The organism is Streptomyces sp. NPDC018610 (assembly GCF_044391765.1).
Lineage (GTDB): Bacteria > Actinomycetota > Actinomycetes > Streptomycetales > Streptomycetaceae > Streptomyces.
Genome location: NZ_JBISAL010000002.1, coordinates 926,657 through 984,327, shown reverse-complemented (window position 1 = coordinate 984,327; position 57,671 = coordinate 926,657). Strand labels below are relative to the sequence as shown.

The 57,671-nt window shown below is 73.4% G+C and carries 47 protein-coding genes (1 of these 47 cut by a window edge); 30 read left to right on the top strand and 17 right to left on the bottom strand.

From position 1 onward, the window contains the following. The 6 genes from ACH5A8_RS09520 to ACH5A8_RS09495 all read left to right on the top strand — a co-directional run. Positions 1-484 carry the 3' portion of a RodZ domain-containing protein gene (locus ACH5A8_RS09520; protein WP_398999733.1) on the top strand. 356 nt of this gene lie to the left of the window's left edge, so the window shows 484 of its 840 coding nt (coding positions 357-840); the start codon falls outside the window, past its left edge; the stop codon is at positions 482-484. 102 nt (positions 485-586) lie between these two features. Then, positions 587-2,059 carry a 30S ribosomal protein S12 methylthiotransferase RimO gene (rimO, locus tag ACH5A8_RS09515; RefSeq protein WP_398999731.1) on the top strand — a complete coding sequence of 491 codons (1,473 nt, stop codon included), beginning with the start codon at positions 587-589 and terminating at the stop codon, positions 2,057-2,059. After that, positions 2,056-2,841 carry a CDP-diacylglycerol--glycerol-3-phosphate 3-phosphatidyltransferase gene (gene pgsA / locus ACH5A8_RS09510; RefSeq protein ID WP_398999729.1) on the top strand — a complete coding sequence of 262 codons (786 nt, stop codon included), beginning with the start codon at positions 2,056-2,058 and terminating at the stop codon, positions 2,839-2,841. The genes rimO and pgsA overlap by 4 nt, the downstream gene beginning before the upstream one ends. Further along, on the top strand, positions 2,838-3,383 hold the full coding sequence (locus tag ACH5A8_RS09505) for a CinA family protein (RefSeq protein WP_398999727.1): 546 nt from the start codon (positions 2,838-2,840) through the stop codon (positions 3,381-3,383). The genes pgsA and ACH5A8_RS09505 overlap by 4 nt, the downstream gene beginning before the upstream one ends. Before the next feature lie 109 nt (positions 3,384-3,492). After that, positions 3,493-3,867, top strand: coding sequence for a helix-turn-helix domain-containing protein (locus ACH5A8_RS09500; RefSeq protein ID WP_398999725.1), 375 nt, complete (start codon positions 3,493-3,495; stop codon positions 3,865-3,867). A gap of 262 nt (positions 3,868-4,129) precedes the next feature. Beyond that, positions 4,130-4,681: a hypothetical protein gene (locus ACH5A8_RS09495; protein WP_398999723.1), complete on the top strand. Its 552-nt coding sequence runs from the start codon at positions 4,130-4,132 to the stop codon at positions 4,679-4,681. A 157-nt stretch (positions 4,682-4,838) separates the two neighbouring features. Here the strand turns inward: ACH5A8_RS09495 and ACH5A8_RS09490 are convergent, their stop codons facing one another. Both ACH5A8_RS09490 and ACH5A8_RS09485 read right to left on the bottom strand, forming a co-directional pair. Further along, positions 4,839-5,684, bottom strand: coding sequence for an Fpg/Nei family DNA glycosylase (locus ACH5A8_RS09490; RefSeq protein WP_398999721.1), 846 nt, complete (start codon positions 5,682-5,684; stop codon positions 4,839-4,841). Positions 5,685-5,765: 81 nt separating this feature from the next. Continuing rightward, positions 5,766-10,754 carry an ATP-dependent helicase gene (locus ACH5A8_RS09485; protein ID WP_398999719.1) on the bottom strand — a complete coding sequence of 1,663 codons (4,989 nt, stop codon included), beginning with the start codon at positions 10,752-10,754 and terminating at the stop codon, positions 5,766-5,768. 109 nt (positions 10,755-10,863) lie between these two features. On the opposite strand from ACH5A8_RS09485, the gene ACH5A8_RS09480 reads away from it, so the two are divergent. From ACH5A8_RS09480 to ACH5A8_RS09470, 3 genes are read left to right on the top strand one after another with little or no spacing between them, the layout of a single operon-like run. Next, positions 10,864-11,841 (top strand): AraC family transcriptional regulator, encoded by a 978-nt coding sequence (locus ACH5A8_RS09480; RefSeq protein ID WP_398999717.1) that lies wholly within the window; start codon positions 10,864-10,866, stop codon positions 11,839-11,841. Next, entirely contained in the window at positions 11,730-12,518 is a 789-nt protein-coding gene (locus ACH5A8_RS09475) for an AzlC family ABC transporter permease (protein WP_398999715.1), read from the top strand. Before ACH5A8_RS09480 ends, ACH5A8_RS09475 begins: the two co-directional genes overlap by 112 nt. Then, positions 12,515-12,823 carry an AzlD domain-containing protein gene (locus ACH5A8_RS09470; protein WP_398999713.1) on the top strand — a complete coding sequence of 103 codons (309 nt, stop codon included), beginning with the start codon at positions 12,515-12,517 and terminating at the stop codon, positions 12,821-12,823. Before ACH5A8_RS09475 ends, ACH5A8_RS09470 begins: the two co-directional genes overlap by 4 nt. Positions 12,824-12,849: 26 nt before the next feature. Here ACH5A8_RS09470 and ACH5A8_RS09465 read toward each other — a convergent pair whose 3' ends face one another. Then, positions 12,850-13,794, bottom strand: coding sequence for a hypothetical protein (locus ACH5A8_RS09465; RefSeq protein ID WP_398999711.1), 945 nt, complete (start codon positions 13,792-13,794; stop codon positions 12,850-12,852). Positions 13,795-13,873: 79 nt separating this feature from the next. On the opposite strand from ACH5A8_RS09465, the gene ACH5A8_RS09460 reads away from it, so the two are divergent. Together ACH5A8_RS09460 and ACH5A8_RS09455 are read left to right on the top strand one after the other, a co-directional pair. Continuing rightward, positions 13,874-14,068, top strand: coding sequence for a DUF3046 domain-containing protein (locus ACH5A8_RS09460; protein WP_398999709.1), 195 nt, complete (start codon positions 13,874-13,876; stop codon positions 14,066-14,068). Positions 14,069-14,128: 60 nt separating this feature from the next. Further along, positions 14,129-15,508: an AI-2E family transporter gene (locus ACH5A8_RS09455; protein WP_398999708.1), complete on the top strand. Its 1,380-nt coding sequence runs from the start codon at positions 14,129-14,131 to the stop codon at positions 15,506-15,508. Between the two features lie 52 nt (positions 15,509-15,560). Here the strand turns inward: ACH5A8_RS09455 and ACH5A8_RS09450 are convergent, their stop codons facing one another. Next, positions 15,561-16,361: a hypothetical protein gene (locus ACH5A8_RS09450; protein WP_398999706.1), complete on the bottom strand. Its 801-nt coding sequence runs from the start codon at positions 16,359-16,361 to the stop codon at positions 15,561-15,563. A 295-nt stretch (positions 16,362-16,656) separates the two neighbouring features. On the opposite strand from ACH5A8_RS09450, the gene recA reads away from it, so the two are divergent. Beyond that, positions 16,657-17,784 carry a recombinase RecA gene (gene recA, locus ACH5A8_RS09445; protein WP_398999704.1) on the top strand — a complete coding sequence of 376 codons (1,128 nt, stop codon included), beginning with the start codon at positions 16,657-16,659 and terminating at the stop codon, positions 17,782-17,784. 3 nt (positions 17,785-17,787) lie between these two features. Next, positions 17,788-18,762, top strand: coding sequence for a recombination regulator RecX (recX, locus tag ACH5A8_RS09440; protein WP_398999702.1), 975 nt, complete (start codon positions 17,788-17,790; stop codon positions 18,760-18,762). Between the two features lie 88 nt (positions 18,763-18,850). On the opposite strand, the gene ACH5A8_RS09435 is transcribed toward recX, so the two are convergent. From ACH5A8_RS09435 to ACH5A8_RS09405, 7 genes are all read right to left on the bottom strand, one after another. Continuing rightward, on the bottom strand, positions 18,851-19,261 hold the full coding sequence (locus ACH5A8_RS09435; protein WP_398999700.1) for a rhodanese-like domain-containing protein: 411 nt from the start codon (positions 19,259-19,261) through the stop codon (positions 18,851-18,853). Continuing rightward, positions 19,258-19,851, bottom strand: a complete 594-nt coding sequence (locus ACH5A8_RS09430) for a cysteine dioxygenase (protein WP_398999698.1) — start codon at positions 19,849-19,851, stop codon at positions 19,258-19,260. The genes ACH5A8_RS09435 and ACH5A8_RS09430 overlap by 4 nt, the downstream gene beginning before the upstream one ends. A 455-nt stretch (positions 19,852-20,306) precedes the next feature. Next, on the bottom strand, positions 20,307-21,908 hold the full coding sequence (locus ACH5A8_RS09425) for an FAD-dependent monooxygenase (RefSeq protein ID WP_398999695.1): 1,602 nt from the start codon (positions 21,906-21,908) through the stop codon (positions 20,307-20,309). A gap of 175 nt (positions 21,909-22,083) precedes the next feature. Beyond that, the gene (locus ACH5A8_RS09420; RefSeq protein ID WP_398999693.1) at positions 22,084-22,971 is read right to left on the bottom strand and encodes an amino acid ABC transporter permease; all 888 of its coding nucleotides are present in this window, start codon (positions 22,969-22,971) and stop codon (positions 22,084-22,086) included. Then, positions 22,968-23,633, bottom strand: a complete 666-nt coding sequence (locus ACH5A8_RS09415) for an amino acid ABC transporter permease (RefSeq protein WP_398999691.1) — start codon at positions 23,631-23,633, stop codon at positions 22,968-22,970. Before ACH5A8_RS09415 ends, ACH5A8_RS09420 begins: the two co-directional genes overlap by 4 nt. A 76-nt stretch (positions 23,634-23,709) precedes the next feature. Then, the gene (locus tag ACH5A8_RS09410) at positions 23,710-24,546 is read right to left on the bottom strand and encodes a glutamate ABC transporter substrate-binding protein (RefSeq protein ID WP_398999689.1); all 837 of its coding nucleotides are present in this window, start codon (positions 24,544-24,546) and stop codon (positions 23,710-23,712) included. Positions 24,547-24,787: 241 nt separating this feature from the next. Then, positions 24,788-25,564: an amino acid ABC transporter ATP-binding protein gene (locus ACH5A8_RS09405; RefSeq protein WP_398999687.1), complete on the bottom strand. Its 777-nt coding sequence runs from the start codon at positions 25,562-25,564 to the stop codon at positions 24,788-24,790. A gap of 275 nt (positions 25,565-25,839) precedes the next feature. On the opposite strand from ACH5A8_RS09405, the gene ACH5A8_RS09400 reads away from it, so the two are divergent. Together ACH5A8_RS09400 and ACH5A8_RS09395 are read left to right on the top strand one after the other, a co-directional pair. Next, on the top strand, positions 25,840-26,526 hold the full coding sequence (locus ACH5A8_RS09400) for a response regulator transcription factor (protein WP_398999685.1): 687 nt from the start codon (positions 25,840-25,842) through the stop codon (positions 26,524-26,526). Positions 26,527-26,535: 9 nt separating this feature from the next. Then, the gene (locus ACH5A8_RS09395; protein WP_398999683.1) at positions 26,536-27,984 is read left to right on the top strand and encodes an ATP-binding protein; all 1,449 of its coding nucleotides are present in this window, start codon (positions 26,536-26,538) and stop codon (positions 27,982-27,984) included. Here the strand turns inward: ACH5A8_RS09395 and ACH5A8_RS09390 are convergent. Beyond that, complete coding sequence (locus ACH5A8_RS09390; RefSeq protein WP_398999681.1) at positions 27,974-28,972, bottom strand: TAXI family TRAP transporter solute-binding subunit; 999 nt, start codon at positions 28,970-28,972, stop codon at positions 27,974-27,976. The genes ACH5A8_RS09395 and ACH5A8_RS09390 overlap by 11 nt on opposite strands. 194 nt (positions 28,973-29,166) lie before the next feature. On the opposite strand from ACH5A8_RS09390, the gene ACH5A8_RS09385 reads away from it, so the two are divergent. Continuing rightward, positions 29,167-29,571, top strand: coding sequence for a MazG nucleotide pyrophosphohydrolase domain-containing protein (locus tag ACH5A8_RS09385; RefSeq protein ID WP_398999679.1), 405 nt, complete (start codon positions 29,167-29,169; stop codon positions 29,569-29,571). A 7-nt stretch (positions 29,572-29,578) separates the two neighbouring features. On the opposite strand, the gene ACH5A8_RS09380 is transcribed toward ACH5A8_RS09385, so the two are convergent. Next, positions 29,579-30,811 (bottom strand): glycosyltransferase 87 family protein, encoded by a 1,233-nt coding sequence (locus ACH5A8_RS09380; RefSeq protein WP_398999677.1) that lies wholly within the window; start codon positions 30,809-30,811, stop codon positions 29,579-29,581. Between the two features lie 247 nt (positions 30,812-31,058). On the opposite strand from ACH5A8_RS09380, the gene miaB reads away from it, so the two are divergent. Continuing rightward, positions 31,059-32,579 carry a tRNA (N6-isopentenyl adenosine(37)-C2)-methylthiotransferase MiaB gene (gene miaB / locus ACH5A8_RS09375; RefSeq protein ID WP_398999675.1) on the top strand — a complete coding sequence of 507 codons (1,521 nt, stop codon included), beginning with the start codon at positions 31,059-31,061 and terminating at the stop codon, positions 32,577-32,579. A 252-nt stretch (positions 32,580-32,831) separates the two neighbouring features. Next, positions 32,832-33,545 (top strand): class III extradiol dioxygenase subunit B-like domain-containing protein, encoded by a 714-nt coding sequence (locus ACH5A8_RS09370; protein WP_398999673.1) that lies wholly within the window; start codon positions 32,832-32,834, stop codon positions 33,543-33,545. A gap of 373 nt (positions 33,546-33,918) precedes the next feature. Here ACH5A8_RS09370 and ACH5A8_RS09365 read toward each other — a convergent pair whose 3' ends face one another. Together ACH5A8_RS09365 and ACH5A8_RS09360 are read right to left on the bottom strand one after the other, a co-directional pair. Next, positions 33,919-34,203: an antitoxin gene (locus tag ACH5A8_RS09365; protein WP_398999671.1), complete on the bottom strand. Its 285-nt coding sequence runs from the start codon at positions 34,201-34,203 to the stop codon at positions 33,919-33,921. 24 nt (positions 34,204-34,227) lie between these two features. Further along, positions 34,228-34,473, bottom strand: a complete 246-nt coding sequence (locus tag ACH5A8_RS09360) for a hypothetical protein (protein WP_398999668.1) — start codon at positions 34,471-34,473, stop codon at positions 34,228-34,230. A 222-nt stretch (positions 34,474-34,695) separates the two neighbouring features. Between ACH5A8_RS09360 and miaA the strand changes: the two genes are divergently transcribed. The 6 genes from miaA (at position 34,696) to hflX (ending at position 43,113) form a co-directional block, all read left to right on the top strand. Further along, a complete protein-coding gene (gene miaA, locus ACH5A8_RS09355) occupies positions 34,696-35,634 on the top strand; it encodes a tRNA (adenosine(37)-N6)-dimethylallyltransferase MiaA (protein WP_398999667.1) in 939 nt (312 codons plus the stop codon). Positions 35,635-35,742: 108 nt separating this feature from the next. Then, positions 35,743-36,243 (top strand): hypothetical protein, encoded by a 501-nt coding sequence (locus tag ACH5A8_RS09350; protein WP_398999822.1) that lies wholly within the window; start codon positions 35,743-35,745, stop codon positions 36,241-36,243. A 113-nt stretch (positions 36,244-36,356) separates the two neighbouring features. Continuing rightward, positions 36,357-37,226 carry a diaminopimelate epimerase gene (gene dapF / locus ACH5A8_RS09345; RefSeq protein WP_398999664.1) on the top strand — a complete coding sequence of 290 codons (870 nt, stop codon included), beginning with the start codon at positions 36,357-36,359 and terminating at the stop codon, positions 37,224-37,226. 298 nt (positions 37,227-37,524) lie between these two features. Beyond that, positions 37,525-39,663: a RelA/SpoT family protein gene (locus tag ACH5A8_RS09340; protein WP_398999662.1), complete on the top strand. Its 2,139-nt coding sequence runs from the start codon at positions 37,525-37,527 to the stop codon at positions 39,661-39,663. A gap of 193 nt (positions 39,664-39,856) precedes the next feature. Beyond that, a complete protein-coding gene (locus ACH5A8_RS09335) occupies positions 39,857-41,350 on the top strand; it encodes a M1 family metallopeptidase (RefSeq protein WP_398999660.1) in 1,494 nt (497 codons plus the stop codon). A gap of 269 nt (positions 41,351-41,619) precedes the next feature. Next, positions 41,620-43,113 (top strand): GTPase HflX, encoded by a 1,494-nt coding sequence (gene hflX / locus ACH5A8_RS09330; protein ID WP_398999658.1) that lies wholly within the window; start codon positions 41,620-41,622, stop codon positions 43,111-43,113. Positions 43,114-43,343: 230 nt separating this feature from the next. Here hflX and ACH5A8_RS09325 read toward each other — a convergent pair whose 3' ends face one another. Next, entirely contained in the window at positions 43,344-44,582 is a 1,239-nt protein-coding gene (locus ACH5A8_RS09325) for a trypsin-like serine peptidase (protein ID WP_398999656.1), read from the bottom strand. Between the two features lie 498 nt (positions 44,583-45,080). On the opposite strand from ACH5A8_RS09325, the gene ACH5A8_RS09320 reads away from it, so the two are divergent. The 4 genes from ACH5A8_RS09320 (at position 45,081) to ACH5A8_RS09305 (ending at position 52,177) form a co-directional block, all read left to right on the top strand. Continuing rightward, positions 45,081-46,619 carry a diaminobutyrate--2-oxoglutarate transaminase family protein gene (locus tag ACH5A8_RS09320; protein WP_398999654.1) on the top strand — a complete coding sequence of 513 codons (1,539 nt, stop codon included), beginning with the start codon at positions 45,081-45,083 and terminating at the stop codon, positions 46,617-46,619. 434 nt (positions 46,620-47,053) lie between these two features. Then, positions 47,054-49,054 carry an IucA/IucC family protein gene (locus tag ACH5A8_RS09315; protein WP_398999652.1) on the top strand — a complete coding sequence of 667 codons (2,001 nt, stop codon included), beginning with the start codon at positions 47,054-47,056 and terminating at the stop codon, positions 49,052-49,054. A 163-nt stretch (positions 49,055-49,217) separates the two neighbouring features. Next, a complete protein-coding gene (locus ACH5A8_RS09310; RefSeq protein WP_398999650.1) occupies positions 49,218-50,054 on the top strand; it encodes a GNAT family N-acetyltransferase in 837 nt (278 codons plus the stop codon). A 146-nt stretch (positions 50,055-50,200) separates the two neighbouring features. Then, the gene (locus ACH5A8_RS09305; protein WP_398999649.1) at positions 50,201-52,177 is read left to right on the top strand and encodes an ATP-dependent DNA helicase; all 1,977 of its coding nucleotides are present in this window, start codon (positions 50,201-50,203) and stop codon (positions 52,175-52,177) included. Between the two features lie 352 nt (positions 52,178-52,529). On the opposite strand, the gene lexA is transcribed toward ACH5A8_RS09305, so the two are convergent. Beyond that, entirely contained in the window at positions 52,530-53,309 is a 780-nt protein-coding gene (gene lexA / locus ACH5A8_RS09300) for a transcriptional repressor LexA (RefSeq protein WP_398999647.1), read from the bottom strand. Between the two features lie 561 nt (positions 53,310-53,870). On the opposite strand from lexA, the gene nrdR reads away from it, so the two are divergent. Both nrdR and ACH5A8_RS09290 read left to right on the top strand, forming a co-directional pair. Beyond that, a complete protein-coding gene (gene nrdR, locus ACH5A8_RS09295) occupies positions 53,871-54,431 on the top strand; it encodes a transcriptional regulator NrdR (protein WP_398999820.1) in 561 nt (186 codons plus the stop codon). Positions 54,432-54,593: 162 nt separating this feature from the next. Next, a complete protein-coding gene (locus tag ACH5A8_RS09290) occupies positions 54,594-57,485 on the top strand; it encodes a vitamin B12-dependent ribonucleotide reductase (protein WP_398999645.1) in 2,892 nt (963 codons plus the stop codon). The last annotated feature ends 186 nt before the right edge of the window (positions 57,486-57,671 follow it).

The window sequence follows — 57,671 nt, the reverse complement described above, 5'->3', positions numbered from 1 at the left end:
CGGACCCAACTGGACCGCGGCCATGGTCGCCGCCATCGTCGTCGTCATCGGCTTCGTCGGCTTCACCGCCGTCAAAGGCGGCGGCGACAGCTCCGACAAGACCCAGGTCGCCGAGGGCCCCACCCCCGGCGCCGCCACGTCCGCCGCGCCCCGGCCCAAGAGCAGCAAGCCCGCCGACCCCAAGCCCGCCCCCTCCGACAGCGCCATCGCGGCCGCGCCCCAGGACAAGGTGACCGTCCAGGTCAGCGCGCCGAACGGGCGCAGCTGGATCTCCGCCAAGGACCACAACGGCCGCATGCTCTTCGACGGGCTTCTCGGCAAGGGCGAGTCCAAGACCTTCCAGGACAACACCAAGATCAACCTGATCCTCGGTGACGCGGGCGCCATCGAGCTCTACGTCAACGGCAAGAAGATCGAGGACCAGTTCCAGCCTGGCGCAGTGGAACGCCTCACGTACACGAAGGGTGATCCGCAGGTCGGATAGCCCGTGAACAGGGGCCCGAGAGGGCGGACGGAGAAGGGGTTGGCCGAGATCGGCCAACCCCTTCGACATGGGCCGTCGCGGAGACGAAGTAGTCTTGAGCCCATGCCTGAACGCCGTACCGTCGCACTCGTCACTCTCGGCTGCGCCCGTAACGAGGTGGACTCCGAGGAGCTCGCAGGCCGTTTGGAGGCGGACGGCTGGCAGCTCGTGGAGGACGCCGCGGACGCGGACGTCGCCGTGGTCAACACCTGTGGCTTCGTGGAAGCCGCCAAGAAGGACTCCGTCGACGCCCTCCTGGAGGCCAACGACCTCAAGGACCACGGCAGAACGCAGGCCGTCGTCGCCGTCGGCTGCATGGCCGAGCGGTACGGCAAGGAGCTCGCCGAAGCCCTTCCCGAGGCCGACGGCGTGCTCGGCTTCGACGACTACGCGGACATCTCCGACCGGCTGCAGACCATCCTCAGCGGCGGCGTCCACGCCGCGCACACCCCGCGCGACCGCCGCAAGCTCCTGCCGATCAGCCCCGCCGAGCGCCAGGACGCGGGCGCCGCCGTCGCCCTGCCGGGGCACGGCCCCAGCGACCTTCCCGAGGGCGTCGCCCCGGCCTCCGGCCCGCGCGCGCCGCTGCGCCGTCGCCTGGACGGCGCCCCGGTCGCCTCCGTCAAGCTCGCCTCCGGCTGCGACCGGCGCTGCTCGTTCTGCGCCATCCCGTCCTTCCGCGGCTCCTTCATCTCCCGCCGCCCGAGCGACGTGCTCAACGAGACGCGGTGGCTGGCCGAGCAGGGCGTCAAGGAGATCATGCTGGTCTCCGAGAACAACACCTCCTACGGCAAGGACCTCGGCGACATCCGCCTGCTGGAGTCCCTGCTTCCCGAGCTCGCCGAGGTCGACGGCATCGAGCGGGTGCGGGTCAGCTACCTCCAGCCGGCCGAGATGCGCCCCGGCCTCATCGACGTGCTGACCTCCACCCCGAAGGTCGCGCCCTACTTCGACCTCTCCTTCCAGCACTCCGCGCCCGGCGTCCTGCGCGCCATGCGCCGCTTCGGCGACACCGACCGGTTCCTGGAGCTGCTCGACACCATCCGGGGCAAGGCGCCCCAGGCCGGCGTGCGCTCCAACTTCATCGTCGGCTTCCCCGGCGAGTCCGAGGCCGACCTCGCCGAGCTGGAGCGGTTCCTGACCGGCGCCCGGCTGGACGCCATCGGTGTCTTCGGCTACTCCGACGAGGAGGGCACGGAGGCCGCGACGTACGAGGACAAGCTGGAGCAGGACGTCGTCGACGAGCGGCTCGCGCACATCTCGCGGCTGGCCGAGGAACTCGTCTCCCAGCGCGCCGAGGAGCGCCTGGGCGAGACGGTGCGGGTACTCGTGGAGTCCGTGGACGCCGAGGAGGGCGTCTTCGGCCGGGCCGCCCACCAGGCGCCGGAGACGGACGGCCAGGTGCTGCTCACCAGCGCCGAGGGTCTGGCTGTCGGCCGTATGGTCGAGGCGAAGGTGGTCGGTACGGAGGGTGTCGACCTGGTGGCCGAGCCGCTGACGGGCGCGTTCGCGTGCAGTGAGGAGACGGGCAGATGACCGGAGTCCCGGCGTCCGCGGCGGGCGGTTCCCCCGGCGGCCCGCGGGCTGCCGGGGCCCCGGAGGCCGCCCGGCCCGGTTCCGGTGACTTCGGCGCCGCCGGGTCCGCGACCGGCGGCGCCGTCGGCGCCGCTGACGGGCAGGACGGCGGGCGGCCCGCGCGCGGCGGCAAGATCACGGCCGCCGCCGTCAACCAGGCCAGCGTGTGGAACGTCGCCAATCTGCTGACCATGCTGCGGCTGCTCCTGGTGCCCGGCTTCGTCGCGCTGATGCTGGCGGACGGCGGCTACGACCCGGCGTGGCGCTCCGTCGCCTGGGCGGCCTTCGCCATCGCCATGATCACCGACCTGTTCGACGGCCACCTGGCGCGGACGTACGACCTCGTCACCGACTTCGGGAAGATCGCCGACCCGATCGCCGACAAGGCGATCATGGGCGCAGCGCTGATCTGTCTGTCCGGCCTCGGCGATCTGCCCTGGTGGGTGACCGGCGTGATCCTCGGCCGGGAGCTCGGGATCACCCTGCTGCGTTTCCTGGTCATCCGCTACGGCGTCATCCCGGCCAGCCGCGGCGGCAAGCTCAAGACGCTCACCCAGGGCGTCGCCGTCGGGATGTACGTGCTGGCGCTGACGGGCTGGCTGGCCACCCTCCGCTTCTGGGTGATGGCCGCCGCCGTGGTGCTGACCGTGGTGACGGGGCTGGACTACGTACGGCAGGCCATCGTGCTGCGGCGGCGGGGAATCGCCGAGCGCCGCGCGGCGTTGGAGGAGTCGCGAGGGTGAGTTCGCGGGCGACCGAAGTGGTGCGACTACTCACGGTGAGGGGCGAGACGCTCGCCGTCGCCGAGTCCCTGACCGGTGGACTGGTCGCGGCGGAGATCACCTCGGTGCCCGGTGCGTCCAAGGTCTTCCGCGGCTCCGTCACCGCCTACGCCACCGAGCTCAAGCACCGGCTGCTCGGTGTGGACGCCACCCTGCTGGCCCAGCGCGGAGCGGTGGATCCGCAGGTCGCGGCCGAGATGGCGGTGGGTGTGCGCAAGGCGCTCGGTGCGGACTGGGGCATCGCCACCACCGGGGTCGCGGGCCCCGACCCCCAGGACGGACAGCCCGTCGGGACGGTGTTCGTGGCCGTGGCCGGCCCCTCGGGAAGGGGCGCCGGAGCCTCGTGGGACGGGAAAACGGCCCAGCTGCGGTTGAACGGCGGCCGGGCGGAAATTCGTATGGAGAGTGTACGGAGCGTACTCGCACTGCTTCTGGAGCGGATTGCGGGCGAACAGACCGGGAATGAGCGGGCACAGGATACGGAACGGAACGGGGGGTTTTGATGTTTGCAGCCCTGAGTGAACACGACATCGCTCCCCGCACGGCCGCAGCGCGAGGCGGTACGGTGGGGCGTGAAGGATGCGGCTACGCGGTCCGAGGAGGGAGCCACCGATGATTCTGCTCCGTCGCCTGCTGGGTGACGTGCTGCGTCGGCAGCGCCAGCGCCAGGGCCGTACTCTGCGCGAAGTCTCCTCGTCCGCCCGAGTCTCGCTCGGCTATCTCTCCGAGGTGGAGCGGGGGCAGAAGGAGGCTTCCTCCGAGCTGCTCTCCGCGATCTGCGACGCGCTGGACGTACGGATGTCCGAGCTCATGCGGGAAGTGAGCGACGAGCTCGCCCTCGCCGAGCTGGCCCAGTCTGCTGCGGCCACCGACGGTGTGCCCACGCCGGTTCGCCCGATGCTGGGCTCCGTGTCGGTGACCGGTGTGCCACCGGAACGGGTGACCATCAAGGCGCCCGCCGAAGCGGTGGACGTGGTCGCGGCGTGATCTGCCGCGCGCACTGACGCATACGTTCGTGAGCCCCGGCCGGGGCTCCTCCGGAAGACCACCGGGGGAGGTCCGCCGGGGCTTTCGCTTGTCCGTCGCCTCCTTCGCGTTTGCCCGTCGGGTGCGGTGCGGTGATGGTGGAGGCCGGGTCGCGGTCGCGTTCGGCCGGCGCGCTCGAGCGGGTGGAGCGCCCCGCGCACCCCGGTGCGCCCTCCTGCGCGGGAGGGCGGAGTTCTAGCGTCGGGCTGGAGGTGGTGGGTGCGTGAGTGCGACGGCGGGGCCGGCGATGCGCTGGGGCGCCGCCCTGGGGCTCGGCGCGTTGTGGTGGTGGGCGGTGCTGCGACTGCTGCTGTCCGAGAACGCGGGCGTGCTGGAAGGGGCGATCACGGCGGGTGGCTGGGGGCTCAGCCTGCTGCCCGTGCACTGCGTGCCCAAGGCCGCCGCGTCGACGGGGCCGGGCGTGGGGGCCGCGGGCACGGGAACCGTTGGCACGGGCCCCGGTGCGGCCCCGGCCGCCGAGCGGGTTGCCGACGCCGAGGGGATCGCCCTTGCCGAGGGCGACGCCGACGCGGAGACAGCGGCCGACGCGGAGACAGGCGCCGACGCGGGCGTCGACGGGACGCCGGGCGGGGACGCGGGTGGACCGGCGCCCGGGGGCGCTGGTGGGCCGTCGTTCGGTGAGTCGGGCGGGTGGCCCTTCGGGCGTGGCGGGCGGTCGCCGTCCGGTGAGGGCGGCGGATGGCCGTTCGGGAACACGGAGAACGCGGCGGCGACACCGCTCGACCGGTCGGACGGAGAGCCCGGGCTCCCGTGAGGACGGGCGGGCTCCTCGTCCGCGCCGTCCGCGACGGAACTGTCGGAGCCGTCGGACCGCCGGAGCCGCCGCCCCTCGTCGGTCCCGTGGGAGTCCCGGAGCGTCCCGTGGCAGTACGGTGCGGGCGGCCCGGTGGACGCGCCGCGCCTGACGGGCTTCACCCTCCCGAACGGCGGTACCGCTCCCGCCACCTCTGCGGGGAGCCCGGCGGCGGGGCCGGGCCGGCCTGGCAGGCGGGGCACCAGTAGGTGGGGCGTTCCTGGGAGCCGTCGCCCTGGTCGGCCACCCGGACCGAGGTGCCGCAGCGCAGACAGGGACGAGGCGCCCGGCCGTAGACGAACAGGTCCTGGCCGCGCAGGCCCGTGGTCCGGCGGACCACGCGGTCCCTGTTGGCCTCCAGAAGCTTCTTGGCGAGGGCGGGGAGCTTCGCGGCGCTGTCGGCGGGCAGGGCGCCCATGGGCAGCCACGGGGTCACGCCGAGCAGGAAGCAGAGCTCGCACTTGTAGACGTTGCCGACGCCGGCGAGATTGCGCTGGTCGAGCAGGGCCTCGCCGAGCTGCCGGGCGGGGTCGGCGAGGAGGTTCGTCAGGGCCAGGTCCGGGTCCCAGTCCGGGCCGAGGAGGTCCGGTCCGAGGTGACGGACGGCGCGCTCCTCCTCGCTGGTGCGCAGCAGCTCCAGCACGGGGAGGCGGTAGCCCACGGCGGCGCGGTCGGCGGTCGCCAGGACGATCCGGATCTGGTGGGCGGGCCCGCCCTTCCAGCGCTCGCCGCTGCCGAAGACCTTCCAGGCGCCCTCCATCCGCAGGTGCGAGTGCAGGGTCAGGCCGCCCTCGACGCGGGTGAGCAGGTGTTTGCCGCGGGAGACGGTGTCCAGCACGGTACGGCCGGCGAGATCGACCGTGGCGTACCGGGGCACCCGGAAGTCGCTGCGGGTCAGCACCTTGCCGGCGAGCGCGTCGTGCAAGCGTCGCGCGGCCTGCCAGACCGTGTCACCCTCGGGCATGGCTCAAGGGTGACACGCGCCCGCGCATCGCCGCCTCGGCTGGGTGTGTACGGGGGCAGGGCACGGGGACGTCCGCTTCGGTCATGCGCGCAGGCGCAGTCCGCGCGGGGTGGCGATGAAGCCCGCGCCTTCCAGGAGAGCGCCGATGGGGGAGGTCAGGGCGGAGGCGCCGTTGACGCGCTCCACCGTGACCGTGCCCAGGGACCCCGCGCGGGCGGCCGTGGCCAGCGCGTCGGCGGCGGCTCTCAGGCGTGGGTCGTCGACGGCCGGGCCGTCCGGGTCGGCGGGCCAGGCCAGCAGGGTCTTCCCGCCGCGCTCCATGTAGAGGGTCAGCTCGCCGTCCACGAGCACCACCAGGGAGCCGGCCTTGCGCCCCGGCTTGTGCCCGGCGCCGGTCGGCGGCTCAGGCCAGGGCAGGGCGGCCCCGTACGCGTTCGCCGGGTCGGCGGCGGCGAGGACGACCGCCCGAGAGTCGGCGCCGCCGCCGCGCCCCCGTCGGTCGCCGGGGCCGAAACGGTGCGGGGAGGCCGGACCGCCGCCGCGGGGACCGCCGTAGCCGGGGGCGGCGAGGTCGCGGGACGGAACCCGGCCGCCCCACGCGGGGCCGTCGGTGCCGAACGGGTCCGTGTCACCGCCGGGGCCGTCGCCGAAGCCGTCGGACGGCGCGAAGCCGCCGCCCGCCACGAAGTCGTCGGACGGTGCCGAGCCGTCGATCCGGTCGAGACCGGCGGGCGGTTCGAGACCGGCGGGGAGCGGGGAGGCGCCCGGTGAGCCGAAACCGTCCGGACCGCCGCCGTCTCCGGGCGCCGTGCCGGGCAGGCCCTCGCCCCGCTCGCGGGCGTTGGCCACCGCGCGGAGGCGGTCGACCGCGCCGTCCATGGCGAACTGGGCGGCGCCCAGCCCCTCCACCACGTATCCGCGCCGGGCCTGACCGCTGTCCTCGAAGACGGACAGCACCCGGTAGACGGCGGAGAAGCCGCCCTCCACCCCCTCGGCGGACACCGCTCCCCGGGTGACCACGCCGTGCCGGTCGAGGAGGGTGCGGGCCAGGGCGTGGGCGCGCACGGTGGCGTCGGTGTCGCGGCCGGGCAGCAGGGACCAGCGGCCCCCGACGGTCGGTGGGCCGGTGCGGGACGCGGTGCGCGCGGCGGCGGTCAGCGAGCCGTAGCGGCCGCGTGGGACGGCGCGTTTGGCACGGTGCGCCGTGGAGCCGGCGGTGCGGCCCGAGCCGAGCAGGGCACGCATCGGGGCGAGTGTGTCGTTGGTGAGCCGGCCCGACCAGGCCAGGTCCCAGACGGCGTCGGACAGTTGGGGATCCGTCGCGTCGGGGTGGGTGGTCGCGCGCACGTGGTCGGCGATCTGACGGAAGAACAGGCCGTAGCCGCCCGACAGGGCGTCCAGGACCGACTGGTGGAGCGGTGTCAGCTCCAGCGGGTGCGGCGGCGGCAGGAGCAGCGGGGCCGCGTCGGCGAGGTGGAGGCAGACCCAGCCGTCCTTGCCGGGCAGCGCCCCCGCTCCCGCCCACACGACCTCGCCGGCCGCGGTGAGTTCGTCGAGCATCGAGGGGGTGTAGTCCGCCACACGCGAGGGCAGGACGAGCTTCTCCAGCGCGGAGGCGGGCACCGAGGCGCCCTGCAACTGTTCGACGGCGCGCACCAGTCCGTCGACGCCCCGCAGGCCGTGCCCCCTGCCGATGTGCTGCCACTGCGGCAGGAACTGCGCCAGCGCGGCCGGCGGCACCGGCTCCAGCTCGTGCCGCAGCGCGGCCAGCGAACGGCGGCGCAGCCGGCGCAGCACCGTGGCGTCGCACCACTCCTGGCCGATGCCCGCCGGGTGGAACTCGCCCTGGACGACCCGGCCGCTTCCGGCGAGACGGTGCAGCGCCCCGTCGGTGACCGCGACGCCCAGGCCGAAGCGGGCGGCGGCCGTGGCCGAGGTGAACGGGCCGTGGGTGCGGGCGTAGCGGGCGAGGAGGTCGCCCAGCGGGTCCTTGACCGGTTCGGTGAACGCCTCAGGAACGCCGACCGGCAGCGCTGTGCCGAGCGCGTCGCGCAACCGGCCGGCGTCCTCGATCGCGGCCCAGTGGTCGGTGCCGGCGATCCTGACCCGGATGGCCCGGCGCGCCCTGGCAAGCTCCTGTGCCCAGCCGGGCTCCGCGCCCCGCTCCACGAGCTGCGCGTCGGTGAGCGGGCCGAGCAGCCGCAGCACGTCGGCGACGCCCTCCACGTCCTTGACCCGGCGGTCCTCGGTCAGCCACTGAAGCTCCCGCTCCAGCTCGGCGAGCACCTCGGCGTCCAGGAGTTCGCGCAGCTCCGCCTGGCCCAGCAGCTCGGCCAGCAGCCGCGAGTCCAGGGACAGCGCGGCGGCGCGGCGCTCGGCGAGCGGGGAGTCGCCCTCGTACAGGAACTGGGCGACGTAGCCGAACAGCAGTGAGCGCGCGAAGGGGGAGGGCTCCGGTGTGGTCACCTCGACCAGGCGGACCCTGCGGGACTCGATGTCGCCCATCAGCTCGACGAGGCCCGGCACGTCGAAGACGTCCTGGAGGCACTCGCGGATCGCTTCCAGCACGATCGGGAACGAGCCGAACTCGCTCGCCACCTGCAGCAGCTGGGCGGCGCGCTGGCGCTGCTGCCACAGCGGGGTGCGCTTGCCGGGGTTGCGGCGGGGCAGCAGCAGGGCGCGGGCGGCGCATTCGCGGAAGCGGGCGGCGAACAGGGCCGAGCCGCCGACCTGGTCGGTGACGATCTGGTCGACCTCGCCCTTGTCGAAGGCGACGTCCGCCGCTCCGACGGGTGCCTGCTCCGCGTCGTACTCCGTGCCGGCCCGCGCGGGCTCCTGGTCGAGGAGGTCGAGGCTCATGAGGTCGGCGTCCGGCAGCCGCAGCACGATGCCGTCGTCGGCGTGCATGACCTGGGCGTCCATGCCGTACCGCTCGGAGAGCCGGGCGCCGAGGGCCAGCGCCCAGGGGGCGTGCACCTGTGCGCCGAAGGGCGAGTGGACGACGACCCGCCAGTCGCCCAGCTCGTCGCGGAAGCGCTCCACGACGATCGTCCGGTCGTCGGGCACATGGCCGCAGGCCTCGCGCTGCTCCGCCAGGTAGGACAGCACGTTGTCCGCGGCCCACGCGTCGAGGCCCGCCGTCAGCAGCCTGAGCCGGGCGTCCTCCTGGGACAGGGAGCCGACCTCGCGCAGGAACGCGCCCACCGCGCGGCCCAGCTCCAGCGGGCGGCCCAGCTGGTCGCCCTTCCAGAACGGCAGCCGGCCCGGAACCCCTGGAGCGGGGGAGACCAGGACGCGGTCGCGGGTGATGTCCTCGATGCGCCAGGAGCTGGTGCCGAGCGTGAAGACGTCGCCGACCCGCGACTCGTAGACCATCTCCTCGTCCAGCTCGCCCACCCGGCCCCCGCCCTTCTTCGGGTCGGACCCGGCCAGGAAGACCCCGAACAGGCCGCGGTCGGGGATGGTGCCGCCGGAGGTGACGGCGAGGCGCTGCGCGCCGGGACGTCCGGTGACCGTGCCCGTCACCCGGTCCCACACCACGCGCGGGCGCAGCTCGGCGAACGCGTCGGAGGGGTAGCGGCCGGCGAGCATGTCGAGCACGGCCGTGAACGCCGACTCGGGCAGGGAGGCGAACGGCGCCGCACGGCGGACCGCGGCGAGCAGGTCGTCGACCTGCCAGGTGTCCATCGACGTCATCGCGACGAGCTGCTGGGCGAGGACGTCCAGGGGGTTGGCGGGCACCCTCAGCGACTCGATGGCCCCGGTCCGCATCCGCTCGGTGACCACCGCCGCCTGGACCAGGTCGCCCCGGTACTTGGGGAAGACGACTCCGGTGGAGACCGCGCCCACCTGGTGTCCGGCGCGGCCCACCCGCTGCAGGCCGGAGGCCACGGACGGCGGCGACTCCACCTGCACGACGAGGTCGACGGCGCCCATGTCGATGCCCAGTTCCAGGCTGGAGGTGGCCACCACCGCCGGCAGGCGGCCCGCCTTCAGGTCCTCCTCGACCAGGGCGCGCTGTTCCTTGGAGACCGAGCCGTGGTGCGCGCGGGCGATGACGGCGGGCGCGCCGTGCGCCGCGCCCGAGCCGCCCATCAGCTCGGCCGGGGAGTGGTGCTCGTCCAGGGACTCGCCGGTGGCCCGCTCGTAGGCGATCTCGTTGAGCCGGTTGCACAGGCGCTCGGCCAGGCGGCGCGAGTTGGCGAACACGATGGTGGAGCGGTGCGCCTGGACGAGATCGGTGATCCGCTCCTCGACGTGCGGCCAGATCGAGGGCCGCTCACCGCCGTCCCCGCCGTCGGCCGCCGGGGAGCCCCCCAGCTCGCCGAGGTCCTCGACCGGGACGACGACCGACAGGTCGAACTCCTTGCCGGACTCCGGCTGGACGATCTCCACCTTGCGGCGCGGCGACAGGTAGCGGGCGATCTCGTCGACCGGGCGGACGGTCGCGGACAGGCCGATGCGGCGGGCGGGCTTCGGCAGCAGCTCGTCCAGGCGCTCCAGGGACAGCGCGAGGTGCGCCCCGCGCTTGGTGCCCGCGACCGCGTGGACCTCGTCCAGGATCACCGTCTCGATGCCGGTCAGCGCGTCGCGCGTGGCCGACGTCAGCATCAGGAACAGCGACTCGGGAGTGGTGATCAGGATGTCCGGCGGGCGCGTGGCCAGGGCGCGGCGCTCGGCGGGCGGGGTGTCGCCGGAGCGGATGCCGACCTTCACCTCCGGCTCGGGCAGGCCCAGGCGGACGGATTCCTGGCGGATACCGGTGAGGGGGCTGCGCAGATTGCGCTCCACGTCGACGGCGAGGGCCTTGAGCGGAGAGACGTACAGCACCCGGCAGCGCTTCTTCGGGTCCGCCGGGGGAGGGGTGGAGGCGAGCTGGTCGAGGGCCGCGAGGAAGGCGGCCAGGGTCTTGCCGGAGCCGGTCGGGGCGACCACCAGGACGTCCGAGCCCTCGCCGATCGCCCGCCACGCCCCCGCCTGGGCGGCGGTGGGCGCCGAGAAGGCCCCCGTGAACCAGCCACGGGTCGCGGGGGAGAAGCCGCCGAGGGCGGGATGCGGAGCGCCTGCCATGCGTCCCATCCTGCACCCGACCACTGACAATGCGCGCTGACCTGGGCGTTCGCCGTCGCCGACCGAGTGGTCGGGGGGCCCGCCCGGGGACGCGGCGGAGAATGGCCCCATGGCGGCATCCGGCGAGGAGCGGGCACGGCACTGGCAGTACGAGGAACTGCCCGGGGTCGACCTGCTGCGCGCGAGGTACGTGCGCAAGGAGTTCGTGCGGCACACGCACGAGCACTTCGTGATCGCGGCCATCGCCGAGGGCGTCGAGGTGTTCCACCACGGCGGGGGCGACGTCTCCGCGGGGCCGGGGGCGCTGGCGCTGGTCAACCCCGACACCCCGCACACGGGCCGGGCCGGCGTGCCCGAGGGATGGCGGTACGGGGCGGTGTACCCGGCGCCCGGACTGGTGGCCGAGATCGCGGCGGAGACCACCGCGATCCGCGGGACGCCCGGCTTCGTGCGCCCGGTGCTCGACGATCCCCGGGCCGCCGCCCTGGTGCACCAGGTGCTCAGGGCCGTGGACGAGGGCAACGCGCTGGCCGCCGACACACTCCTGCGGGTGGCCGTGACACGGCTGCTGCGGCTCAACGGCGGACCGCTGCCGCAGCGCGAGGTGCGCACGGCCGGGACGCGGATCGCGGCACGCGCGCGTGCCGTCCTGGAGGAACGCCTGGCCGAGCCGCCGACCCTGGAGCGGCTCGCCGCCGATCTCGGAGTGAGCCCGTTCGCCCTGCTGCGCGCCTTCCGCGGCGCCTACGGGATGCCCCCGCACAGCTGGCTCACCGACGCCCGGGTGCGCCGGGCCAGACGGCTGCTGGACGCGGGCACCGCGCCGGCTCAGGTCGCCGCGGCCGTCGGATTCACCGACCAGTCCCATCTGAGCCGGCACTTCTCCCGGATCGTGGGCGTGCCCCCGGGGGCCTACCAGCGGGAGCGCAAGAACGTACAAGACGGGGGGCCGGGGCTCCTCCTACCGTCCGGGACGTGGCAGAAGAGACAGCTCTCGCAGACATACGACCCGGTGGTCCACCGGAAGACGGCGGAAAACCGGACGCGGCCGTCGTCCGGGACGCCCTCGGGGTCGGGATCGCCGTAGGACTGTCCGGGTTCGCCTTCGGGGTGACCTCGGCGGGCAGCGGGCTCAGCCTGCTGCAGACCTGCGCGCTCAGCCTCCTGGTCTTCACCGGCGCGTCCCAGTTCGCACTCGTGGGGGCGCTCGCGGCGGGCGGCAACCCGTTCACGGCCGCGGCCGGGGCCTTCTTCCTGGGCGTCCGCAACGCCTTCTACGGACTGCGCCTGTCCCAGCTGCTGGCCCTCCCGCGCGCGCTGCGGCCGCTCGCCGCCCAATGGGTCATCGACGAGACGACGGCGGTGACCCTCGCCCAGCCCACCCGGCGCGGCGCGCGGATCGGCTTCACCGTCACCGGGGTCACGCTGTACGTGCTGTGGAACCTCACCACGCTCCTCGGCGCGCTGGGCGCCAAGGCCCTCGGCGACACAGACGCATGGGGCCTGGACGCGGCCGGGCCCGCAGTGTTCCTGGCACTGCTCGCCCCCATGCTGAAGACCGCGACCGAGCGGGCCGTCGCCGCGCTCGCCGTGCTCCTGGGGCTCGGCCTGCTGCCCGTGCTGCCGGCCGGGGTGCCGGTCCTGGCGGCGGCACTGGCCGCACCGGCGGTGCTGTACCTGACGGGCCGCCGCGAGGGCGGCGCCCGGGACGACGAACGACCCGGGACCGGAGCCCGGGACCGCGCACCGGAGGAAGACCGTTGAACATATGGATCGCGGTCGCCGTGACCGCCGTGGGCTGCTACGCCGTCAAGCTCGCCGGGCTGCTGGTGCCGGCGGGCGTCCTGGAACGTCCGCTGGTGCGGCGGCTCGCCGCGCTGCTCCCCGTCGCGCTGCTCGCCGCCCTCACCGCCCAGCAGACGTTCGCCGACGGGCACACACTCGTCCTGAACGCGCGGGCGGCCGGTGTCGGCGCGGCCGCCGTGGCGCTGGTGCTGCGGGCGCCGTTCCTGCTCGTCGTCGCGGCGGCCGTCCTGGTGACGGCGGGAGTGCGGGCCATGGGCGGCTGAGGTGCGGCCCGCGTACGGCCGCGCCCTCAGCCGATGGCGCGGCCGTACGCCCTCAGGGTGCGCAGCGCCTCGATCGTCACCATGGAGCGCGCCTCCAGCGCGGGAGCGGGAGCCCACCGGTGCCAGGTGACCGGCCAGCCGCCGTCCTCCCGCTGTCGGCCCGCGAGGAGGTCCAGGGAGCGGTTCATCTCCTCGTCCGTGAACCACGCGCGCGCGAGGGAGTCGGGTGTCCGCGCGAAGTCGTGCGGGAAGTGGTGCTCGCCCGGGGCGTAGCCGGGGGCCACCGGCCAGGACTCCAGGCGGCCGGGGTCCAGCACCGCGAGCCGCTGGTCGCGCACCAGACGGCCGAGCCGCTCGGCCGCCTCCTGCGCCCGGGGACGGTCCGGGGCGGAGTCGAGGAAGGCGACGGCGGCCTCGGCCTCGTACGGGTGGGAGGTCTGGAGGGACTCGATGCGCTGCCAGCAGAAGTCCGTCGCCCGGAACAGCCAGGCGTGCCACACCGCGTTGCGGTGCAGCAGGCCCACCACCGGCCCGGTGGCCAGCAGATCGCTCGGCGGGTCGTCCACGACCGGCACGAAGGGGGCCGCCGGATAGCCGCGCTGGCCGGGACGGACCGCCGGAAGGGCGCCGTCCGGGGTGGAGACGGAGGTCAGATAGCGGCACACGCGCTCCACCCGCGCCCCGCCGCAGCGCTCGACGAGGTCCAGGACGCGCAGCGCGTGCGCGGTGTGCAGCGGCTGGCTGACGGGGCCGCGCAGGTCGGGCTCCAGCGCGTGGCCGTACCCGCCGTCCTCGTTGCGGTAGGCGTCCAGCGCGGTCTCCACCGGGTCCGCGCCGCCGCCCAGGAAGTGGTGTGCGAACAGCCGCTGCTCCAGCACGCGCGCGGTGAGCCACACGAAGTGCTCGGCGCGCGACAGCGGGGAGGACGCCGCCGGCGGCGGGCAGGAGGGGAAAGCTGCGGTCTCGGCCATGGTCAGACGGTAGGACGGAAAGCGGCCGTGGCAGGCGGTCCCGGCTCGGGGTCACTCCCAGGGGCGGGATACTGGGGTCATGCGGTTGACGGTCTTCTGGGAGCGGATGGCGGAGCACTTCGGCGCGGGATACGCCGAGACCTTCGCACGCGACCACGTGATGTCGGAGCTCGGCGGACGCACGGTGCACGAGGCGCTGGCGGACGGCTGGGCGGCCAAGGACGTGTGGCGCGTGGTCTGCCAGGTCATGAACGTTCCGGGGGAGAAGCGCTGAGCGGGTACGACGATCAAGAAGCCGTACCCGGTCGTCGGCGGCGTGGGCGAGACTTGCACCGTGGCACGCACTGACGAGTCCGGGCTGACGGCCCGGCAAGCACCCCCCACCGGTACGACGCCGCCCCCCGGCCCCCCGGCCCCGGGCGCCGCGGGACCGGCCGCGCGCATGCCGCGCTGGCTGCCGCGCGCCATGGTGCTCGCGCTCGCGCTCATCGCCGCCTTCCAGTTCGGCAGCTGGGCGTTCCACCAGGTCACGGGCCTGCTGATCAACATCCTCATCGCGTTCTTCCTGGCCCTCGCCATCGAGCCCGCGGTGAGCCGCATGGCCGACCGAGGCATCCGCCGGGGACTGGCGACCTTCCTGGTCTTCCTCGGCCTGACGATCGCGACCGCGGGCTTCGTGACCCTGCTCGGCTCGATGCTCGCCGGTCAGATCATCAAGATGATCGAGGGCTTCCCGGACTACCTCGACTCCGTCATCAACTGGGTGAACGCCACGTTCCACAGCCATCTGCGGCGCGTCGACATCCAGGAGGGCCTGCTCCACTCCGACTGGCTGCGCAAGTACGCGCAGAACAGCGCCGCGGGCGTGCTGGACGTGTCCGCGCAGGTCCTCGGCGGCCTGTTCCAGCTGCTGACGATCACCCTGTTCTCGTTCTACTTCGCGGCCGACGGGCCCCGGCTGCGCCGTGCGCTGTGCTCCGTGCTGCCGCCCGCCCGCCAGGCCGAGGTGCTGCGCGCCTGGGAGATCGCCGTCGACAAGACCGGCGGCTACCTCTACTCGCGCGGCCTGATGGCCCTTGTTTCGGGCGTCGCCCACTACGTCCTGCTGTTGGCCCTCGGCGTGCCGTACGCGCCCGTGCTCGGGGTTTGGGTGGGGCTGGTCTCGCAGTTCATCCCCACCATCGGCACCTATCTCGCGGGCGCCCTGCCGATGCTGATCGCCTTCACGGTCAACCCGTGGTACGCGGTGTGGGTGCTGGTCTTCGTCGTGGTCTACCAGCAGTTCGAGAACTACATGCTGCAGCCCAAGCTGACCTCGAAGACCGTCGACATCCATCCCGCGGTCGCCTTCGGATCGGTCATCGCGGGCACCGCGCTGCTCGGCGCGGTGGGAGCGCTGATCGCCATTCCGGCGGTCGCCACCCTGCAGGCCTTCCTGGGGGCGTATGTGAAGCGGTACGCCGTCACCGACGACCCCCGGGTCCACGGCCGCCGCAACCGGGCCCCGGCCCCGGGCCTGCTCACACGCGCGCGACGGCTGTGGGCGCGGCCGGCGGCGGGGACGGGGACCGCGCCGGGCGAGGCCGACGCCGCGGGCGCCGGAGAGACCGGGAACGCGGGGGCCACCGTCACGGCGAACGGGGCGGCGGCGGACACGGGGGCCCCCGGGGCGGACGCACCGGGCGCCGCGGCCGAGGAGGGCGCCGCCGGGTAGCGCCGGGCGGCGGCCGGGGCGGCGGACGCGGCTTGGGCGGTCCGCGTACGGATCAGCGGCCGAGGACCGGCCAGAGCCCGGCGAGGGCGACGGCCGCGGCATAGGCGCCGACCGCGGTGGTGACGGCCCGTCGGCGCGTCCGCTCGCCCCAGGACGTGCGCGACAGCAGCCAGGCCAGCGCGGGCAGCACCAGGACCGCGTGCAGACTCACCCCGTGCAGCGGCTTGAGCGGGGCCGTCGAGTGGTAGGCCGCCTGCTGGTGACCGGTCCGGGTCAGCAGCACACCGCGCGCGATCATCGCGGCGCCCGACGCCAGGGCGACGAGCAGGATCGCGAAACCGGAGCGCAGCGCGAGCGCCATTCCCGCGGGCCCCGCCGGCGCGCGCCGGAAGGACGCGACGGCGAACACGGTCAGGAGCACCACGAGCACGCCGCCGCCCACCGCGAGCGTCATCGACACCGCCGTGTCGAAGGGCGTCTCCATGTTCAAGTGCGAGGGGACCCGGCGCCACGCCTGGAGGGTGATGCCGCCCACCTCGACGACGCAGTCGGCGGCGAGCACCACGAGCAGCACCGTGCGCAGCCGCTCCCCGATCCGCAGGTACGACGTGACCCAGGTGAGCGCGATCAGCGTCGCGCCGAAGGACAGCCCGAACGTGACGGGCTTGCGCCAGGAGACGGGCCCGTCCCACGGTCCGCCGTCGACCGCGAACACCACCAGGTGGGCCAGGCCGGACGAGACGAGGAGGAGACCGGTCGCGTGGCACAGCCGTTCGGCGGAGCGCAGGGCGCGCGGAGCGCGCCGGGGCGTGGTGCGGGCCGAGGGGCGCGGCGCGGATGTGGAGACTGCCATGGCCCCGAGCCTCGCGGACAGGGGGTGTCGTGTCGTCGTCCGAGGGAAGACGCCCGGCCTGCTCCGGGCGGAGCAGGCGCTCGGACGGTGCCGGTGTGGCTAGCTTGACACGAAAATCGAACATCCATTCTTATGGAGGCTCCGGCGAGGCAGGATCAAGGGGAATACGCCCCGTTTTGGTGTGATGTGCACCCTGGTTATCCACAGGCCGGACATGCGTCGAGGCGCATTGTCAGTGGCAGGCGTTAGCGTTTTTGACGTGAAGCGATCGACTCAAGCAAACCGGGTGGAACCCATGGCAGGAACCGACCGCGAGAAGGCGCTCGACGCCGCGCTCGCGCAGATTGAACGACAATTCGGCAAGGGCGCGGTCATGCGCATGGGCGAGCGGTCGAAGGAGCCCATCGAGGTCATCCCGACCGGGTCGACCGCCCTCGACGTGGCCCTCGGCGTCGGCGGCCTGCCGCGCGGCCGTGTCGTGGAGATCTACGGGCCGGAGTCCTCCGGCAAGACGACCCTGACCCTGCACGCCGTGGCGAACGCGCAGAAGGCCGGCGGCCAGGTCGCCTTCGTGGACGCGGAGCACGCCCTCGACCCCGAGTACGCGCGCAAGCTCGGCGTCGACATCGACAACCTGATCCTGTCCCAGCCGGACAACGGCGAGCAGGCGCTGGAGATCGTGGACATGCTGGTCCGCTCCGGCGCGCTCGACCTCATCGTCATCGACTCGGTCGCGGCGCTCGTCCCGCGCGCGGAGATCGAGGGCGAGATGGGCGACTCGCACGTGGGTCTGCAGGCCCGCCTGATGAGCCAGGCACTCCGCAAGATCACCAGCGCGCTCAACCAGTCGAAGACCACGGCGATCTTCATCAACCAGCTGCGCGAGAAGATCGGCGTGATGTTCGGCTCCCCGGAGACCACGACCGGTGGCCGCGCGCTGAAGTTCTACGCGTCCGTGCGCATCGACATCCGCCGCATCGAGACCCTGAAGGACGGCACCGAGGCGGTCGGCAACCGCACCCGCTGCAAGGTCGTCAAGAACAAGGTCGCGCCGCCCTTCAAGCAGGCGGAGTTCGACATCCTCTACGGCCAGGGCATCAGCCGCGAGGGCGGCCTGATCGACATGGGCGTGGAGCACGGCTTCGTGCGCAAGGCCGGCGCCTGGTACACGTACGAGGGCGACCAGCTCGGCCAGGGCAAGGAGAACGCGCGCAACTTCCTGAAGGACAACCCCGACCTGGCCAACGAGATCGAGCGGAAGATCAAGGAGAAGCTGGGCGTGGGCGTGCGCCCGGAGGAGCCGGCCGCCGAGCCTGGCACGGACGCCGCGGTCCCGGCCGCCGCAGGCGACGCGGCCAAGACGGTGCCCGCCCCGGCGACCGCCAAGGCCACCAAGCCCAAGGCCGCCGCAGCCAAGAGCTGACCCGTGACACGACGAACCGACTGGGCCGAGTACGAGTACGGACCCGCCGTTTCCGGTGCCCCGCGGGGGAGGGGCACCGGGAACCACCCCGGTCCGGACGCGTACCGGGACGACGACCCGTACCGCCCGGACGGTGACAGCGCGCACGGGGACGACCGGCTCGCCTGGCCGGACGACGGGGACACGCGCGCGGAGGGCCGGCCCCGCCGTCGGGACGACGGCGAGGACCCCTTCGCCGCCGACGACCCGGCCGGCGGGCACGGGGAGGACGGGCCGGGCGACGGGAGAGGTCCGGGCGGCGACGGGGCGCGTGGTGGTCCGGGCGGCTCACGGAGAACGAGCGGGGCACGCCGGAGCGGCTCGCGTGACGGCGGGTCGTACGGCGGGCGCGGGCGGCGCCGACGGGACTTCGGCGAGTCGTCCGCGGCCGACGGAGACGCTTCCTCCTTGCCGAGGGCCGAGCGGGGGGAGTCTCCGGGGGACCCGGTGGAGCGGGCGCGCGCGATCTGTCTGCGCCTGCTCACCGGGACCCCGCGCACCCGCAAACAGCTCGCGGACGCCCTGCGCGAGCGGGAGATCCCGGACGACGCGGCGCAGGAGGTGCTGTCCAGGTTCGAAGAGGTCGGACTGATCGACGACAGCGCGTTCGCGGACGCCTGGGTGGAGTCCCGGCACCATGGACGCGGACTGGCCCGGCGCGCGCTCGCCCGGGAGCTGCGGACCAAGGGCGTCGACGCCACGCTGATCGACGAGGCCGTCGGCCGGCTCGACGCCGACCAGGAGGAGGCCACGGCGCGTGAGCTGGTCGCCCGCAAGCTGCGGTCCACCCGGGGTCTGGACCGGGACAAGCGGCTGCGCCGGCTCGCCGGCATGCTCGCCCGCAAGGGCTACTCACAGGGCCTGGCCCTGCGGGTGGTCAGACAGGCGCTGGAGGAAGAGGGCGAGGACACGGAGTTCCTCGACGACGGGGAGTACTGAGACCTGCCGGACGGCGAGGATGCGAGTTCCCCGCCGTCTTTGCGTCGTCCCCGCGCCGCCGGTTCCTGCGACCCCGGTTCCTGCGGCATCAGTTCGTGAGGGTCACCGGGAGCCCGGCCGCCCGCCACGCCTGGAAGCCACCGACGAGATCGGTGGCCCGGTTCAGACCCAATCGGTGCAGGGAGGCGGCGGCCAGACTCGACGCGTAGCCCTCGTTGCAGATCACGACCACGCGCAGATCGTGACCGGTGGCCTCCGGGAGCCGGTGGCTGCCCCAGGGATCCAGCCGCCACTCCAGTTCGTTGCGCTCGACGACCAGGGCGCCGGGGACGAGGCCGTCCCGCTCGCGCAGCGCGGCGTACCGGATGTCCACGAGCAGGGCCTCGCCGGTGCGGGCGGCGGTGTACGCCTCGCCGGGCTCGACGCGTTCGTATCCCCGGCGCACCCGCTCCAGGAACTCGTCGATGCCGACCGGCGGTCGTACCCGCTCTCCGCTCACTGCCAGTCCTCCGGGCGCTCGACCTGCTCCAGGCGCAGGGTCTGTCCGGTGCGACTGTAGCGGCGGATGCGCGGCAGCGGCGGGAAGTAGGCGTGCACGGAGACGGCGTGGCGGTCGGTGGACTCGTTCAGCACCTCGTGCACGTGGTGGCGGCCGAAGGCACGGCCCCGGCCGGCCGGCAGCCGTCGCGCGCGGTCCACGCCGTCGGTGAGTTCGAGGGTCTTCCAGCCGTCGGTGGGGAGCCGGGCGGCGAGCGAGTTCTCCGTCAGCTCGCCGGCGGCGGTGAGGAAGGCGCCGATCGAGTCGGCGTGGTCGTGCCAGCCGGTGCCGGTGCCCGGCGGCCAGCCGATCAGCCAGGCCTCGCTGCCTCCGGGGCCGGCCAGCCGTACCCAGGTGCGGCCCTCCGGATCGAGCGGCAGGGAGGCGATCAGCTCCGCGTCCGCGGCGGTGCGCCGGACGAAGTCGAGGAGTTCGGCCTGCGTGGGAGCCGGGGCGGGGGAGGCGACCGTGGGAGTGTCCGGAGCCGAAGCGGCGGAGGCGGACGCGGAGGGAGGGGAAGCGGATGCGGAGACAGGGGAGGAGGCAGACACGTGCACCGTCCTGAGGAACGTTCGCGGAGACGCGCGGCAGCACGAAGGGGCGCGCGCGGAAGGCGGGGAAGAAGACGCGAGTTCAGCAGGACGTACGACACACGCAGCCGACGTAGCGGACGAGGTCCATATGGACCCTCCGCCACAGGCGCACATCGGTGTCGGTCACGGTCCGGAGTACACCACGCCCCCACGAAGCGGTCAACCGACCGTCACCATGCGGACCGCACGGTGACGGAACGTGCGGGCCGCCGACCCCACCGCCGACGCGCGGGCACCGCCCGCCGCCGGTGCCGGGAGCGACGGCCGACGGACACGCGCCTCGAGGGCCGCGCCGCCGCCCCCGCACCAGCGCGTCCCGCCTCGCCGCGCGCACGTGCCTCACCGTGACGAGGACCCGCCGCGCACCTCGCCCCAGCCACTCTCGGTGACTGTCCGCCGCACCGCGCCCCGTCTCACCGCGCCCCCGCCTCGGCGTGTTCCTGGGATCGCGCGGCGCCGCCCAGGGTCGCCTCCGCCGCCGCGTAGAGGGCGGCGGGGCGTACGCCGCTCAGGGCGGTGACCAGATGGCCGTCGGGCCGCACCAGGAGCACGGTGTGCGGAGCGGCGCCGGGGTAGCTCTCGGCGACCAGCAGCTCGGCGGGATGCGGCAGAGCGGTCACGGCCGCGGCCAGCCGGGGCATGATCCCGGCGCTCACCCAGTGCCGGCGTTCCCACACCACCGTGCCCGGCGCCACCAGCACCACCAGCAGCGCCCCGCGGCCCAGCCGGTCGCGCAGCGGCACGAACGTGCCGTCCTCCGCGGTCACCACCACGTCGGCGACCGGTTCGCCGACCGGCGTGTCCACCGGCGTCTCGGCGTCGACGGGATCGGGCGCGAGCGGCGAGCCCGCGTACGACCCCGGCGCGCCCAGCGCCCCGTGCCCCAGATGGCCGTCCATGAGCAGGGCGTCGTGCTGGCGCGCCGCCCCGGGGACGTACGCGCGCAGCCCGCCGCCCCCGCGCAGCACCGGCAGCACCTGGTCCGCGGCGCGCAGCCGGGCGGCGACGACGGCGCGCCGCTCCGTCTGGTAGCTGTCCAGCAGCGTCTCGTGCGGCCCGTGGTGCCAGACGGACGCCAGTTTCCAGGCCAGGTTGTCGGCGTCCCGCAGGCCCTCGTCCAGCCCCTGGGTGCCGAGCGCGCCCAGCAGGTGCGCCGCGTCCCCGGCGAGGAAGACCCGTCCGGCACGCCAGCGCCGGGCCAGCCGGTGGTGGACCGTGTGGACCCCGGTGTCCAGGAGTTCGTACGCCGGGGCGGACTCGCCGGTCCAGCCGGTGAGGGTCTCCCGGACGCGGGCGAGCAGCAGTTCGGGCGTGACGAGGTCCTTGCCGGGGGGCAGCAGCCAGTCCAGCCGCCACACGCCGTCGGGCAGCGGCCGGGCGGCGATCTCCCCGGCGAAGGGTCCGGAGGTCCGCCAGGGCGGGGTGCGGTGGAGGAACGCTTCCTCGGGCCGGGGGAGTTCGGTGCGCAGCGCCGCCACCGCGTGCCGTTCGACGGCGGTGCGGCCGGGGAAGCGGATGTCCTGGAGCTTGCGCACGGTCGAACGCGGGCCGTCGCAGCCGACCAGGTAGCTGCCGCGCCACCAGGTGCCGCCGGCGCCCCGGGTGTGGGCGGTGACCCCCGCCTCCTCCTGCTCTATGGTGTCGAGCCGGCTGTCGGCGGCTAGCTCGACCAGCGGTTCGCGGGCGACGGCGGCGCGCAGCGCACCGGTCAGCGCGTGCTGGGCGATGTGCAGCGGGGCGGGCTCGGCGTCGCCGAAGGCCACCTCGTTCGTCACCTGCCTGCGCCGCAGGGACCGCCATCCGGTCCAGCGAAGTCCGGCCCCGCCGAGCGGCACGCCGGCCAGCCGTTCCACCAGGGCGGCCGTGTCCTCGCGCAGCACGACGGTGCGCGCGGCGCGCGGCGTGTCCCCGCCCGGCGTCTCGTCGAGCACGACGGACGGCACCTCCTGGCGCGCCAGCGCCAGGGCGAGCGTGAGCCCCACGGGCCCCGCTCCGACGACGATCACCGGATCCACGGCGCGACGCTCCCTGCCCGCGGCGACGTCCTGACGGACGGACGTGAACAAATGGTTGGAGCAGGGTGCACGATCACAGAACGTATGCAACCCATTGCCGCTGCCCGCGTCAAGCGACAGGGGCAGTGGTGATCACTCCACTGCCCCTGTGCCGCACCCGTGTGCCGTCGGCCCGTCAGGCCGCCGTGCCCGCGGACTCGGCGTCCGACACCGCCGCCGGGGCGAGGACCGCTCCCGTCGACTTCTTGGCGCGCCGCAGCCGCCGCTCCAGCCAGCTCGCGAAGCTGGTGAGGCTGAAGTTCAGGACGACGTAGATCACGGCCACGACGGTGAAGCTGGCGATGGTGTTCGCACCGTAGTACGAACTCATCGGGGAGACGGACGCCAGCAGCTCCGGGAAGGTGAGGATCGCGCCGCCGAGGGCGGTGTCCTTGACGATGACCACCAGCTGGCTGACGATCGCCGGCAGCATCGCGGTGACCGCCTGCGGCAGCAGGATCGACGTCATGACCTGGGTCTTGCGCAGACCGATGGCCTGGGCGGCCTCCGTCTGCCCCTTGGGCAGGGCCAGGATGCCCGCGCGCACGATCTCCGCGAGCACGGAGGCGTTGTACAGGACGAGGCCGGTGACGACGGCGTACAGCGGCCGGTCGTCCGAACCGACGTCCGTGTACTGGGCGAACAGGGCGTTGCCGAAGATCATCAGGATCAGCACCGGGATGGCGCGGAAGAACTCCACGACCACGGCGGCCGGGACCCTGACCCAGGCGTGGTCGGAGAGCCGCGCGATGCCGAAGAAGGCGCCGAGCGGCAGCGCGATGACCATCGACAGGGCCGCCGCGATCAGTGTGTTCTTCAGTCCCGGCAGGATGTACGTGGTCCAGGACTCGGAGCCGGCCAGCAGCGGCTTCCACTTCTCCCAGTCCAGCTGCCCCTTGTCGCTCAGGCCGCGGTAGACCCACCACACGAGCGCCGCGAGGGCGAGGACGAACACGACCGAGTAGACGACGTTGCGCCGCTTGGCCCGGGGGCCCTGCGCATCGTACAGCACCGAGCCGCTCATCGCTTCACCGCCACCTTCTTGCCCACCCAGCCGAGGATCAGTCCGGTCGGCAGCGTCAGGCACACGAAGCCGAACGCGAACACGGCGGAGATCAGCAGCAGCTGGGCCTCGTTCTCGATCATCTCCTTCATCAGCAGGGCCGCCTCGGCGACGCCGATCGCGGCGGCCACCGTGGTGTTCTTGGTGAGCGCGATCAGGACGTTGGTCAGCGGGCCGACGACCGAGCGGAACGCCTGCGGCAGCACCACCAGGGTGAGCACCTGAGTGAAGTTCAGCCCGAGCGCGCGGGCCGCCTCCGCCTGGCCGACCGGCACCGTGTTGATGCCGGAACGGATCGCCTCGCAGACGAACGCCGAGGTGTAGGCGATCAGGCCGAGGACGGCGAGCCGGAAGTTGATGGTGTCGAAGTCCTGGCTGCCCAGGCCGATCCCGAGGGTCTGGTTCAGGCCCAGCGAGGTGAACAGGATGATCACCGTCAGCGGGATGTTCCGCACGACGTTGACGTAGGCGGTACCGAAGCCGCGCATGAGGGGCACCGGACCGACGCGCATGCCGGCCAGCAGGGTGCCCCAGACCAGGGAGCCGGCGGCCGAGAGCAGCGTGAGCTGCACGGTCACCCAGAAGGCTCCCAGCAGGTCATAGCCTGAAAGAAAGTCGAACACGATCTCCCGCGCTTCCGCGTGTTGATGGGCGCCGGTGCGCCGCTCCCCCGTGGGCGGCGCACCGGCGGGCGCTGACTCAGCTCTTGATGTCGCCGATCTTCGGCGCCGGCTCGTACTTGTAGTTCGCGGGGCCGAAGTTGGCCTCCACGGCCTTCTTCCAGGAGCCGTCGGCGACCATGTCCTGAAGGGCCTTGTTGATCTTGCCCTTGAGGTCGCTGCCCTTCTTGACGCCGATGCCGTAGTTCTCGTTGGTCATCTTCAGGCCGCCGAGCTTGAACTTGCCCTTGAACTGGTCCTGGGCGGCGTAACCGGCCAGGATCGAGTCGTCGGTGGTCAGCGCGTCGATCGCCTTGTTCTGCAGGCCGTTCAGACAGGCGGAGTACGTCGGGTACTTCAGCAGGTTCGCCTTGGGCGCCAGCGTGTCCTTGATGTTCTGCGCCGAGGTGGAGCCGGTGACCGAGCACAGCTTCTTGCTGTTCAGGTCGGCGGCCGTCTTGATCGAGGAGTCGTCGGCGCGGACCAGGACGTCCTGGTGGGCGAGCAGGTAGGGGCCGGCGAAGTCGACCTTCTTCTCGCGCTCCGGGGTGATCGAGTAGGTGGCGGCGATGAACTCGACGTCACCGCGCTGCAGCATCGTCTCGCGGTCGGCGCTCTTCGACTCCTTCCACTCGATCTGGTTCTCGCCGTAACCGAGCTTCTTGGCGACGTACTTGGCCACGTCCACGTCGAAACCGGAGTAGCCCTGCGGCGTCTTCTGGCCCAGGCCCGGCTGGTCGTACTTGATGCCGATGGCGATCTTCTTGCCGCCGCCCGAGGACCCCTCGTCCTTCTTGTCGCCCGAACCGCACGCCGTCGCCGAGACGGCGAGGGCGAGCACGACGGCCGAGACGGCGGTGACCTTGCGGAGCTTCATGGTGAACATCCTTCGGGTGTTGAGGAGGTGCGGACCGGGCCGCGGGGCGCCGGAGCGGGCGGCCGGACGGTGTCGGGAGGCGAGGCTCGGCCGGGCGGTCCGGCGGTGGACCGCCCGCCGAGGACGCCGGCCGGCCGCGGGCGGTGCGGGCCGGTCACCGGCGGTGCCGCCCGGTCACCGGCCGGGCGGCACCGTCAGGGGCGCGCCCGGTGCGGAGCCGGGAGTCAGGGGCGGGTCGGGATCAGTGGTGCAGGATCTTGGACAGGAAGTCCTTGGCCCGGTCGCTGCGCGGGTTGCTGAAGAACTGGTCCGGCGCGGCCTGTTCGACGATCCGGCCGTCCGCCATGAAGACCACCCGGTTCGCGGCCGAGCGGGCGAAGCCCATCTCGTGGGTGACGACGATCATCGTCATGCCGTCCCGGGCGAGCTGCTGCATGACCTCGAGGACCTCGTTGATCATCTCGGGGTCCAGCGCGGAGGTCGGCTCGTCGAAGAGCATGACCTTCGGGTCCATCGCCAGCGCCCGCGCGATGGCCACGCGCTGCTGCTGGCCGCCGGAGAGCTGCGCGGGGTACTTGTCGGCCTGCGCGCCCACCCCGACCCGGTCGAGCAGGGCGCGGCCCCGCTCCTCGGCCTGCTTCTTGTCCGCGCGGCGGACCTTCACCTGGCCCAGGGTCACGTTCTCCAGCACGGTCTTGTGCGCGAAGAGGTTGAAGGACTGGAAGACCATGCCGACGTCGGCGCGCAGCCGAGCCAGCTCCTTGCCCTCGTGGGGCAGCGGCCGACCGTCGATCGAGATCGTGCCCGAGTCGATGGTCTCCAGGCGATTGATGGTGCGGCACAGGGTGGACTTGCCGGACCCGGAGGGCCCGATGACCACGACGACCTCGCCGCGGGCGATCGTCAGGTCGATGTCCTGGAGCACGTGCAACGCGCCGAAGTGCTTGTTGACGCTCTTCAGGACGACCAGATCGCCGGTCGAGGCCACGTCTTCCTTGGCCATCGATACTTCGGTCATCGCTTTCGTGCTCCGTCCTCCTCGGTTTGGGGGACCATAGCCACGCGCTGTGGCCCGCGTCACCACATCTGAGGGAGATCTGAGCATCACGATCCGGTAGCGGCCGGACACGACTCGTAGTGGGCGGTCCGGGGCGGGTACCGACCGGGTAACGACGCGGGCACGCGACCGGAAGCCTCTTGACGCCGTCCTCGTCCATCGGCGTGACTGCCATGGTGCGCGCGTGCGCGCGTGCACTGGACGACCATATGACGGGTGAACCGGAGGGGGCCGGAATGAGACTGCTTCTCGTCGAGGACGACAACCATGTGGCGGCCGCCTTGTCCGCGGTCCTGGCCCGGCACGGTTTCGACGTCACGCACGCCCGCAGCGGCGAGGAGGCCCTCCAGGCGCTCGTCCCCGAGGGCGCCGGCTTCGGCGTGGTCCTGCTCGACCTCGGCCTGCCCGACCAGGACGGCTACGAGGTCTGCGGCAAGATCCGCAAGCGCACCGCCATCCCGGTGATCATGGTCACCGCCCGCTCCGACGTCCGCTCCCGCATCCACGGCCTCAACCTCGGCGCCGACGACTACGTGGTCAAGCCCTACGACACCGGTGAACTGCTCGCCCGCATCCACGCCGTCAGCCGCCGCACCGCCCACGAGGACCCGGGCGCCGGCGGCGAGGACGCCCTGAGCCTGGGTTCCGTGCGCATCGAGCTGCCCACCCGGCAGGTCAGCGTGGAAGGCGCGGTCGTCCAGCTCACCCGCAAGGAGTTCGATCTGCTCGCGCTGCTCGCCCAGCGCCCCGGAGTGGTCTTCCGGCGCGAGCAGATCATCAGCGAGGTGTGGCGCACCAGCTGGGAAGGCACCGGCCGCACCCTGGAGGTGCACGTCGCCTCCCTGCGCGCCAAACTGCGCATGCCGGCCCTGATCGAGACCGTACGCGGCGTCGGCTACCGCCTCGTCGCCCCGGCCGCCTAGCGGGGACGGGTGCGCACACGTCTGCTGCCGCTGCTCATCGTCCTGATGGCGGCGGTGCTGCTCGCCCTCGGCTTCCCGCTCGCCGTCAGCATGGCCGCGGGCGAACAGCAGAAGGTGGTCGTCGACCGGATCGACGACACGGCGCGGTTCGCCGCCCTCGCCCAGTTCGTCACCGACCGGCCCACCGGCTCGCGCCAGACGGTCCCCGACGAGCGCCTGGAGACCCTCAGCCGCGAACTCGCCAGCTACTACAAGGTCTACGGCATCCGCGCCGGCGTCTTCTACCGCTCCGGCACGCCCATGGCCAACGCGCCGTCCGACTGGTCGCTGCCCCACGTCGGGGAGGTGCGCGAGGCCTTCGGCGAGGCCCTGCTGAGCCGCCGTAGCCACGACCCCGCACAGGTCTGGCCCTGGCAGCGGCACCGGCTCGTCGTCGCCTCGCCCGTCATCCGGGACGGGGACGTCGTCGCCGTCGTCCTCACCGACTCCCCGACCGGGCAGATGCGGGCCCGGACACTGCACGGCTGGCTGGTCATCGGCGCGGGCGAGATCGTCGCCGTGCTGGTCGCCGTCGGCGCGGCCCTGCGGCTGACCGGATGGGTGCTGCGTCCCGTACGGGTACTCGACGCCACCACGCACGACATCGCCACCGGACGGCTCAAGTCCCGGGTGGCGGCGGCCGGCGGGCCCCCAGAACTCAGAAGGCTCGCCCGCTCGTTCAACGAGATGGCCGACAACGTCGAGGACGTCCTCGAACAGCAGCGCGCCTTCGTCGCCGACGCCTCCCACCAACTGCGCAACCCGCTCTCCGCGCTGCTGCTGCGCATCGAACTGCTCGCCCTCGAACTGCCCGAGGACAACGAGGAGATCGCCTCGGTCCGCACCGAGGGCAAGCGCCTCGCCCAGGTCCTGGACGACCTGCTCGACCTCGCGCTCGCCGAGCACGCCGAGGCGGACCTGCAGCTCATCGACATCGGAGAACTGACCGAGGAACGGGTGGCGGCCTGGGCGCCGGCCGCCGGGGCCAAGGGGGTCCGGCTGACGGGCGACTGCCCCGCGACCACCGCCTGGGCCGACCCGGTCGCGCTGTCCTCCGCGCTGGACGCGGTGATCGACAACGCGGTGAAGTTCACACCCGGAGGCGAGCGCGTCGACGTGACCGTCTCCGGCGCCGGCGACGCCTCCAAGGTGGTCGTCGCCGACAACGGCCCCGGCCTCACCGACGACGAACTGGCCCGCGTCGGCGACCGGTTCTGGCGCAGCGGCCGTCACCAGAACATCAAGGGCTCCGGCCTCGGCCTGTCCATCACCCGCGCACTGCTCGCGGCCGGCGGCGGCTCGCTCTCCTACGCCCACCACCACCCGCGCGAGCCCCGCGGCCTGAAGGTGACGGTGACCGTGCCCAGGACGGACCCGCGCGGCCGTCACGGGGACGGCGGTACGGACCTCACGGCTTGACGGAGCGGTAGTAGCGGCGCGCGCCCTCGTGCAGGACCAGCGGATCGGTGTAGATGGCGGTGCGCAGGTCCACCAACTGCGCGGAGTGGACGTGCGCGCCGATGCCGTCCCGGCTCTTGATGACGGTCCTCGTCACCCACTCGGTGAGCCGCGGATCCACGTCCTCACGGGTCATCAGCACGTTGGAGACGGCGATGGTCGGCACGGTCGAGCCCCTCTGCACGCTCGGATACGCCGACTCCGGCATGTTGGTGGCGCGGTAGTAGCGCGTGGCGCCGCCCTGGGCATGCAGCTTGGTCACCAGCTCGGGTCCGATCGGCACGAACCGGAACGCGAACTTCGAGGCGAGCTGTTTGAGGCCGTCCGTCGGCAGCCCGCCCGACCAGAAGAACGCGTCGATCGCGCCCTGACGCAGCCGGTCCGGCCCGGTGTCGATGCCGTCGGCCATGGGCTGGATGCCCTGGTGCGGGTCGATCCCGGCCGCCTTGAGGACCCGCTCCGCTATCAGCCGGACGCCCGACTCCGGCGGCCCGACCGCCACCCGCTTGCCCCGCAGGTCCGCGACCGACCGGATCCGCGAGCCGGGCGCGACGACGAGCTGCACGTAGTCGTCGTAGAGGCGGGCCACGCCGCGCAGCCGCGCCGCGCCCGGACCGTGTTCCAGCTCGTACGTCTCCACCGCGTCGGCCGCCGCGATGGTGAAATCGGACTTGCCGGTCGCCACCCGCGCCACGTTCTCCTGCGAACCGTCGCTGGTCAGCAGCCGCACCTTCAGATTCGGCATGTCCTTGCCGAACGCGGTGCGCAGCCGCTGGCCGTACTCCTGGTAGACGCCGCGCAGGGTCCCGGTGCTGAAGGTGATCGTCCCGCTCGGCGGCCGCTCGCCCAGCGGCAGCAGCCACCACAGGAGCAGCCCGAGGACCACGACACCGACGGCCGCGCCCTGCAGGCCGCGGCGCCTGCCGACGGAGGGGAACACCTTGGACATGCGCGCGATCCTGCCAGCAGGGGCCCACCACTGACCAGGCCCGCGCCCGCGCCGTGCACGCGGAGCCGGCGGACCCGGCGCCGGGCGGCGCGCCGCCGACGGGCCGGAGGAGCGTCGCCCGTGGTGGCGGGCCCCGGTGGGGCCGGGCCCGCCGAGGGCCGCGGGGGCGGCTGCCACGGCACTAGAGTCGCCGTATGAGCACCTCGCCCGCCGACCTCGTCCGTCAGTTCCACCGGGCCTTCGGGCTCGGCGTCCGCGCCACGCCGGCCCGGGTGTCGCCAGAACTCGCCGCGCACCGCGGGGAACTGCTCGCCGAGGAGGCGGCCGAGGTCGCCGAGGTCTCGGTCGACGGCCCGCTCGACCGGCTGGCGCACGAACTGGCGGACGTCGTCTACGTCGCGTACGGCACCGCCCTGGTGCACGGCATCGACCTCGACGAGGTGCTCGCCGAGATCCACCGCGCCAACATGAGCAAGCTCGGCCCGGACGGCCAGGTCGCCCGCCGCGCCGACGGCAAGGTCCTCAAGGGCGAGCACTACCGGGCGCCCGACGTGTCGGCCGTACTGCGCCGCCAGGGCTGGGACACCGACGCGGCCTGACCCGGGCTCAGGACACCGGGTCCGGAACGTCCGCGGCCGGCGCGTCCCGCTCCGGACCACCGGCCCGGGGCGTCGGGCGCACGCACCGCACGGCCAGCACCAGCGCCAGCCCCGACAGCGTCACCACGTCCTTGAACGCCCTGCGCGTCGGGGCCTCCAGGCAGGGGAACGTGAAGTCGGGCACCTGCGGCACGAGCGCCGCCCAGAACCAGGGCGAGCGCGTCACCGGGTCGGCCGTCACGGTGGACGCGAGCAGCAGCGGCACCACGACGACCAGATAGTGCTCGTAGGACGGCCGGGAGAGCAGGAACGACGCCAGCATCAGCATCGCGGCCGTCTCCGCGAGCCGTGCCGGACCCGCGTCGGCGCGCCGCCAGCGCCGCCAGGCGCACACCAACCCGGCCGCCGCCGCGGCCACGGCCAGCGCCCCGGCCAGGACCCGCGGCACCCCGAGCCGTGGCAGCACCGCCGGCCAGGAGCAGTCGAACGGCCGCATCAGGGCGTCCCCGCCCCTGAGGAGGAAGGGCAGCGTGCGGGTGAAGAACCCGCCCGGGTCCGGCATGACCGCCGCCGCCGTCACGGACAGCGCCACGGGCAGCAGCACCATCCACGCCGCGGCCCGCCGGCGCCGGGCCAGCACCAGCAGGACCACCACCGGCACCAGCAGCGGCTTCACCGCCACCGACACCCCGAGCACCACCCCGGCGGCGTCCCAGCGTCCGCGGTCCGCCAGCAGCAGGGCCGCCGGCAGCGCGAGCACGGCGACCGCGGTCCAGTTCCCCAGGTCCACCAGATGGCCGACCGGGGCCCAGCACAGCACCAGCCCCAGCAGCCCCAGCACCGCGAACCGGCTGCGCGCCGGCACACGGAACAGGCGCACCGCGCACCACCAGCCGGCCGCGACCAGCCCCACGCACACCACGGGCGCGGCGACCCGCAGCACCGACAGGGGCAGTAGCGCCTGCCCCGCGGCGAACAGCACGGCGCTCGGCAGATAGAGGAACCGCCGGTCGGCGTACGGCGCCCCGCCGTGCAGCCAGACCTGCCCGGCATGGACGACGAAGGCGTTGTCCATGCCGCCCTGGGGATGCACCAGGGCCACGTGCGCCGCCCGGGCCAGCAGGACGACGGCGAGGACGGCGACCGGGACCGCACCGGCCGGCCGCAGCAGCCAGGCGCGCAGGGCCCAGGCCGAGGGCACTTTCGGGGCGGACGTCGTCGGTGCGTCACGAAGCTGCATCACGTACCTGTCCGGGAGGGCCGCGGGGAAGAGGACCGCGGCTCGGGTGCTCGGGCGGGGCCGCCTTCGGCGGGGCGGCCGTGAGCGGAGGGGGATCGCCGTCCCGGAGCGGGAGGAACGCCCCCATTCTGGTCCTGGCACCCCCGCGAGCGGGGCAGGAACCGGCTCGTGTCGCGATCACGCCGCGAGCGGCGGCCCTCGGCCATCACCCGTCCGGGGCACTTCGCCGAGCGCCTACCCTTAGGGCATGAGCAGCATCGACCGGAGCCGAGAAGTGGGCGTCACTCGCAGCTATGAGATCCGCACCTACGGGTGCCAGATGAACGTCCACGACTCAGAGCGGCTGGCCGGGCTGCTCGAGGACGCGGGGTACGTACGGGCGCCCGAGGGCTCGGACGGGGACGCGGACGTCGTCGTCTTCAACACCTGCGCCGTGCGCGAGAACGCCGACAACCGCCTCTACGGCAACCTCGGCCACCTCGCCCCGAAGAAGGCGAAGCGGCCCGGGATGCAGATCGCGGTCGGCGGCTGCCTCGCGCAGAAGGACCGCGACACCATCGTGAAGAGGGCGCCCTACGTGGACGTCGTCTTCGGCACCCACAACATCGGCAAGCTGCCCGTGCTGCTGGAGCGCGCCCGCGTCCAGGAGGAGGCGCAGGTCGAGATCGCCGAGTCGCTGGAGGCGTTCCCCTCCACGCTGCCGACCCGGCGCGAGAGCGCGTACGCGGCCTGGGTCTCCATCTCCGTGGGCTGCAACAACACCTGCACCTTCTGCATCGTCCCGGCGCTGCGCGGCAAGGAGAAGGACCGCCGCACCGGCGACATCCTCGCCGAGATCGAGGCCCTGGTCGGCGAGGGCGTCTCCGAGATCACCCTGCTCGGTCAGAACGTCAACGCCTACGGCTCGGACATCGGCGACCGCGAGGCGTTCAGCAAGCTGCTGCGGGCCTGCGGGAACATCGAGGGCCTGGAGCGCGTCCGCTTCACCTCCCCGCATCCGCGCGACTTCACCGACGACGTGATCGCGGCCATGGCCGAGACGCCGAACGTGATGCCGCAGCTGCACATGCCCCTGCAGTCCGGTTCCGACACGGTCCTGAAGGCGATGCGCCGCTCCTACCGCCAGGAGCGCTACCTCGGGATCATCGAGAAGGTACGCGCCGCCATCCCGCACGCCGCGATCACCACCGACATCATCGTGGGCTTCCCCGGCGAGACCGAGGAGGACTTCGAGCAGACGCTGCACGTGGTGCGCGAGGCGCGGTTCGCCCAGGCGTTCACCTTCCAGTACTCCAAGCGGCCCGGCACCCCGGCCGCCGAGATGGAGAACCAGGTCCCCAAGGAGGTCGTCCAGGCCCGCTACGAGCGCCTCGTCGCCCTCCAGGAGGAGATCTCCTGGGAGGAGAACAAGAAGCAGGTCGGCCGCACGCTGGAGCTGATGGTCGCCGAGGGCGAGGGCCGCAAGGACGGCGCCACCCACCGCCTGTCCGGCCGCGCCCCCGACAACCGCCTGGTCCACTTCACCAAGCCGGACCAGGACGTCCGCCCCGGCGACGTGGTCACCGTCGAGATCACCTACGCCGCCCCGCACCACCTGCTCGCCGAGGGCGCCGTCCTCGACGTGCGCCGCACCCGTGCGGGCGACGCCTGGGAGAAGCGCACCGCCGCCGAGGCCGCGAAGCCGGCGGGCGTCATGCTGGGCCTGCCGAAGATCGGCGTGCCCGAGCCGCTGCCGGTCGTGGCGGGCAGCGGCTGCGGCTGCGACTGAACCGACGGGGGCGTACCGGGCACGCCCCCGGGACGGCGCACGGCGCGGTGCGCCTCTTGAGGGGCGGTCCGGGACACGCCCCAGCGGGCGCACACGCGAGGGGACGCGCGCCCAAGGGGGCGCGGTGAGGTACGCCGCAGGCGCGGGGTCCGGAGCCGTGCCGGGCGCGGGCCCGCGTCCGAGGGAGCGGGGAACGCCGCGCTCCGCGGCGGGGTGAGCCGGCGGGGCGGCCCCGGGGTTACCCTGCCGATCATGCTTGTCGCCGCCGCAGTCTGCCCCTGCCCGCCCCTCCTGGTGCCCGCCGTCGCCACCGGGGCCGCCCCCGAACTGGCCGCCGCGCGCGCCGCCTGCGCGGATGCGCTGGGTGTGCTCGCCGCCGCCCGGCCCGACCTGCTCGTGGTCGTGGGACCCGCCGAGGAGTCCGGGCGCGGCCCGCACCCGGAGGGCGCCCGGGGCTCCTTCCGGGGCTTCGGCGTCGACGCGGACGTACGGCTCGGCCAGGACCGGGGCGGTGCGCCGGAGCGCGAACTGCCCGAGTCGCTCGCCGTCGCCGCGTACCTGCTGGAGCGGACCGGCTGGTCCGACGCCCCCGTCGAGGGGCTGGGCGTGGGCGAGACGCTCGCGCCCGAGCGCTGCCTCGCCGCCGGCCGCGACATCGCCGGGCGGGCCGACCGGGTGGCGCTGCTGGTGATGGGCGACGCCAGCGCCTGCCGGTCGCTCAAGGCGCCCGGTTACCTCGACGAGCGGGCCGAGCCCTTCGACGCCGAGGCCGCGCGGGCGCTGGGCGCGGCGGACGTGGCCGCGCTGGCGGCGCTCGACGCCGGCCTGGCGCGGGAACTGAAGGCGGCGGGCCGGGCCCCGTGGCAGGTGCTCGCGGGCGCGGCCGAGGACGCTGGCCTCTCCGGCGCCCTGCTCTACGACGAGGCCCCCTACGGCGTGGGCTACCTGGTGTCCACCTGGTCCTGACCGGCCGCCCGCACAGCCCGCCACGGCGGCCGTGCGCGCCCACGTCCCTCCACGGCGGCCGTGGGCGGCCCCACGTCCCTCCACGGCGGCCGTGGGCGGCCCCACGTCCCTCCACGGCGGCCGTGGGCGGCCCCAGGACCCTCCACGGCGGCCGTGGGCGGCCGGAAACGCGTCGGGGGGCGGACGGGACACCCCGGCCCACCCACCGACGCCCTCGTGGCCCGCACGCCCTCGTGGCCCGCACGGCTTCGCGCCCGCACGGCTTCGCGCCCGCACGGCTTCGCGCCCGCACGGCTTCGCACCCGCACGGCGTCGCGGTGCGGGCCGACCGCGGGCGTGGCCGCCGCACGGTCCGCCGTCGCCGGCGGCTGCCTCAGGAGGTGGGCGGGGGAGGGGTCCGGGGCGGCGCGGCCCGTTCGTCGCCCCGCGTCCCGTCCGGGCCCGGGCCGCCCCGCTGGGCGAGCCGGTCCACGGCCTCCTTCGCCTTGCCCGTGCCCGCGTGGATCTTCTCGCTGTACTTGCCCTTGGTCTTCTCGTCGACCACCTTCGCGGCCCGGTCGAGTCCCTGCCCGATCGAGCCACCGTGCCGCTGCGCGAGGTCCGAGACCTTGTCCTTGGCCGGACCGAGCCTGGCCTTCATGTTGTCCAGCAGACCCATGGTTCACCTTCCCGTGCGGGACAGTTACGTGCGGGCGCCCTTGCCGGTCTCCTGCCCTGCCGCCTCGTCGGCGGACTGCTGCTTGGGGATCTCCACGCCCTCGGCGGCGCCTCCGGCGTCCGCCGCCTCCTGGGCGCCGCCGTCCCCGGACTCCGCGGCCTCGGGGCCGACGTCCGGGCCGCCGTCCTCCGGTGCGCCGTCCGGCTCGGGGCCGGCGTCCGGGGCCGACGCAGCGCCGGCCGGCTCCGCGGCGGCCGACGCCTCCTCCACAGCCCTGGACCTCCGGAAAAGTCGCGCAAAAACGCCCATGTCCACTCCATACGTTACTTGTGCGGGCGGAATCCCGCGTGGTCCGCTGTGTCCGTAGCGGCGCCCGCGCCACCGCCCGACGTGATCCGGGCCGCGGGAACCTCTCAACGGGCAACGACGCGGCGACCGCGCTGTCACGTAACTCGTTCGAGGCACCCCCGCGGGGTTTGCGAAACTGGTGCGGTGAGCAGCGCACCCCCCGCACCCCGCGTCATCGCCGTCGTCGGCCCCACCGCGGCCGGAAAGTCCGATCTGGGCGTCTTCCTGGCCCAGCGTCTCGGCGGCGAGGTCGTCAACGCCGACTCGATGCAGCTCTACCGAGGGATGGACATCGGCACCGCGAAACTGACGTCCGAGGAGCGCGGCGGCATACCGCACCACCTCCTCGACGTCTGGGACGTGACGGTCACCGCCTCCGTCGCCGAGTACCAGCGCCTCGCCCGGGAGCGGATCGACGCCCTGCTCGCCCAGGGACGCTGGCCCGTCCTGGTCGGCGGATCCGGCCTGTACGTCCGCGGGGCCGTCGACAACCTGGAGTTCCCCGGCACGGACCCGCGGATTCGCGCCCGGCTGGAGGAGGAGCTCGCCCTGCGCGGCTCCGGCGCCCTGCACGCCCGGCTGGCCGCCGCGGACCCGGAGGCCGGGCGGGCGATCCTGCCCAGCAACGGCCGCCGCATCGTCAGGGCCCTGGAAGTGATCGAGATCACCGGCCGCCCCTTCACGGCCAACCTCCCCGGCCACGACTCCGTCTACGACACCGTGCAGATCGGCGTCGACGTGGCCCGTCCCGAGCTCGACGAGCGCATCGCGCGCCGGGTGGACCGGATGTGGGACGCGGGGCTCGTGGAGGAGGTGCGCGCCCTGGAGACGGAGGGCCTGAGGGAGGGGCGTACGGCCTCACGCGCGCTCGGCTACCAGCAGGTCCTCGCCGCGCTCGCGGGCGAGTGCACCCTCGAGGAGGCGCGCGCGGAGACCGTGCGCGCCACCAAGCGCTTCGCGCGCCGCCAGGACTCCTGGTTCCGCCGCGACCCGCGCGTGCACTGGCTGAGCGGGGCCGCCGCGGATGTCACGGAACTTCCGCACCTGGCTCTGGCGTTGGTCGAACGACCGGTTACAGCCTGATCACGTCATGGCATCGGGAAGCCCAGGCCGTCATCCAGGCCTCCGGCGCCGTGCCATCATCGTGCTTCGATCGACCTGATGGAGTCCTAGTTGGGAGGGCGCGTGGCGATGGAGGCCGGCCCTCGCGACACCGCACAAGGCGGCACCGAGCACGTCACCGCGGAGCACGCCGGTACGGAACCGGACGAGGTCTCGCTCAGCCCCGACGGCCCCGACGGCGCGCCGGGCGGTGTGACCGAGGACGGTCCGGCGCCCGAGGAGATGTTCGCCGGGCCCGAGGTGGAGGTAGAGCTGCGCCCGCAGCGGCGGCTGCGCATCTGGCAGCTCGCGCCGATCGTGGGTCTGGCCGCCGTCGGTTCGCTGATGTTCGCCTTCCCGCTGGCCTTCGACGGCGACAGCGGCGCCATGATCGCCATGCTCGGCCTGCTGATCTGCTCGTGCGCGGCGGGCTGGGGCATGATGGCCGCGCGCCGCGTGGGCTACACCTGGCCCGGCCTGCCGCCGCGAGGAGCGGGGCGACGCCCCGACTGGCGGCTCATCGGCGTCTACGCCCTGCTCGTGGCCGTGGTCGTGGTCCTCGCCGTCTGGCGGGTCGCCCGGCTGCGCTAGGGCGTGTTCCGAAAGTCCCGCCTGTCTCGCGGCGTCTGGTAGGCGCGCTGACCCGGGCAGAACAGCCGGGGCGCACGACCGGGCCTGTCGCACCCACACCGTACGATCGAGGCATGAGCTCGCGCATCGCCTTCCTCAAGGGGCACGGCACGGAGAACGACTTCGTGATCCTCCCCGACCCGGAGAACGCCCTCGACCTGTCCCCGGCCGCCGTCGCCGCCCTGTGCGACCGGCGCGCGGGCATCGGCGGCGACGGCGTGCTGCACGTGGTGCGGTCGGCCGCGCACCCGGAGGCCCGCCACATGGCGGCCGAGGCGGAGTGGTTCATGGACTACCGCAACGGCGACGGCTCGGTCGCGGAGATGTGCGGCAACGGCACACGCGTGTTCGCGCGCTACCTCCAGCACGCCGGTCTCGCCGCCGAGGGCGACCTCGCGATCGCCACGCGCGGGGGCGTGAAGAAGATCCACATCGCCAAGGACGGCGACGTCACGGTCGGCATGGGCAGTGCCCGGCTCCCCGAGGGGGACGTCACGGTGAGCGTCGGCGAGCGCAGCTGGCCCGCGCGGAACGTGAACATGGGCAACCCGCACGCGGTGGCCTTCGTCGACGACCTCGCGGACGCCGGCGACCTGCTCTCCCCGCCCCCCTTCAGCCCGGCCGCCGTCTACCCGGACGGCGTGAACGTCGAGTTCGTCGTCGACCGCGGCCCCCGCCACGTCGCGATGCGCGTGCACGAGCGCGGGTCGGGCGAGACCCGCTCGTGCGGCACGGGCGCGTGCGCCGTCGCCGTGGCCGCCGCCCGCCGCGACGGCGCCGACCCCGCCGTCACCGGCGCCCCGGCGACCTACACGGTCGACGTTCCCGGCGGCACCCTGGTCATCACCGAGCGGCCCGACGGGGAGATCGAGATGACCGGTGCCGCGGTCATCGTCGCCGAGGGCGAGATCGCGGCGGACTGGCTGGAAAGCGTCGTCGGCTGAACGTACGCCGACCGGCCGTTCACAGGGACGGCCGACGAGGCGAGGGCAAGATCCATGCCCGAGACCCAGGTGGGAACGGGAATCCACGGTCACCCGCGCGCCAGGTGACCGAAAACCGTAAACCTCCGGATCGTCGCTCGAATGGGTGATCCGTTTCACGCTCCCCGAGAGGTGGTCGGCCGAGTGTGCTGGGCTCGGTAGCATCAAGCACCGGCCCGGACGGGGGATCCGACGCCAACCCCTGAGCCGAGTACGCCCTGGGGCACCCCGTCCGCCGGTCCAGCAGCCGGAGGTGCCCATGAGTGCGGATGCCACGAATCCCGCGGCCCCGGGACCGGTGGTGCCGGCGGCGCCCCGCAGAAGGTCCCGCCCGCGGCTCGACCTGCGCCGGCTGGGCCGGGCCGCGCTGCTCGGCCCCGCCGCCCGCGACCGGATGCCCGACGCCATCGGCCACATGGCCGAGGCTCACCGGGCCCACTTCCCCGACGCCGACCTCGAACCGCTGCGCCGCGCCTACGTCCTGGCCGAGTCCTCGCACCGCGGCCAGATGCGCAAGAGCGGCGAGCCGTACATCACGCACCCGCTCGCCGTGACCCTGATCCTCGCCGAACTGGGTGCGGAGACCACGACGTTGACCGCGTCCCTGCTCCACGACACCGTCGAGGACACCGACGTGACGCTGGACCAGGTCGGCGAGCAGTTCGGCGCGGAGGTGCGCTACCTCGTCGACGGCGTCACCAAACTGGAGAAGGTCGACTACGGCGCCGCCGCCGAGCCCGAGACCTTCCGCAAGATGCTGGTCGCCACCGGCAACGACGTCCGGGTGATGTCGATCAAACTCGCCGACCGGCTGCACAACATGCGCACGCTCGGCGTCATGCGCCCCGAGAAACAGGCCCGCATCGCCAAGGTGACCCGGGACGTGCTCATCCCGCTCGCCGAACGGCTCGGCGTGCAGGCCCTCAAGACCGAACTGGAGGACCTCGTCTTCGCGATCCTCCACCCCGAGGAGTACGCGCACACACGTGAGTTGATCGCGGAGAACGCCGCCCGGCCCGGCGACCCGCTCACCGAGGTGGCCGAACAGGTCCGCGGGGTGCTGCGCGAGGCCGACATCACCGCCGAAGTCCTCGTCAGGCCACGGCACTTCGTCTCCGTCCACCGGGTCTCCCGCAAACGGGGCCGGCTGCGCGGCTCCGACTTCGGCCGCCTGCTCGTCCTGGTCAACGAGGACGCCGACTGCTACGGGGTCCTCGGCGAACTGCACACCTGCATGACGCCGGTCGTCTCGGAGTTCAAGGACTTCATCGCCGTCCCCAAGTTCAACCTGTACCAGTCGCTGCACACCGCCGTCGCCCGAGACGACGGCCAGGTCGTCGAAGTCCTCATCCGCACCCACCAGATGCACAAGGTCGCCGAGGCCGGCGTCGTCGCGCTCGGCAACCCCTACGCCGCTCCCGCCGAGGAGCAGAGCGCGGGCGACGGCGAGCGCGTCGACCCGACCCGCCCCGGCTGGCTGTCCCGCCTCCTCGACTGGCAGGAGGCGGCGCCCGACCCCGACACCTTCTGGTCCACCCTGCGCGAGGACCTGGCCCAGGACCGCGAGATCACCGTCTTCCGGCCCGACGGCGGCACCCTCGGCCTGCCCGACGGCGCCACCTGCGTGGACGCCGCCTACGCCCAGTACGGCGAGGACGCGCACGCGTGCATCGGCGCCCGCGTCAACGGCCGGCTGGCCACCTTGAGCACCGTCCTGAGGGACGGCGACACCGTCCAGCTCCTCATGGGCCAGGACCCCGCCTCCGAGCCCTCCAGGGAGTGGCTGGAGCACGCCCACACCCCGGCCGCACGCATCGCCATCCAGCGCTGGCTCACGGCCCATCCGGCCGCGGCCGACGTGCCGCCCGAGGCGGAGCGTGAGGCCCGCGGCGCGAGCCCGGACACCGCCGACGCCCCCGACGGGCCGGGGGCCGACGCGCACGGCGGCCGGTCCGGCGCCGGGAGCGCCGTCGTCGTCGACCGCCCCCACGCCACCGTGCGGCTCGCCGGCTGCTGTACGCCCGTGCCGCCCGACCGGGTCGCCGCGTTCGCCGTGCGCGGGGGAGTGGTGACCGTGCACCGGGTCGAATGCGCCGCCGTCGAGCGGATGAAGGGCGCCGGGCGGCCGGAGGTCGGCGTGCGCTGGGGCGACACCACCGCGTGCCGTGTGACGCTGCTCGCCGAATCGTTCGGCCGCCCCCATCTGCTCGCCGACCTGACCGAGGCCATCGCGCTCGAAGGGGTCGAGATCGTCTCGGCCACCGTGGCCCCGCCGGCCCAGCAGCGAGTCCACCACACCTACACCCTGCAACTCCCCGACGCCGCCCGGCTGCCCGCCCTCATGCGGGCGATGCGCGGCGTCCCGGGCGTCTACGACGTCAGCCGCGCCCAGCCGTGACAGACGTCGGCCGCGCCCAGCCGTGACAGACGTCGGCCGCGCCCAGCCGTGACAGCGGCGGGAGCCACCCCTCCAGGGGCGTACGGGGGCGCGCCCGGAGCGCGACTCGTCTCGCGCTCCCGAAGAACCCGATCGAGTGGCCCGGGAGCGCGCCGCCGCCGTACCGCCCTCACGCGCTGATAGCCGTGTGTGCATGCCGCGCACCCTCCGTCACCGCGTCCCGCGTCGCCTGAAGGCGACCCTCCTCGCGTCCGCCGCCTCGGCCGCCTGCGTCTGTCTCCTGGCCGCGAGCGCCCCGCCCGCGCCGCTCGGCGTCGGCGACCGCCTCTTCCCGTACCTCGGCAACCCGGGGTACGACGTGTCGGCGTACGACCTGTCCTTCGCCTACTCCGGCGACAACGGCAAGCCGCTGCGGGCCGTCACCACGATCGACGCCCGCACGACCAGGTCCCTGGAGAGCGTGAACCTGGACTTCGCGCACGGCGCCGTCGACTCCGTCGAGGTCGACGGCGCGCCCGCGGCCTTCGCCTTCGCCGGCGAGGACCTCGTGGTCACCCCGCGCACCCCGCTGCCCGCGCACACGCGGACGCGCATCACCGTCCGGCACACCAGCGACCCCGTCCCCGAGAAGGGCCGGGACGGCGGCTGGGTGCGCACCGCGGACGGACTGGCCATGGCCAACCAGGCCGACGTCGCCCACCTGGTGTTCCCGTGCAACGACCACCCCTCCGACAAGGCGATGTTCACCATCCACGTCACCGCGCCCGAGGGGTACACGGCCGTCGCCAACGGCCTGCCAGTGGGCGTCGCCCGCAGCCGTGCCACGACCACCTGGACCTACCGCACCGGGCACCCCATGGCCACCGAACTGGCCCAGGTCTCCATCGGCCGCTCCACCGTGCTGCACCGCCCCGGCCCGCACGGCCTGCCCGTCCGCGACGTCGTCCCCACCAAGGACCGCGCCGCCCTCGAACCCTGGCTGGCCAAGACCCCGGACCAGATCGCCTGGCTGGAGAGCAAGGTCGGCCGCTACCCCTTCGAGACGTACGGCGTGCTCATGGCGTCGGCGAAGACCGGCTTCGAGCTGGAGACGCAGACCCTCTCCCTGTTCGAGAAGGACCTGTTCACCGATGCCGCCTACCCGAAGTGGTACGTCGAGTCGGTCATGGTGCACGAGCTGTCCCACCAGTGGTTCGGCGACAGCGTCAGCCCCCGCTCCTGGTCCGACGTGTGGCTCAACGAGGGCCACGCGACCTGGTACGAGGCCCTGTACGCCGAGGAGAGGGCGAACCGGCCCATGGAGGCCCGCATGAAGGCCGCCTACGGCGCCTCCGACGGCTGGCGCGCGGCCGGCGGCCCGCCCGCGCGGCCCAAGGTCCCGAAGGCCGGCGAGAAGATCGGCATCTTCCGCCCGAACATCTACGACGGCGCGGCCCTCGCCCTCTACGCGCTGCGCCAGGAGATCGGCAAGCCGGCCTTCGAACGCCTGGAGCGCACCTGGGTCCGGGACCACCGGGACGGCACGGCGACCACCGCCGACTTCGAACGCCTGGCCTCGGACATCGCCGGACGCGACCTGAGCGGGTTCTTCCAGGCGTGGCTGTACGGCGCCAAGACCCCGCCGATGCCCGGCCACCCGGACTGGAAGCAGGCGCCGCCCCTGAAGTCGGCGAAGAGCAAGAAGTGACGGGGGACGGGGAGGGCGAAGCGGCGCCTTGGGAGAGGTCAGCCGAAGCGGCGCCCCGGGAGAGGTGACAGGGCGGGCCGACGGGGAATAACACCATGACGAGACGGGCCGTGCCGTGCGACCATCATCCGGTCGACGCGGCACGGCGCCCGGGAATCTCCCGGGGCTCCCGTGCGTTGTCAGCAGTGCAGGAGTGGCGGTGGCAGCGGATGCGGCCTGACCGCAGCCCCAGCGCCGCACCACGGATTCCCCAACGACGTAAGGACCCAATGACCTCCTCTTCTTCCTCTTCCCAGGCCACCAAGCGCCTCGCGCACACCTATCCCGAAGGTCTTCGGGCCGATGCCCTGATGGAAGAGGACGTCGCCTGGAGCCACGAGATCGACACGGAGCGGGACGGCGAACAGTTCGACCGCTCCGAGCGTGCGGCCCTGCGCCGCGTCGCGGGCCTGTCCACCGAGCTCGAGGACGTCACCGAGGTCGAGTACCGCCAGCTCCGCCTGGAGCGCGTCGTGCTCGTCGGCGTCTGGACCTCGGGAACCGTGCAGGACGCGGAGAACTCCCTGGCCGAGCTCGCCGCGCTGGCGGAGACCGCGGGCGCGCTGGTGCTCGACGGCGTGATCCAGCGCCGCGACAAGCCCGACGCGGCCACCTACATCGGCTCCGGCAAGGCCGACGAACTGCGCGACATCGTCCTGGAGTCGGGCGCCGACACCGTCATCTGTGACGGTGAGCTGAGCCCGGGCCAGCTGATCCACCTGGAAGACGTCGTCAAGGTCAAGGTCATCGACCGTACGGCCCTGATCCTCGACATCTTCGCCCAGCACGCCAAGTCCCGCGAGGGCAAGGCGCAGGTCGCGCTCGCGCAGATGCAGTACATGCTGCCGAGGCTGCGCGGCTGGGGCCAGTCGCTGTCCCGGCAGATGGGCGGCGGCAAGGGCGGCGGCCTCGCCACCCGCGGTCCCGGTGAGACCAAGATCGAGACGGACCGGCGGCGGATCCGCGAGAAGATGGCGAAGATGCGCCGGGAGATCGCGGACATGAAGACCGGCCGCGAGATCAAGCGCCAGGAGCGGCGCCGCAACAAGGTGCCCTCCGTCGCCATCGCCGGTTACACCAACGCCGGCAAGTCCTCCCTGCTCAACCGCCTCACCGGCGCGGGCGTCCTGGTCGAGAACGCGCTGTTCGCGACCCTGGACCCGACCGTGCGCCGGGCCGAGACCCCGAGCGGAAGGCTCTACACGCTGGCCGACACCGTCGGATTCGTCCGGCACCTGCCCCACCACCTGGTCGAGGCGTTCCGCTCCACCATGGAGGAGGTCGGCGACTCCGACCTGATCCTCCACGTGGTGGACGGCTCGCACCCGGACCCGGAGGAGCAGCTGGCCGCCGTGCGCGAGGTGATCAGGGACGTCGGCGCCACCGACGTGCCGGAGATCGTCGTGGTCAACAAGGCGGACGCGGCCGACCCACTGGTGCTCCAGCGGCTGCTGCGGGTGGAGAAGCACTCCATCGCGGTGTCCGCGCGCACCGGCCGTGGCATCGCCGAGCTGCTCGCCCTGATCGACGCCGAGCTGCCCCGCCCGTCCGTCGAGATCGAGGCGCTCGTGCCGTACACGCACGGCAAGCTGGTCGCCCGCGCCCACGACGAGGGCGAGGTGATCTCCGAGGAGCACACCGCGGAGGGCACCCAGCTCAAGGCCCGGGTGCACGAGGAACTGGCGGCCGACCTGGCGCCGTACGTGCCGGCCGCGGCGCTCTGACCCACCGGGCCCCGTCCGCCGCACACCGCGCCGTCGGACCCCGGCAGGCCCGCTCCGAGCCGCCGGGTCCCGCCCGGCGCACGGCGTGAGGGCCGCTCGGCCGCACAGCACGAGGGCCCGCCCCCTTTCGCCGGGGGCGGCCCCTCGTGCTGTGCCGGGCCGTCGTCACGCCGGGCCCGGTGGCGGTGCCCCGGCCGGCGCCGTGGCACGGCCGGGACACCGCTCGCCGCTCACTGCCCGGCGAACTTCTCGCTGACCGAGTCGTACACGCCCTTGGCCACCGGACCCAGCCGCGGCCCCGCCAGCCAGCCCGCCGTCACCGGGCCGATCGAGGTGTTGGATACCAGCGCGGGCTTGCCGTCCGAGCCCGTCTCGACCCAGCCGCCGCCGGAGGAACCGCCGGTCATGGTGCAGCCGATCCGGTACATCGTCGGGTCGGAAGCGGTGACCGACAGCCGCCCGGGCTTGTCCTGGCACTGGTACAGCCGCTGCCCGTCGTACGGCGGAGCCGCGGGGTAACCGGTCGCGGTGATGCTCTGCACCTTCGGCACGGCCGGGGCGTCGAAGTTCACGGGCAGCGCCGCGCCGACCGTCTCCTGCAGGGACTTGCCGTTCCCGCCCTTCTCCGGCGTCACATGGATCACGGCGTAGTCGTACGGCGCCCCCTGCCCGCCGGTCGCGCCGCCGTGCGCGATCCACTGGTCGGAGGTCTGCGCCCAGTCGCCCCACCACACGCCGTACGGGGCGACCTCCTCGCGGCTCGCGCCCTGCAGCTGAGCCGCGCTGCGCCCCGCGTCGTTGTACGACGGCACGAAGGCGATGTTGCGGTACCAGCCGCCCTTCTTGCCGGCGTGCACACAGTGGCCGGCCGTCCACACCAGGTCGGACTTGCCCGGGTGGGCCGGGTCCTCCACGACCGTCGCCGAACAGACCATCGTGCCCTCGGGGGAGTCGAAGAACACCTTGCCGGCCGTGGCCGCGTTGGCGTGGTAGGCGGGCGACACCGCCTGCGCCTTCACCGGGGCCGGCGTCGGGTCGGTGACGCCCTGGTCGCCGGAGATGTCGTTGTCGTCGACGCCTTTGTCCGGGTCGTTGGCCCGGCGCATCCGGTCCGGGTCCCACAGGCCCTGGATGATGGGGTTGACGAAGTCGTTGGCCTCGCGCAGCCAGTCGTCCTTGTCCCAGTTCTTCCAGGCGCCGCCCTTCCACTTGTCCATGTCGATCCCGTGCTCCTTGAGCTTCTTCCGGATGTCGTCCGGGATCTTGATCTTCCCGTCGCCGGCGCCGCCGGTCTCCGCGGCGGCCGCGGAGGCGGTGGGCTTCGCGTCGGCGTCGCTGTCGCCCGAGTTGCAACCGGTGGCGGTGAGGGCCAAGGCCGAGACCAGTGCGACGGCGGCCAGGACGGGGGAGGCCCCGCGCCGGGCGCTCCCTCCCCGGCGAGCGGTGACGGACGGGCGATTGGATCGCATGCTCTTGACTCCCCCTGGGATGAACGGACTTGCGGCTGCCCCGGTGCGCAGGCGCCCGACTCGCGGCGAGCCAGGGCGCGTCACGGCTGGCCGATACGCCACCACACACTATGCGGTCGCTGTGGGGCGGAGCCGACGGAACGGCAACGGTTCGGCTACAAGCCTCCCGACCTCGTGAATCGTCCGCGGATCCGCCGGATTGACGTCCTTTCACGCGTGATCGGCACAGGATCCGGTACGCCCACCGGAGCGGTCGCGGGGTGGCTGCGGGACCGCTCAGGGGACCGGGACGGGAGACCGGTGGCGCGGTCCGCCGCCGCGGCACGGCACGGATCTCGCGCCAACCCGTAACCGAGCGCGCGGTCCGCGGTTGTAGCGACGGGGCCCTCTGTCCGCGTCCGGGCCCCGCCGCCGGTGTGCGACGCCTGCGGGAAGCGGGAGCCGGGCCCCTCGGACAGGTGGCGGCCGTGGCCTTGGACAGCGGGAGGACGGGGAACCGTGACCGTGACGGAGTCTGCGCCCGAAGGGCACGCCCGCGCGGGAGCGCGCGCCCTGCACGAGGGCATCCTGCGGCGCCAGTCGGCGCGCGAGTCGGCGGCGCGCACGTACGCGCGCACCCTGCCGATCGTCCCGGTGCGGGCCCGCGGCCTCACCATCGAGGGCGCGGACGGCCGCCGTTACCTGGACTGCCTCTCGGGCGCGGGCGCCCTCGCCCTCGGGCACAACCACCCCGTCGTCCTGGCCGCCGTCCGCAAGGTGCTCGACTCCGGCGCGCCGCTGCACGCTCTCGACCTGGCCACACCCGTCAAGGACGCCTTCGTCACCGAACTGTTCGCCACGCTGCCGCCCGGGCTGGCGGACCGCGCGCGCGTACAGTTCTGCGGCCCCGCCGGGACGGACGCGGTGGAGGCCGCCTTCAAACTGGTCCGGGCCGCCACCGGCCGCAGCGCGATCATGGCCTTCACCGGGGCCTACCACGGGATGACCGCCGGGGCGCTCGCCGCTTCCGGGCACGCCCCCGACGTGCGGGTCGTCCGGCTGCCCTACCCGCAGGACTACCGCTGCCCGTTCGGCGTCGGCGGCCCGCGCGGCGCCGAACTCGCCTCCCGCTGGACCGAGTCCGTGCTGGACGACCCCAAGTCCGGGGTGCCGCTGCCCGCCGGGATGATCCTCGAGCCGGTGCAGGGCGAGGGCGGGGTCCTGCCCGCACCGGACGACTGGATGCGACGCATGCGGCAGATCACCGCGGAGCGGTCGGTGCCCTTGATCGCCGACGAGGTTCAGACGGGAGTCGGCCGTACCGGCGCGTTCTGGGCGGTGGAGCACAGCGGGGTGACACCGGACGTGATGGTGCTGTCGAAGGCCATCGGCGGCAGTCTGCCGCTGGCCGTCGTCGTCTACCGCGACGACCTCGACGTCTGGGAGCCGGGCGCCCACGCGGGAACGTTCCGCGGCAACCAGCTCGCCATGGCGGCGGGCACCGCCACCCTCGCCCACGTCCGTGAGAACCGCCTCGCCGAGCGCGCCGCGACCCTCGGCGCCCGCATGCTCGCCCGACTCGGCCGGCTGGCCGAGGAGCACCCCTGCGTCGGCGAGGTCCGGGGGCGGGGGCTGATGCTCGGCCTGGAGCTGGTCGACCCGGAGGGGGAGCGCAGCGGCGGCGAGGCGATCGCCACCGCCACCGCCACCGCCACCGCCACCGGCGTCGGTGTCGGTGTCGGCCAGGGTGTGGCGCTGACGCGGACCCGCTCCGCGGAGCCCCGGCCGGCCGCGCCCGAACTCGCCGCCGCGGTGCAGCGGGAGTGCCTGCGGCGGGGCCTGATCGTCGAACTCGGCGGCCGCCACGCCAGTGTCGTACGACTGCTTCCCCCGCTGACGATCACCGACGAGCAGGCGGCGGCCGTGCTCGACCGGCTGGCCGACGCGGTGGAAGCGGTCGCCTCGACGGCCGCGGACCTTCTCGGCCGGGGCTCGACCCGGCCCGGGCCAACCCGCCGGCAGCGGGGCTCGACCCGGCCCGCCGAGGGCACGGGCTAGCTCGCGCCCGTCCCGACGAGTCCGGGGACCGAACTCGTACGCGCCGGCGGAGCCGGGGGAGCGAGCCAGGGTGACGGCGTGGCGGCGCGGAGGGCGAAGGCGCGTGAGCGCCGGCGCAGGAGCCGGCCCCGCAGACGTCGAGCGACGGGCGAGGCGACGAACGGCCGGGCGGTCGGACCGGTCCGGGAACGCGGCGCGGTCCGCCGACGCGGACTGCCCGGCCGGGAGCCGGGGAGTCGGCCGCCCACGGCATGCCGCGCCCCAGCGCCGTACGACCGCCAGGCCCCCGACCCGAGGCGACCCCGCCCTTGCTCCACGCTCCAGCCCCACCTCCGCTCCACGCCCGCTCTCGCCCCAGGCCCCTCATGGCCGGCCCGCCCCCGCCGGCACCGCCGACCCACGACCCGCACGACACGACCCCACGAGGACCCGTCTTGACCACCGAACCCGCCCCCCACGGTCAGCCAACGCCTTCCCCCGCCCAGGCATCCCACTGCGGGCCCGCGTCTCTTCTCGACCCGACCGAGACGGTCCCCCGTCAGGTCGTGCGGCCACCGCACCACCACCGAGGGCTGGACGACGGTGCGGCCGCCGACCTCCTGGAGCACCCGGACCCGTACACCGCCGCCCAGGCCGCCGCCGTGGAGAACCTCCTGCGCTGCTGGGTGCGCGAGACCGGCGTCGCCGAACCCGGCGGCGACACCCTTCACCTCCCCCTCGCCGCCAGCGGCACCGCCCTGCTCGTGCCCGTCCGCCACTGGTCCCCGACCGGCTGGCACCGCTTCGGCCTCCCTCACCTGGCCGACGCACCCGACGACGCGCCGCCGGCCGACGCCGTGACGGTCGCCGCCCTGCTCGCCCGGGAAACGCCGGGCGCGACCTGCCCGCCCCCGCCCCCGCAAGGGCCCACGGCAGCCGCCCCCGCCACCCCGGAGACGGCGCGACCCGTCCCGCCGCGCGGCGGCGCCGACGCGGTCGACCTCGTCGCCCGCGTCGCCGACTCCGTCCGTCGCACCGCCCACTTCCTTGGCGACCGCCGGGAACGCCCCGCCGAAGGGCCCGACCTCTTCCTCTCCGCCGAGCAGGCCCTGATCCTCGGCCACCCGCTGCACCCGGCCCCCAAGAGCCGGGACGGCCTGACCGACGCCGAGGCCCACGCCTACTCACCCGAGTCGCGCGGCTCGTTCCCCCTGCACTGGATGGCCGTCTCGCCGCGCGTCCTCGCCACCGACTCGGCCTGGACCGAGGGAGGCCGTCCGGTGCCCGCGGACCGGCTCACCGCCCGCCTCGCCGGGGCCGGGCTGCCGCTCCCCGACGGACACGCCGCCCTGCCGCTGCACCCGTGGCAGCTGCGCGAGGTCCGCCGCCGCCCAGGCACGGCCGCACTGCTGGACGCGGGACTCCTGCGCGACCTGGGCCCGCACGGCCCGTCCTGGCACCCCACCTCCTCCGTGCGGACCGTCCACCGCACCGGCGCCCCCGCCATGCTCAAACTGTCGCTGGGCCTGCGCATCACCAACTCCCGCCGCGAGAACCTCCGCAAGGAACTGCACCGCGGCGTCGAGGTCCACCGTCTGCTGCGCAGCGGCCTCGTGCGGGAGTGGCGGGCGCTCCACGACGGCTTCGACATCGTCCGCGACCCCGCCTGGCTGGCCGTGGACGACGAGGACGGGGCCCCCGTGCCCGGGCTGGACGTGATGATCCGCCACAATCCGTTCAGCCCCGAGGACGACGTCGCCTGCGTCGCCGGACTCGTCTCCCCCCGGCCCTGTCCGCCCTCAGACGGTCCCTCCCGGGCGGGCGCCCCTCCCGCCTCGCGGTCCCGGCTCGACGGCATCGTCACGCGTCTGGCCGCACGCACCGGGCGACCGCGCGGAGCCGTCGCCGCCGAGTGGTTCCTGCGCTACCTGGAGCAGGTGATCCGCCCGGTGCTGTGGCTGGACGGCGAGGTGGGGATCGCCCTCGAAGCCCACCAGCAGAACACGCTGCTCCTGCTGGACGCCGACGGCTGGCCCGCCGGCGGCCGCTACCGCGACAACCAGGGCTACTACTTCCGCGACTCCCGCCGGGCGGAACTGGAGGCGCGGCTGCCGGGCATCGGCGAGCGCAGCGACACCTTCGTCCCCGACGAGGTCGCGGACGAACGCTTCACGTACTACCTCGCCGTCAACAACGTGTTCGGCCTCATCGGCGCCTTCGGCTCCCAGCGACTGGCCGACGAGCGGCTGTTGCTGGCCGCCTTCCGCCGTTTCCTCGGCGAGGCCGCCGCCGGCCCGGCGCCCACGCGGTCCACCCTGCCGGCCCGTCTGCTCGACTCCCCGCTCCTGCGCTGCAAGGCCAACCTGCTGACCAGGCTGCACGGCCTCGACGAACTCGTCGGCCCGGTCGACACCCAGTCCGTCTACGTCACCCTCGCCAACCCCCTGCACGTCTGACCGAGCCGGATGCCCGTCACCGGCTCCCGCCCCTGAGCGGGTCCGGGCCCGCTCCCACCGTCGTATGCCCGCCGCACCTTCCGTTTCCCAGGACTTCGCCCCACCTCGTTCCCCTTCCTCATACCTCGTCCCCCGTCCTCAGTCCTCCGAGAGGAGCGCGCCCATGCCTCCCACCGACGCCGGCACCGCCGTCGGGCAGGCCCCCGCCGCCACGACCTCCCCCGACGCCGGCCCCCCGGGCTCGGTGGCCACCGCTGTCGACGCGGCCGCGGACACGGCCGGCGCCGACCGTCTCCCCGGCCCGTCCGAGCCGGCCGCCGACGCCGCGGACGCGGAGAAGGCGGAGGACGCCGAGGACACGCTGGACCTGCACCTGCCCGACGACTTCGTCGCGCGGTTCGCCGAGGACCCCGGCGGGCTCGACCCGTACGACCTGCTGGACGGAGTGGGCGGCTGGGGCTCCACCGGCACCCCAGTGGGTGTCTTCGAGCTGCTGCCCGTCCGCGTCGGGCGCGATCTGCCCGTAGTCTGCCGCTGGATGAACGACCCGGCCGTCGCCGAGTTCTGGAAGCTGGCCGGCGAGCAGCGGATCACCGAGACCCACCTCGGCGCGCAGCTCGACGGCGACGGACGCAGCGTTCCCTGTCTCGGGCTGCTCGACGGCACGCCGATGAGCTACTGGGAGATCTACCGGGCCGATCTCGACCCCCTCGCCCGCCACTACCCCGCCCGCCCCCACGACACCGGCGTCCACCTGCTGATCGGCAGCGGCGCCGACCGCGGGCGAGGGCTCGGCGGCGCACTGCTCAGAGCCGTGGCCGATCTGATCCTCGACATGCGCCCCGCCTGCGCGCGCGTGGTGGCCGAACCCGACCTGCGCAACGCGCCCTCCGTGGCGGCGTTCCTCGCCGCGGGTTTCCGCTACTCGGCCGAGGTCGACCTGCCCGACAAACGGGCCGCCCTCATGATCCGGGACCGGTCCCTGCGCCACCTGATGTGACGGTGGGGCATGCCGTCATCACTTCGGGTGCACCTGCCTCGCCTGTCCGGTTTCCGCCGGCCGGGCCCGCCCGGGGAAGGGGCCGGGCCGGCGGACTTTGCCTCGCCCACCCGTTTGTCAGTCCCGAGCCGTAGGGTGGTCGCGCTATGACGAAGCCCTCCCTCCCCGAACTCCTGCACGCCGCCGTCGCCGCCGTCGGCGGTACGGAGCGCCCCGGCCAGGTGACCATGGCCCAGGCCGTCGCGGACGCGATCGACGACGGATCGCATCTGCTGGTCCAGGCCGGCACCGGCACCGGCAAGTCTCTCGGCTACCTCGTGCCCGCGCTCGCGCACGGGGACCGGGTCGTCGTGGCGACCGCCACGCTCGCCCTGCAGCGCCAGCTGGTCGAGCGGGACCTGCCGCGCACGGTCGACGCACTGCACCCCCTGCTGCGCCGCCGCCCGGAGTTCGCCATGCTCAAGGGCCGCTCCAACTACCTGTGCCTGCACCGGCTGCACGAGGGCGTCCCGCAGGACGAGGAGGAGGGCCTGTTCGACCAGTTCGAGGCGGCGGCGCCCACCAGCAGGCTCGGCCAGGACCTGCTGCGGCTGCGTGACTGGTCGGACGAGACCGAGTCGGGCGACCGCGACGACCTCACCCCCGGTGTCTCCGACCGGGCCTGGGCGCAGGTGTCGGTCTCCTCCCGGGAGTGCCTGGGCGCCTCGAAGTGCGCCTATGGCGCCGAGTGCTTCGCCGAGACCGCCCGCGAGCGCGCCAAGCTCGCCGAGGTCGTCGTCACCAACCACGCGCTGCTCGCGATCGACGCCATCGAGGGCGCGCCCGTCCTCCCGCAGCACGAGGTCCTCATCGTCGACGAGGCGCACGAGCTGGTCTCGCGGGTGACCGGCGTCGCCACCGGCGAGCTCACCCCTGGGCAGGTCAACCGCGCGGTGCGGCGCGCCGCGAAGCTCGTCAACGAGAAGGCGGCCGACCAGCTGCAGACCGCCGCCGAGGGCTTCGAGCGGCTGATGGAGCTGGCCCTGCCCGGCCGGCTGGAGGAGATCCCCGAGGACCTCGGCTACGCGCTGCTGGCGCTGCGGGACGCCGCCCGCACGGTCATCTCCGCGCTCGGCTCGACCCGCGACAAGTCCGTCCAGGACGAGGACGCGGTCCGCAAGCAGGCCCTGGCCTCCGTGGAGAACGTGCACGACGTGGCGGAGCGCATCACCAACGGCTCCGAGTGGGACGTCGTGTGGTACGAGCGGCACGACCGCTTCGGCGCCTCCCTGCGCGTGGCGCCCATGTCCGTCTCGGGGCTGCTGCGGGAGAAGCTGTTCACGGAGCGCTCCGTGGTCCTGACCTCCGCGACCCTCAAGCTCGGCGGCGACTTCAACGGGGTGGGAGCCTCCCTCGGACTCGCCCCCGAGGGCACGGAGGGTGACGACGTGCCGCAGTGGAAGGGCGTCGACGTCGGCTCGCCGTTCGACTACCCCAGGCAGGGCATCCTGTACGTCGCCAAGCACCTGGCCCGCCCGGCCCGGGACGGTGACCGCGGCGACATGCTCGACGAGCTGACGGAACTGATCCAGGCGGCGGGCGGCCGGACGCTCGGCCTGTTCTCCTCGATGCGGGCCGCCCAGCTCGCCGCGGAGGAGCTGCGCGGCCGGATCCCGGAGTTCCCGATCCTGCTCCAGGGCGAGGAGACGCTGGGCGAACTGATCAAGAACTTCGCGGCCGACCCGGAGACCTGTCTGTTCGGCACGCTCTCGCTCTGGCAGGGCGTCGACGTCCCCGGCCCCAGCTGCCAGCTGGTGGTCATGGACAAGATCCCCTTCCCGCGGCCGGACGACCCGCTGATGAGCGCCCGCCAGAAGGCCGTCGAGGACGCCGGCGGGAACGGCTTCATGGCGGTCGCCGCCACGCACGCGGCGCTGCTGATGGCGCAGGGCGCCGGGCGTCTCGTCCGGGCCTCGGGGGACCGGGGCGTGGTCGCCGTTCTGGACCAGCGGCTGGCCACGGCGCGCTACGGCAGCTATCTGAAGGCGTCACTGCCCGACTTCTGGTACACCACGGACCGCAACCAGGTGCGGAAGTCCCTGGCGGCCATCGACGCGGCGGCACGGCAGGCGGACGGGGAGTGACGGGGTGACGCGGGTGGCCCGGCTGGAGACGCCCGGGCCACGCGCCGATCGGACATCACAGGTGCGGTCGGAGCCGACCTGACGGCGCGGCGGGGTACCGGGGCCGGACGGAAAGGGCACGGGCCGGACCGGCACGGGACCGGACCGGCGGGGCCGGACCGGCGTAGGCCTGGAACGGCGCGGCACCGGTTCGGCAGAGTGCCGAACCGGGAGCGTCCCACGGCGTCGCACCAGCGCGGGACCGGGGCGGCACAGAACCGCGACGCCACGGGGCGCGGGCAGCACAGGGCCCCGGAACCGGCGCAGAGGTCCCGGGGCCCGATCAGGGGGCGGGCCGCGCCCGCCGTGGTCCTCAGACCCGTCGCAGGACGGCCACCACCTTGCCGAGGATGGTTGCGTCGTCACCCGGAATCGGCTCGTACGCCGCGTTGTGCGGCAGCAGCCAGACATGGCCGTCCTCGCGCTTGAAGCGCTTGACGGTGGCCTCGCCGTCGATCATCGCGGCCACGATGTCGCCGTTCTCGGCGACCTGCTGGCGGCGGACGGTCACCCAGTCGCCGTCGCAGATCGCGGCCTCGATCATCGAGTCGCCGACGACCTTCAGGACGAACAGCTCACCGTCGCCGACCAGCTGCCGGGGGAGGGGGAAGACGTCCTCGACCGACTCCTCGGCGAGGATGGGGCCGCCGGCGGCGATCCGGCCGACCAGCGGGACGTACGACGCGGCGGGCTTGCCGACGGTGTCCGTGGGCTGCAGCGTCGCCGCCTGGTCCGAGCCGCGGACCTCGTAGGCGCGCGGGCGGTGCGGGTCGCGGCGGAGGAAGCCCTTGCGCTCCAGCGCCATCAGCTGGTGCGCGACCGAGGAGGTGCTGGAGAGGCCCACGGCCTGGCCGATCTCCCGCATGGACGGCGGGTAGCCGCGCCGCTGGACGGAGTCCCTGATGACCTCGATCACCCGGCGCTGGCGGTCGGTGAGGCCCGAGCTGTCGGCCCGGATGCCTGGAGGTCGGCCCGGCAGGGACCGCTTGGGTCCCTCCGGATTCGCGGCTTCGTTCATCGCATGCACCGGCTCGAGTCGGCCCTGGGGGCGGTCCTGGGCAGTGATGGTGGCACTGTCTGCGGTGGTGGTCACGTCGGCCCCTCTCGATGGTCTCCCTCCGGCACAACGGTAGTGGCTTTCGAAAGGTTGCGCCAAACACACGTTCGAGTGAAAAAACGTGGAGAGCCGGACTTGATCACGTCTCTGGGTGTATGGCTCACGCCGGCCCCGGCGGACAAATGGGCTCATTGCTGTACTCTTCACCGCCGGAGAGGAGGCGTCGCCATCCGGGCCTCAGTGTGCCACCCGGCGCCCCGTCGAACGAGCACCGGAGCCCGTTCGTGCCGGAGTGCCGTGCCTCCACGCCTCCCTCACGCGGTGCGCACGGGGTCCTCGCGGGCGCTCGCGCGCGCGGGCGTGTTCACGGTCACAGCGGGGGCATACGGTCCCTGGCCCCGTCCGCGCGACGCGCCGCTGAAGATGACTGGCTGCGAGTCAATCCCCACATCTAGTGGTTGTCCGTCCAGGGCGACCCAGAAGTTGTGGTGACCCGGGTCTTCGGTGCCTCTTTCATCGCCTATGCTTGGGGCTGCTTCGAGGGGCCCGTGAGGTCCGACGAGGCTTTTGAGTCTGCTGTGAGGAGGGATGGAGTCCATGCACTGCCCCTTCTGCAGGCACCCCGACAGCCGTGTGGTCGACAGCCGTACGACGGACGACGGCACGTCGATCCGCAGGCGCCGCCAGTGCCCTGACTGCTCCCGTCGGTTCACGACCGTGGAGACGTGCTCGCTCATGGTGGTCAAGCGGTCCGGAGTCACCGAGCCCTTCAGCCGCACCAAGGTCATCAACGGTGTGCGCAAGGCGTGCCAGGGACGGCCGGTCACGGAAGACGCGCTCGCCCAGCTCGGCCAGCGGGTCGAGGAGGCGGTGCGGGCCAGCGGCAGCGCCGAGGTGGCCGCCCACGAGGTGGGCCTGGCCATACTCGGCCCCCTGCGGGAGCTCGACCTCGTCGCCTATCTGCGGTTCGCGTCCGTCTACCGGGCGTTCGACTCGCTCGAGGACTTCGAGGCCGCCATCACGGAACTCAGGGAAGACACGCGGCGCCCCGCCGCACAGCGGGAGGACGGCGGCGACGCCGTCGCGGGGGGCCCGGAAGACGACCGCGGGCGCGGTGGGACGGCTGACGTCCCCCTGCCCGCGCGCGCCGCCGACTGATCGGCGGGCCGGTCCGGACCACGGGTCCGGGGCGGCTCAGCGGCGGCGAGGAAGATGGTTGCGGGCGGCAGTGATCTCAGGTGCCCGCAGCACCAGACAGAACACCGTGTCTCGGAACACAGGGACACTTCAGGGCGTTTTCGCCCGTACATGGGAGGCGGCATGACAGAGACGGCGAGCGGTCCGGCACGAGGTTCCCGAGCCAAGGGCGGCAAGGCGGGGAACAAGGGGCTGCACATCGAGCGCATCCACACCACCCCCGGCGTACACCCTTACGACGAGGTGGCCTGGGAGCGCCGTGACGTCGTCATGACCAACTGGCGCGACGGCTCGGTCAACTTCGAGCAGCGTGGCGTCGAGTTCCCCGACTTCTGGTCGGTGAACGCGGTCAACATCGTCACCAGCAAGTACTTCCGGGGCGCGGTCGGCACCCCGCAGCGCGAGACCAGCCTCAGGCAGCTGATCGACCGCATCGTCAAGACGTACCGGAAGGCCGGCGAGGACAACCAGTACTTCGCCTCGCCCGCCGACGCCGAGATCTTCGAGCACGAGCTGGCCTACGCCCTCCTGCACCAGATCTTCAGCTTCAACAGCCCCGTCTGGTTCAACGTCGGCACGCCCCAGCCGCAGCAGGTCTCCGCCTGCTTCATCCTGTCCGTCGACGACTCCATGGAGTCGATCCTCGACTGGTACAAGGAAGAGGGCATGATCTTCAAGGGCGGCTCGGGCGCCGGCCTGAACCTCTCCCGCATCCGCTCCTCCAAGGAGCTGCTCTCCTCCGGCGGCAACGCCTCCGGCCCGGTCTCCTTCATGCGCGGCGCCGACGCCTCCGCCGGCACCATCAAGTCCGGTGGCGCCACCCGCCGCGCCGCCAAGATGGTCATCCTCGACGTCGACCACCCCGACGTGGAGGACTTCATCGAGACCAAGGTCAAGGAGGAGGAGAAGATCCGCGCCCTGCGCGACGCGGGCTTCGACATGGACCTGGGCGGCGACGACATCACGTCCGTCCAGTACCAGAACGCCAACAACTCCGTCCGCGTGAACGACGAGTTCATGAAGGCGGTCGAGCAGGGCGGCAAGTTCGGTCTGCGGGCCCGCATGACCGGCGAGGTCATCGAGGAGATCGAGGCCAAGTCCCTCTTCCGCAAGATGGCCGAGGCCGCCTGGGCCTGCGCCGACCCGGGCATCCAGTACGACGACACGATCAACCACTGGCACACCTGCCCGGAGTCCGGCCGGATCAACGGCTCGAACCCCTGCAGCGAGTACATGCACCTGGACAACACGTCCTGCAACCTCGCCTCGCTTAACCTGATGAAGTTCCTCAAGGACGACGGCAAGGGCCACCAGTCCTTCGAGGTCGAGCGCTTCGCCAAGGTCGTCGAGCTGGTCATCACCGCGATGGACATCTCGATCTGCTTCGCCGACTTCCCGACCCAGAAGATCGGTGAGAACACCCGCGCCTTCCGCCAGCTCGGCATCGGCTACGCCAACCTCGGCGCCCTGCTGATGGCGACCGGCCACGCCTACGACTCGGACGGCGGCCGCGCCCTCGCCGGTGCGATCACCTCCCTGATGACCGGCACCGCCTACAAGCGCTCCGCCGAGCTCGCCGCGGTCGTCGGCCCCTACGACGGCTACGCCCGCAACGCGCAGCCCCACCAGCGCGTCATGCAGCAGCACGCCGACGCCAACGCCACGGCCGTGCGCATGGACGACCTGGACACCCCGGTGTGGGCCGCCGCCACGGAGGCCTGGCAGGACGTGCTGCGCCTCGGTGAGAAGAACGGTTTCCGTAACTCCCAGGCGTCCGTCCTCGCGCCGACCGGAACCATCGGTCTCGCGATGTCCTGCGACACCACCGGTGTCGAGCCCGACCTCGCCCTGGTCAAGTTCAAGAAGCTGGTCGGCGGCGGCTCGATGCAGATCGTCAACGGCACCGTCCCGCAGGCCCTGCGCCGCCTGGGTTACCAGGAGGAGCAGATCGAGGCGATCGTCGCCCACATCGCCGAGCACGGCAATGTGATCGACGCCCCCGGTCTCAAGCAGGAGCACTACGAGGTGTTCGACTGCGCCATGGGCGAGCGCGCCATCTCCCCGATGGGCCACGTCCGCATGATGGCCGCGATCCAGCCCTGGATCTCCGGCGCCATCTCCAAGACGGTCAACATGCCGGAGACGGCGACCGTCGAGGAGGTCGAGGAGATCTACTACGAGGCCTGGAAGCTCGGCGTCAAGGCGCTGGCGATCTACCGCGACAACTGCAAGGTCGGCCAGCCGCTGTCCGCCAAGACGAAGGACTCCGCGGAGAAGAAGCCCGAGGCCGCCGAGGAGCCGCAGGCCAAGGTCGAGAAGGTGGTCGAGTACCGCCCGGTCCGCAAGCGCCTCCCGAAGGGTCGTCCCGGCATCACCACCTCCTTCACCGTCGGCGGCGCCGAGGGCTACATGACCGCCAACTCCTACCCGGACGACGGTCTCGGCGAGGTCTTCCTGAAGATGTCCAAGCAGGGCTCGACCCTGGCGGGCATGATGGACGCCTTCTCCATCGCGGTGTCGGTGGGCCTGCAGTACGGCGTGCCGCTGGAGACGTACGTCTCGAAGTTCACCAACATGCGCTTCGAGCCGGCCGGCATGACCGACGACCCGGACGTGCGGATGGCCCAGTCGATCGTCGACTACATCTTCCGCCGCCTGGCGCTGGACTTCCTGCCCTTCGAGACGCGCTCCGCGCTCGGCATCCACTCCGCCGAGGAGCGCCAGCGCCACCTGGAGACCGGTTCCTACGAGCCGATCGACGAGGACGTGGACGTGGAGGGCCTGGCCCAGTCCGCGCCCCGGCAGACCGACCTGAAGGCCGTCGCCACCCCGAAGGCCGAGATCGAGGCGGCCGCTCCCGCCCCGAAGCAGGCGCACACCAGCGCCGAGCTGGTGGAGATGCAGCTGGGCATCCAGGCCGACGCCCCGCTGTGCTTCTCCTGCGGCACCAAGATGCAGCGCGCCGGCTCCTGCTACATCTGCGAGGGCTGCGGCTCGACGAGCGGCTGCAGCTGAGGCGGCCGGTCCGACGCGGGCGTCATGAAGTGACGCGGACGTCATGAGGTGAGGGGCGCCGGCCCATGGCCGGCGCCCCACACCCCGGCACCGCCGCCCACCCCTACCCCACGTGGGCGCGGCCCCAGTCGCGGTTGAAGGTCTCCGGGGCGTCCTCGGAGCCCTGCACACCCCGCCGGAAGGTCC

Excerpts from the sequence above, each read along its gene's own strand:
- rimO (WP_398999731.1), top strand. The coding sequence starts at position 587 with ATGCCTGAACGCCGTACCGTCGCACTCGTCACTCTCGGCTGCGCCCGT.
- pgsA (WP_398999729.1), top strand. The coding sequence starts at position 2,056 with ATGACCGGAGTCCCGGCGTCCGCGGCGGGCGGTTCCCCCGGCGGCCCG.
- ACH5A8_RS09500 (WP_398999725.1), top strand. The coding sequence starts at position 3,493 with ATGATTCTGCTCCGTCGCCTGCTGGGTGACGTGCTGCGTCGGCAGCGC.
- ACH5A8_RS09490 (WP_398999721.1), bottom strand. The coding sequence starts at position 5,684 with ATGCCCGAGGGTGACACGGTCTGGCAGGCCGCGCGACGCTTGCACGAC.
- ACH5A8_RS09485 (WP_398999719.1), bottom strand. The coding sequence starts at position 10,754 with ATGGCAGGCGCTCCGCATCCCGCCCTCGGCGGCTTCTCCCCCGCGACC.
- ACH5A8_RS09480 (WP_398999717.1), top strand. The coding sequence starts at position 10,864 with ATGGCGGCATCCGGCGAGGAGCGGGCACGGCACTGGCAGTACGAGGAA.
- ACH5A8_RS09465 (WP_398999711.1), bottom strand. The coding sequence starts at position 13,794 with ATGGCCGAGACCGCAGCTTTCCCCTCCTGCCCGCCGCCGGCGGCGTCC.
- ACH5A8_RS09460 (WP_398999709.1), top strand. The coding sequence starts at position 13,874 with ATGCGGTTGACGGTCTTCTGGGAGCGGATGGCGGAGCACTTCGGCGCG.
- ACH5A8_RS09450 (WP_398999706.1), bottom strand. The coding sequence starts at position 16,361 with ATGGCAGTCTCCACATCCGCGCCGCGCCCCTCGGCCCGCACCACGCCC.
- recA (WP_398999704.1), top strand. The coding sequence starts at position 16,657 with ATGGCAGGAACCGACCGCGAGAAGGCGCTCGACGCCGCGCTCGCGCAG.
- ACH5A8_RS09420 (WP_398999693.1), bottom strand. The coding sequence starts at position 22,971 with ATGAGCGGCTCGGTGCTGTACGATGCGCAGGGCCCCCGGGCCAAGCGG.
- ACH5A8_RS09410 (WP_398999689.1), bottom strand. The coding sequence starts at position 24,546 with ATGAAGCTCCGCAAGGTCACCGCCGTCTCGGCCGTCGTGCTCGCCCTC.
- ACH5A8_RS09405 (WP_398999687.1), bottom strand. The coding sequence starts at position 25,564 with ATGACCGAAGTATCGATGGCCAAGGAAGACGTGGCCTCGACCGGCGAT.
- ACH5A8_RS09400 (WP_398999685.1), top strand. The coding sequence starts at position 25,840 with ATGAGACTGCTTCTCGTCGAGGACGACAACCATGTGGCGGCCGCCTTG.
- ACH5A8_RS09390 (WP_398999681.1), bottom strand. The coding sequence starts at position 28,972 with ATGTCCAAGGTGTTCCCCTCCGTCGGCAGGCGCCGCGGCCTGCAGGGC.
- ACH5A8_RS09385 (WP_398999679.1), top strand. The coding sequence starts at position 29,167 with ATGAGCACCTCGCCCGCCGACCTCGTCCGTCAGTTCCACCGGGCCTTC.
- ACH5A8_RS09380 (WP_398999677.1), bottom strand. The coding sequence starts at position 30,811 with ATGCAGCTTCGTGACGCACCGACGACGTCCGCCCCGAAAGTGCCCTCG.
- miaB (WP_398999675.1), top strand. The coding sequence starts at position 31,059 with ATGAGCAGCATCGACCGGAGCCGAGAAGTGGGCGTCACTCGCAGCTAT.
- ACH5A8_RS09370 (WP_398999673.1), top strand. The coding sequence starts at position 32,832 with ATGCTTGTCGCCGCCGCAGTCTGCCCCTGCCCGCCCCTCCTGGTGCCC.
- ACH5A8_RS09365 (WP_398999671.1), bottom strand. The coding sequence starts at position 34,203 with ATGGGTCTGCTGGACAACATGAAGGCCAGGCTCGGTCCGGCCAAGGAC.
- ACH5A8_RS09350 (WP_398999822.1), top strand. The coding sequence starts at position 35,743 with ATGGAGGCCGGCCCTCGCGACACCGCACAAGGCGGCACCGAGCACGTC.
- dapF (WP_398999664.1), top strand. The coding sequence starts at position 36,357 with ATGAGCTCGCGCATCGCCTTCCTCAAGGGGCACGGCACGGAGAACGAC.
- ACH5A8_RS09340 (WP_398999662.1), top strand. The coding sequence starts at position 37,525 with ATGAGTGCGGATGCCACGAATCCCGCGGCCCCGGGACCGGTGGTGCCG.
- ACH5A8_RS09335 (WP_398999660.1), top strand. The coding sequence starts at position 39,857 with ATGCCGCGCACCCTCCGTCACCGCGTCCCGCGTCGCCTGAAGGCGACC.
- hflX (WP_398999658.1), top strand. The coding sequence starts at position 41,620 with ATGACCTCCTCTTCTTCCTCTTCCCAGGCCACCAAGCGCCTCGCGCAC.
- ACH5A8_RS09325 (WP_398999656.1), bottom strand. The coding sequence starts at position 44,582 with ATGCGATCCAATCGCCCGTCCGTCACCGCTCGCCGGGGAGGGAGCGCC.
- ACH5A8_RS09310 (WP_398999650.1), top strand. The coding sequence starts at position 49,218 with ATGCCTCCCACCGACGCCGGCACCGCCGTCGGGCAGGCCCCCGCCGCC.
- ACH5A8_RS09305 (WP_398999649.1), top strand. The coding sequence starts at position 50,201 with ATGACGAAGCCCTCCCTCCCCGAACTCCTGCACGCCGCCGTCGCCGCC.
- nrdR (WP_398999820.1), top strand. The coding sequence starts at position 53,871 with ATGCACTGCCCCTTCTGCAGGCACCCCGACAGCCGTGTGGTCGACAGC.
- ACH5A8_RS09290 (WP_398999645.1), top strand. The coding sequence starts at position 54,594 with ATGACAGAGACGGCGAGCGGTCCGGCACGAGGTTCCCGAGCCAAGGGC.